The 56,925-nt window shown below is 62.8% G+C and carries 50 protein-coding genes and 1 pseudogene (1 of these 51 only partly in view); 36 read left to right on the forward strand and 15 right to left on the reverse strand.

The features are described 5' to 3' along the window. Positions 1 to 684: 684 nt before the first annotated feature. The 3 genes from ACP15I_RS21400 (at position 685) to ACP15I_RS21410 (ending at position 3,999) form a co-directional block, all read left to right on the forward strand. Entirely contained in the window at positions 685 to 1,839 is a 1,155-nt protein-coding gene (locus ACP15I_RS21400; protein WP_424976610.1) for a TRAP transporter substrate-binding protein, read from the forward strand. Positions 1,840 to 1,917: 78 nt separating this feature from the next. After that, on the forward strand, positions 1,918 to 3,159 hold the full coding sequence (locus ACP15I_RS21405) for an NAD(P)/FAD-dependent oxidoreductase (protein ID WP_424976611.1): 1,242 nt from the start codon (positions 1,918 to 1,920) through the stop codon (positions 3,157 to 3,159). Between the two features lie 54 nt (positions 3,160 to 3,213). Then, the gene (locus tag ACP15I_RS21410) at positions 3,214 to 3,999 is read left to right on the forward strand and encodes a 3-methyl-2-oxobutanoate hydroxymethyltransferase (protein WP_424976612.1); all 786 of its coding nucleotides are present in this window, start codon (positions 3,214 to 3,216) and stop codon (positions 3,997 to 3,999) included. A gap of 1 nt (position 4,000) precedes the next feature. On the opposite strand, the gene ACP15I_RS21415 is transcribed toward ACP15I_RS21410, so the two are convergent. Beyond that, positions 4,001 to 4,861: a LysR family transcriptional regulator gene (locus ACP15I_RS21415; protein ID WP_424968780.1), complete on the reverse strand. Its 861-nt coding sequence runs from the start codon at positions 4,859 to 4,861 to the stop codon at positions 4,001 to 4,003. Positions 4,862 to 4,981: 120 nt separating this feature from the next. Here ACP15I_RS21415 and ACP15I_RS21420 point away from each other — a divergent pair, with 120 nt between their 5' ends. The 5 genes from ACP15I_RS21420 to ACP15I_RS21440 all read left to right on the forward strand — a co-directional run bounded on the left by ACP15I_RS21420 (position 4,982) and on the right by ACP15I_RS21440 (position 10,995). Further along, on the forward strand, positions 4,982 to 5,950 hold the full coding sequence (locus tag ACP15I_RS21420) for a fatty acid desaturase (protein ID WP_424972814.1): 969 nt from the start codon (positions 4,982 to 4,984) through the stop codon (positions 5,948 to 5,950). 84 nt (positions 5,951 to 6,034) lie between these two features. Continuing rightward, a complete protein-coding gene (locus tag ACP15I_RS21425; protein ID WP_424976613.1) occupies positions 6,035 to 6,343 on the forward strand; it encodes a Rieske 2Fe-2S domain-containing protein in 309 nt (102 codons plus the stop codon). 50 nt (positions 6,344 to 6,393) lie between these two features. Then, positions 6,394 to 7,137: an SDR family NAD(P)-dependent oxidoreductase gene (locus ACP15I_RS21430; RefSeq protein WP_424976614.1), complete on the forward strand. Its 744-nt coding sequence runs from the start codon at positions 6,394 to 6,396 to the stop codon at positions 7,135 to 7,137. A gap of 641 nt (positions 7,138 to 7,778) precedes the next feature. Continuing rightward, the gene (locus ACP15I_RS21435; protein WP_424976615.1) at positions 7,779 to 9,650 is read left to right on the forward strand and encodes a serine hydrolase; all 1,872 of its coding nucleotides are present in this window, start codon (positions 7,779 to 7,781) and stop codon (positions 9,648 to 9,650) included. Between the two features lie 973 nt (positions 9,651 to 10,623). Continuing rightward, positions 10,624 to 10,995, forward strand: a complete 372-nt coding sequence (locus ACP15I_RS21440; RefSeq protein WP_424976649.1) for a helix-turn-helix domain-containing protein — start codon at positions 10,624 to 10,626, stop codon at positions 10,993 to 10,995. 132 nt (positions 10,996 to 11,127) lie between these two features. On the opposite strand, the gene ACP15I_RS21445 is transcribed toward ACP15I_RS21440, so the two are convergent. Next, positions 11,128 to 11,979: a MurR/RpiR family transcriptional regulator gene (locus ACP15I_RS21445; protein WP_424976616.1), complete on the reverse strand. Its 852-nt coding sequence runs from the start codon at positions 11,977 to 11,979 to the stop codon at positions 11,128 to 11,130. 251 nt (positions 11,980 to 12,230) lie between these two features. Here ACP15I_RS21445 and ACP15I_RS21450 point away from each other — a divergent pair, with 251 nt between their 5' ends. The 4 genes from ACP15I_RS21450 to ACP15I_RS21465 are packed head-to-tail and all read left to right on the forward strand — an operon-like array spanning position 12,231 to position 16,064. Continuing rightward, positions 12,231 to 13,193 (forward strand): Bug family tripartite tricarboxylate transporter substrate binding protein, encoded by a 963-nt coding sequence (locus ACP15I_RS21450; RefSeq protein ID WP_424976617.1) that lies wholly within the window; start codon positions 12,231 to 12,233, stop codon positions 13,191 to 13,193. Between the two features lie 3 nt (positions 13,194 to 13,196). After that, a complete protein-coding gene (locus tag ACP15I_RS21455) occupies positions 13,197 to 14,129 on the forward strand; it encodes a BMP family ABC transporter substrate-binding protein (protein WP_424976618.1) in 933 nt (310 codons plus the stop codon). Further along, a complete protein-coding gene (locus tag ACP15I_RS21460; protein WP_424968789.1) occupies positions 14,111 to 14,557 on the forward strand; it encodes a tripartite tricarboxylate transporter TctB family protein in 447 nt (148 codons plus the stop codon). Before ACP15I_RS21455 ends, ACP15I_RS21460 begins: the two co-directional genes overlap by 19 nt. Position 14,558: 1 nt before the next feature. Next, positions 14,559 to 16,064: a tripartite tricarboxylate transporter permease gene (locus ACP15I_RS21465; RefSeq protein ID WP_424976619.1), complete on the forward strand. Its 1,506-nt coding sequence runs from the start codon at positions 14,559 to 14,561 to the stop codon at positions 16,062 to 16,064. A gap of 55 nt (positions 16,065 to 16,119) precedes the next feature. Here ACP15I_RS21465 and ACP15I_RS21470 read toward each other — a convergent pair whose 3' ends face one another. The 5 genes from ACP15I_RS21470 to ACP15I_RS21490 form a co-directional block, all read right to left on the reverse strand. Then, positions 16,120 to 16,749: a GntR family transcriptional regulator gene (locus ACP15I_RS21470; protein ID WP_424968791.1), complete on the reverse strand. Its 630-nt coding sequence runs from the start codon at positions 16,747 to 16,749 to the stop codon at positions 16,120 to 16,122. A gap of 67 nt (positions 16,750 to 16,816) precedes the next feature. Then, on the reverse strand, positions 16,817 to 17,809 hold the full coding sequence (araD1, locus tag ACP15I_RS21475; RefSeq protein ID WP_424976620.1) for an AraD1 family protein: 993 nt from the start codon (positions 17,807 to 17,809) through the stop codon (positions 16,817 to 16,819). Continuing rightward, the gene (locus ACP15I_RS21480) at positions 17,806 to 18,948 is read right to left on the reverse strand and encodes a RidA family protein (protein WP_424976621.1); all 1,143 of its coding nucleotides are present in this window, start codon (positions 18,946 to 18,948) and stop codon (positions 17,806 to 17,808) included. The genes araD1 and ACP15I_RS21480 overlap by 4 nt, the downstream gene beginning before the upstream one ends. A gap of 91 nt (positions 18,949 to 19,039) precedes the next feature. Continuing rightward, on the reverse strand, positions 19,040 to 20,245 hold the full coding sequence (locus tag ACP15I_RS21485) for a M20 metallopeptidase family protein (RefSeq protein WP_424968795.1): 1,206 nt from the start codon (positions 20,243 to 20,245) through the stop codon (positions 19,040 to 19,042). A gap of 20 nt (positions 20,246 to 20,265) precedes the next feature. After that, positions 20,266 to 21,438, reverse strand: a complete 1,173-nt coding sequence (locus ACP15I_RS21490) for a pyridoxal phosphate-dependent aminotransferase (RefSeq protein ID WP_424968797.1) — start codon at positions 21,436 to 21,438, stop codon at positions 20,266 to 20,268. A gap of 226 nt (positions 21,439 to 21,664) precedes the next feature. Between ACP15I_RS21490 and ehuB the strand changes: the two genes are divergently transcribed. The 10 genes and pseudogenes from ehuB (at position 21,665) to ACP15I_RS21540 (ending at position 31,934) form a co-directional block, all read left to right on the forward strand. Next, positions 21,665 to 22,498, forward strand: coding sequence for an ectoine/hydroxyectoine ABC transporter substrate-binding protein EhuB (ehuB, locus tag ACP15I_RS21495; RefSeq protein WP_424976622.1), 834 nt, complete (start codon positions 21,665 to 21,667; stop codon positions 22,496 to 22,498). A 175-nt stretch (positions 22,499 to 22,673) separates the two neighbouring features. Next, a complete protein-coding gene (gene ehuC / locus ACP15I_RS21500; RefSeq protein WP_424976623.1) occupies positions 22,674 to 23,384 on the forward strand; it encodes an ectoine/hydroxyectoine ABC transporter permease subunit EhuC in 711 nt (236 codons plus the stop codon). Continuing rightward, positions 23,384 to 24,049: an ectoine/hydroxyectoine ABC transporter permease subunit EhuD gene (gene ehuD, locus ACP15I_RS21505; RefSeq protein WP_424968800.1), complete on the forward strand. Its 666-nt coding sequence runs from the start codon at positions 23,384 to 23,386 to the stop codon at positions 24,047 to 24,049. Before ehuC ends, ehuD begins: the two co-directional genes overlap by 1 nt. Further along, entirely contained in the window at positions 24,049 to 24,822 is a 774-nt protein-coding gene (gene ehuA, locus ACP15I_RS21510) for an ectoine/hydroxyectoine ABC transporter ATP-binding protein EhuA (protein ID WP_424976624.1), read from the forward strand. The genes ehuD and ehuA overlap by 1 nt, the downstream gene beginning before the upstream one ends. Then, positions 24,822 to 26,318, forward strand: a complete 1,497-nt coding sequence (locus ACP15I_RS21515; protein WP_424976625.1) for an aldehyde dehydrogenase (NADP(+)) — start codon at positions 24,822 to 24,824, stop codon at positions 26,316 to 26,318. Before ehuA ends, ACP15I_RS21515 begins: the two co-directional genes overlap by 1 nt. Before the next feature lie 238 nt (positions 26,319 to 26,556). Continuing rightward, positions 26,557 to 26,746: pseudogene (locus ACP15I_RS21520) on the forward strand (integrase); the annotation flags it as partial. A gap of 310 nt (positions 26,747 to 27,056) precedes the next feature. Continuing rightward, positions 27,057 to 28,511, forward strand: a complete 1,455-nt coding sequence (locus ACP15I_RS21525) for an amidohydrolase family protein (RefSeq protein WP_424976626.1) — start codon at positions 27,057 to 27,059, stop codon at positions 28,509 to 28,511. Beyond that, entirely contained in the window at positions 28,511 to 29,551 is a 1,041-nt protein-coding gene (locus tag ACP15I_RS21530) for an META domain-containing protein (protein ID WP_424976627.1), read from the forward strand. The genes ACP15I_RS21525 and ACP15I_RS21530 overlap by 1 nt, the downstream gene beginning before the upstream one ends. A 493-nt stretch (positions 29,552 to 30,044) precedes the next feature. Continuing rightward, entirely contained in the window at positions 30,045 to 31,049 is a 1,005-nt protein-coding gene (locus ACP15I_RS21535; RefSeq protein ID WP_424976628.1) for a hypothetical protein, read from the forward strand. A gap of 504 nt (positions 31,050 to 31,553) precedes the next feature. Further along, on the forward strand, positions 31,554 to 31,934 hold the full coding sequence (locus tag ACP15I_RS21540; RefSeq protein WP_424976629.1) for a VOC family protein: 381 nt from the start codon (positions 31,554 to 31,556) through the stop codon (positions 31,932 to 31,934). A 51-nt stretch (positions 31,935 to 31,985) separates the two neighbouring features. Here ACP15I_RS21540 and ACP15I_RS21545 read toward each other — a convergent pair whose 3' ends face one another. After that, entirely contained in the window at positions 31,986 to 32,765 is a 780-nt protein-coding gene (locus tag ACP15I_RS21545; protein WP_424976630.1) for an SDR family NAD(P)-dependent oxidoreductase, read from the reverse strand. Positions 32,766 to 32,831: 66 nt separating this feature from the next. Beyond that, entirely contained in the window at positions 32,832 to 33,617 is a 786-nt protein-coding gene (locus ACP15I_RS21550; protein ID WP_424976631.1) for a CmcJ/NvfI family oxidoreductase, read from the reverse strand. Between the two features lie 177 nt (positions 33,618 to 33,794). On the opposite strand from ACP15I_RS21550, the gene ACP15I_RS21555 reads away from it, so the two are divergent. Continuing rightward, on the forward strand, positions 33,795 to 34,709 hold the full coding sequence (locus ACP15I_RS21555; RefSeq protein WP_424968756.1) for a LysR substrate-binding domain-containing protein: 915 nt from the start codon (positions 33,795 to 33,797) through the stop codon (positions 34,707 to 34,709). A gap of 82 nt (positions 34,710 to 34,791) precedes the next feature. Here ACP15I_RS21555 and ACP15I_RS21560 read toward each other — a convergent pair whose 3' ends face one another. Beyond that, positions 34,792 to 35,703 (reverse strand): 2OG-Fe(II) oxygenase, encoded by a 912-nt coding sequence (locus tag ACP15I_RS21560; protein WP_424976632.1) that lies wholly within the window; start codon positions 35,701 to 35,703, stop codon positions 34,792 to 34,794. A gap of 333 nt (positions 35,704 to 36,036) precedes the next feature. After that, entirely contained in the window at positions 36,037 to 36,468 is a 432-nt protein-coding gene (locus tag ACP15I_RS21565; RefSeq protein ID WP_424968758.1) for an acyl-CoA thioesterase, read from the reverse strand. A 238-nt stretch (positions 36,469 to 36,706) separates the two neighbouring features. Here ACP15I_RS21565 and repA point away from each other — a divergent pair, with 238 nt between their 5' ends. The 5 genes from repA (at position 36,707) to ACP15I_RS21590 (ending at position 41,618) form a co-directional block, all read left to right on the forward strand. Further along, a complete protein-coding gene (repA, locus tag ACP15I_RS21570; protein WP_424976633.1) occupies positions 36,707 to 37,885 on the forward strand; it encodes a plasmid partitioning protein RepA in 1,179 nt (392 codons plus the stop codon). Next, complete coding sequence (repB, locus tag ACP15I_RS21575; protein WP_424976634.1) at positions 37,882 to 38,898, forward strand: plasmid partitioning protein RepB; 1,017 nt, start codon at positions 37,882 to 37,884, stop codon at positions 38,896 to 38,898. Before repA ends, repB begins: the two co-directional genes overlap by 4 nt. A gap of 161 nt (positions 38,899 to 39,059) precedes the next feature. After that, positions 39,060 to 40,280, forward strand: a complete 1,221-nt coding sequence (repC, locus tag ACP15I_RS21580) for a plasmid replication protein RepC (RefSeq protein ID WP_424976650.1) — start codon at positions 39,060 to 39,062, stop codon at positions 40,278 to 40,280. A 320-nt stretch (positions 40,281 to 40,600) separates the two neighbouring features. Then, on the forward strand, positions 40,601 to 41,185 hold the full coding sequence (locus tag ACP15I_RS21585; RefSeq protein ID WP_424976635.1) for a helix-turn-helix domain-containing protein: 585 nt from the start codon (positions 40,601 to 40,603) through the stop codon (positions 41,183 to 41,185). Next, positions 41,178 to 41,618: a hypothetical protein gene (locus tag ACP15I_RS21590; protein ID WP_424976636.1), complete on the forward strand. Its 441-nt coding sequence runs from the start codon at positions 41,178 to 41,180 to the stop codon at positions 41,616 to 41,618. The genes ACP15I_RS21585 and ACP15I_RS21590 overlap by 8 nt, the downstream gene beginning before the upstream one ends. A 4-nt stretch (positions 41,619 to 41,622) precedes the next feature. Here the strand turns inward: ACP15I_RS21590 and ACP15I_RS21595 are convergent, their stop codons facing one another. After that, positions 41,623 to 42,300 carry a hypothetical protein gene (locus ACP15I_RS21595; RefSeq protein WP_424976638.1) on the reverse strand — a complete coding sequence of 226 codons (678 nt, stop codon included), beginning with the start codon at positions 42,298 to 42,300 and terminating at the stop codon, positions 41,623 to 41,625. Between the two features lie 437 nt (positions 42,301 to 42,737). Between ACP15I_RS21595 and ACP15I_RS21600 the strand changes: the two genes are divergently transcribed. Further along, a complete protein-coding gene (locus tag ACP15I_RS21600) occupies positions 42,738 to 43,844 on the forward strand; it encodes a Fic family protein (RefSeq protein WP_424976639.1) in 1,107 nt (368 codons plus the stop codon). A gap of 42 nt (positions 43,845 to 43,886) precedes the next feature. Here the strand turns inward: ACP15I_RS21600 and ACP15I_RS21605 are convergent, their stop codons facing one another. Beyond that, on the reverse strand, positions 43,887 to 44,663 hold the full coding sequence (locus ACP15I_RS21605; protein WP_424976640.1) for a DeoR/GlpR family DNA-binding transcription regulator: 777 nt from the start codon (positions 44,661 to 44,663) through the stop codon (positions 43,887 to 43,889). Then, positions 44,660 to 45,430 carry an inositol monophosphatase family protein gene (locus tag ACP15I_RS21610; protein ID WP_424976641.1) on the reverse strand — a complete coding sequence of 257 codons (771 nt, stop codon included), beginning with the start codon at positions 45,428 to 45,430 and terminating at the stop codon, positions 44,660 to 44,662. Before ACP15I_RS21610 ends, ACP15I_RS21605 begins: the two co-directional genes overlap by 4 nt. Positions 45,431 to 45,627: 197 nt before the next feature. Between ACP15I_RS21610 and ACP15I_RS21615 the strand changes: the two genes are divergently transcribed. The 7 genes from ACP15I_RS21615 (at position 45,628) to ACP15I_RS21645 (ending at position 56,492) form a co-directional block, all read left to right on the forward strand. Then, on the forward strand, positions 45,628 to 46,560 hold the full coding sequence (locus tag ACP15I_RS21615) for an ABC transporter substrate-binding protein (protein WP_424968767.1): 933 nt from the start codon (positions 45,628 to 45,630) through the stop codon (positions 46,558 to 46,560). A gap of 166 nt (positions 46,561 to 46,726) precedes the next feature. Next, positions 46,727 to 47,740 (forward strand): quaternary amine ABC transporter ATP-binding protein, encoded by a 1,014-nt coding sequence (locus tag ACP15I_RS21620; protein ID WP_424976642.1) that lies wholly within the window; start codon positions 46,727 to 46,729, stop codon positions 47,738 to 47,740. 44 nt (positions 47,741 to 47,784) lie between these two features. Then, positions 47,785 to 49,815, forward strand: a complete 2,031-nt coding sequence (locus tag ACP15I_RS21625; RefSeq protein ID WP_424976643.1) for an ABC transporter permease — start codon at positions 47,785 to 47,787, stop codon at positions 49,813 to 49,815. Continuing rightward, on the forward strand, positions 49,812 to 50,687 hold the full coding sequence (locus ACP15I_RS21630) for a phosphotransferase (protein WP_424976644.1): 876 nt from the start codon (positions 49,812 to 49,814) through the stop codon (positions 50,685 to 50,687). The genes ACP15I_RS21625 and ACP15I_RS21630 overlap by 4 nt, the downstream gene beginning before the upstream one ends. 9 nt (positions 50,688 to 50,696) lie before the next feature. Beyond that, positions 50,697 to 53,129, forward strand: a complete 2,433-nt coding sequence (locus tag ACP15I_RS21635) for a GcvT family protein (RefSeq protein WP_424976645.1) — start codon at positions 50,697 to 50,699, stop codon at positions 53,127 to 53,129. 4 nt (positions 53,130 to 53,133) lie between these two features. Then, positions 53,134 to 55,551 (forward strand): GcvT family protein, encoded by a 2,418-nt coding sequence (locus ACP15I_RS21640; protein ID WP_424976646.1) that lies wholly within the window; start codon positions 53,134 to 53,136, stop codon positions 55,549 to 55,551. A 14-nt stretch (positions 55,552 to 55,565) separates the two neighbouring features. Further along, entirely contained in the window at positions 55,566 to 56,492 is a 927-nt protein-coding gene (locus ACP15I_RS21645) for a phosphotransferase (RefSeq protein ID WP_424976647.1), read from the forward strand. Here the strand turns inward: ACP15I_RS21645 and ACP15I_RS21650 are convergent. Beyond that, a protein-coding gene (locus ACP15I_RS21650) for a hydrogen peroxide-inducible genes activator (RefSeq protein WP_424976648.1) crosses the window boundary here: on the reverse strand, positions 56,489 to 56,925 show its final stretch. It continues 505 nt past the right edge of the window; only the last 437 of its 942 coding nucleotides appear in the window; its start codon lies off the right edge, out of view — the gene reads right to left on this strand; its stop codon occupies positions 56,489 to 56,491. The genes ACP15I_RS21645 and ACP15I_RS21650 overlap by 4 nt on opposite strands.

Here is a 56,925-nt window from a genome sequence, read left to right on the forward strand (position 1 = left end):
GGGCCGTCCTTCGCTGCCGCCGCATAACCTCAAGGAACTGAGAGGTCGGCAATGCGGACAAACCTGCCATCAGATTTTCTGGCGCGAGGGTTCGCAGTCACGGATCACACGAGGATCATAAAGGAGAACCGGCGATTCCGGTGGGGCCTGCTCTGGTTGAAACCGCAGGCAATTCTTTCGGATCTATAAATGGCCTAGACCCGAGATGGCTTTGGTGCATCGAAGGCGTCGATATGGCGGGCCGCCAAGGATCAGTATGTCTGGCCTGGCGCCCAGACGCCTGACGCTGGTGTCTCCAAAGACGACTGGTTGGCGGGGCTGCGACCAAAATCGCACCCAGAGCAGACGCCCCGTTCCGCGCGCGCACGCTGCGGCTGCGAAGGCGTGAGATTCGGCATTTCAAAGGCAAATCTGGCCAAGCCATAGGGTCTCACCACGACGGTCTGCCGAAGGTTTTCGTGCCTGACACTCGCCCAGCGGGGCGCTCGGATTGGCCTGTCACAAACCCGGCCCGACCATCGTCACGCGCCCGCCGACAGATCAAATTTGTTAATCCGTCGGGCAGTCATTTGGTTTTGAGTGCGTTGTCCGGTGGTGGAATGCTGATCGGCACGCAGGGAGCTGGCACAGTCAAGCGCCGGATTGAACGATCGGATTTGATCGCCTGCCTTGGGAGGAGAAGCAATGACATCATCAATTCCGCACGACCCGCCTGCCGGTATGGACCGCCGGGCGTTCTTACGGCTCGTCAGCAGATACGGGTTCACCGCCGCAGCGGTGGCAACCGCGTCCGGGGCATATATGTCGAGCGCGGCGCTGGCCCAATCGGTCTCGGAAGAGCGTGAACGCAAAGCCGCCGCCGAGCATACGATGATTGTGGCCACGCCCTATGTCCTGGGCGCGTCGCGGAGCGTTCCGCTGATGCAGCTCGATTTCAAGGAAAACATCCAGAACATGACCAACGGCAAGGTCTATGTTCGGCTGGCCCCGGGCGGTGAGCTCGGCGTGGGCAGCTCCCTTGCCCAGAGCGTGCAGTCCAACACGATCCAGGCCGCGCAGCATTCGCTCGCCAATTTCGCGCCCTTCGCGCCGATCGTCGATCTGGTCAACATTCCCTACTGGTGCGGCAAGAACCAGCAGGCGGTCAATCTGGTGAACTCGAAGCAATGGGCCGATCTGGTCAATCCCAGCATCGAGGCGCGCGGCTTCAAGGCCCTGTGGTATGTCACCATCGATCCGCGCACGATTGCGCTGCGCCGAGGCTTTGACCAGCCGATCCGGACGCCGGATGATCTTGCCGGGGTCAAGATGCGGATCCCGGGTTCCGAGATCCTGTCGCAGCTCTACCGTCTGCTCGGCGCGAACCCGACGCCGATTGCCTGGGGTGAGACCCCGAGCGCGATCACGCAGGGCGTGGCCGATGCGCTGGACCCCTCGGTGCAGGGGCTGCAGATCTTTGGCTTTGACGCGATCCTGTCCTGGGTCACCTTTGCCCAGACCGTGCCGAACACGCAGGTCTATTCCTGCAACCTCGACTGGTTCAATGCTCTGCCCGGCGACGTGCAGGAGGGGATCCTCTTTGCCTCGGAAGTGACCGCGCATCAGAACCTGTCCAAGGTGCCGGCGGCGCGCGCCTTTTCCATGTGGGACCTCAGCCAAGCGGGGGTGCAGTTCTACGTGCCCAATGATGACGAGATGGGCGAATGGGTCGCCCGGGGCGGACATCAGCTGCCGGATTGGGACCCGTTCAAGATCGAGCTCGCAGGATCCATCGCGAATTTCGAAACCCTCAACGAGGCGGCGAACACCCGTGGGAAATACGTTGTCCACGACGTTTGAACACGTCGGGAGCTGCAGGACCCGCGCGGTCTGTGGCTCCCGTTTCGAGATCCGTGAGATTGCAAGAATGCCATGGTCATGATGGCCCCTTTGACCGAGCAGGACCGTGTCGTGATCATCGGCGCCGGTCACGCCGGGGGGCGCGCGGCAGAGCGACTGCGCGCTCACGGGTTCGCGGGTGGGATCACTCTGGTCGGCAAGGAAGACGTCGCGCCCTATGAGCGCCCGCCCTTGTCGAAATCGGTTCTGTTGCAGTCGGGATCCGAAGCGGACACGTATTTGCAGGACCTTGCATGGTACGCGGAGAACCGGGTCACCTTGCGCCTGGGCCAACTGGTCACGCGGATCGACCGGGACGCGCGCAAGGTCTTCCTGCTGGATGGCGAGACGCTGCCCTATTCCCGGCTCGTAATCGCAACGGGCGGGCGGCTTCGCGACTTGCCCGTGCCGGGGGCAGATCTGGACAATGTGCTGTCCCTCAAGACGATGGCGGATGCAGTAGCGCTCCGCGCCCGGCTCGACATCGCGCAGCGGCTGGTGGTGATTGGTGGCGGGTTCATCGGGCTCGAAGTGGCGGCCAGCGCGCGCGCTCTGGGCTGCGAGGTCACGGTCGTGGAGGCAACCGAGCGGCTGATGGGCCGCGCCGTGCCACAAGAGATCGGTGCGCGTGTGGCGGCGGTCCACGAGGCGCGCGGTACGACAGTGAGGTTGGGATGCGGGGTGCAGGCCCTGATCGGAGAGACCGCAGTGAACACTGTTGTTCTGACGGATGGCCAGAGACTCGCGGCAGATCTCGTGGTGGTCGGTATCGGGATCGCGCCGGAAACCGGATTGGCCGAACAGGCGGGTCTTGAGACCGCCCATGGCATTCTCGTTGATGACCAGTGCCGGACCTCGGATCCGGCGATCTTTGCCATCGGCGATGTGGCCTGCCACAGAGCGCGCGCCGCCCGGCCGGTGGAAAGCTGGCAGAATGCCGAGCAGCAGGCGACACGGGTCGCCGCGGCCCTCATGGGAGGCCCGGCGCCCGAAACCGAACCGCCCTGGTTCTGGTCCGATCAGGGGGATCTCAACCTGCAGATTGCCGGCACCCCGGCAAACTGGGACGGCGCCATGTCCCGAGGTCGCATGGCAGAGGGGTCTCTTTTGCTGATCCAGACGGACGGTCGGCAGGTGACAGGCGCGATCGGGGTGAATGCGAAAAAAGACATGCTCTTGATGCGCAAACTGCTCAAGGCCGGATGCCCCGTGGACGCCGACAGCCTGACGGATCCGGAGCAGCCGCTGAAAAAGACCGTGATGGCGGCGCTGCGGGCCTGAGCGCGCATGGCCGCGCGGTTTGACCGAAGACTTAACAGATCAGGGATCATCACCATGGCAAAGCAGACGCTGCTGGAGCTGAAAAACCGGGGCTCGGCCCCTCAACTCACCATGGTGCACGTCTCCTCGGCCGAACAGGCCGAGGCGGCAGAGGCCGCCGGGATCGATATGCTATGTGGGCCCTTCCTGCCCCAGACGCGGACGTTCCCGGCGGCAGCGCCGAACACGATGTATCGGTTCGGTCTGAAATACGGGCAGTATGTCTCGGCCGATCAATGCCTGCGCGCGGCGTTTGACGCGCTCGAATGTGGGGCGGATATCATCTACACCGCCCAGAGCCTCGAATTCGTCGAGGCGATGGCCAAACAGGGCATCGCGGTCTGCGGGCATCTGGGGCTGGTGCCCCCCAAGGCCAGTTGGACAGGCGGGTTCCGCGCTGTGGGCAAGACGGCCGATCAGGCCCTGACGCTGTTCCAGCAGATCAAGGATCTGGAGAATGCGGGGGCCTTCGCCGTCGAGCTTGAGGTGGTGCCGGACCGCGTGGCGGATGAGATCGCGCGGCGCTCGTCGCTGGTCACGATTTCCATGGGCGCGGGCACAGGTTGCGATATCCAGTATCTCTTTTCGAGCGATATCCTCGGCGAGGCTGGCCCGCGCGTGCCGCGCCACGCCAAGGTTTATCGCGATTTCAAGGCGGAGTATGACCGGCTCCAGCAGGAGCGCATCGCCGCCTATCAGGAGTTCGCACAGGATGTGCAGTCCGGCGCGTTTCCGGGGCCGGGCAATCTGGTGCGGATCTCGGACGCGGAATACGCCAAGCTGATGGCGCAGCTCGCGTAGTTTACGCGTCCTTCGCGGCCATCGACTTCAACCAGCGAATGAACCGGTCCGCCAGATCGGGCGAGGATGACTGCGTCCGGTAGTAGAAGCCGGGCCCCTTCAGCGCGATATCAAACGGCTGCACCAGAAGGCCCGCGTCCCGCTCGGGCTTGGCGAACCGATTGGCGAGCACGACGCCCAGCCCATCCGCCGCGGCTTTGATCCGAACGTTGGAATCGGTCATGCACAGGCTCTGGATGGTTTCGGGCTCAGCCACCCCGGCCAGGGCCAACCAGTCCGACCAGGGATCCAGATGGGGGGCCAGCTTCAACAGCGGGTATTTGAGCACATCCTCGGGCCGGTTCAGGGTCGCGGCGATCTCGGGCGTGCAATGGACGGTCATATCCGTGGGGAACAGCAATTGCGCGGCCTGTTGCGCAGCCGCGTTCTTGCTCCAGTAAATGACCACATCACTGTCTTCGGCGCCCTTGCGCATGTCGTGGTCGAGATGGATGCCGACATTCGGATTCCGCGCCGACCAACTGGACAAACGGGGCGACAGCCAGCGCAGCGCGAGATAGCTGCTGAGGGTCACCGAAATCGTGCGTTTCGCGCCGATGCCAAGCTTGTCGACCCCCTCCTGTAGCTGTTTCAGCGCCGCCGCGACCACGGGCAGGAACTCTTCGCCGTCCTTGGTCAGTGCAATGCGGCGGGTCAGCCGCTGGAACAACAACACACCGAGATCGCTTTCAAGTTTTGCAATCCGGTAGCTGACCGTTGGCTGGCTGAGGTTCAGCTCATCCGCCGCGAGGTTGAAACTTCCCAGACGTCCGGCGGCCTCGAAAGCCCGCAAATTGTTGATCGAAGGAACGTGCCCACCCATGCCGTTTTATAGATTTAATTCCTTGATCCATCAAGCCGCGTTTTGACTTTGATCGCTGTGCTGGCCCGTGAAACCTTGAGCCATCGCAACTGAGACAGACAACGAAAAGGAGGCCTGGACATGTCATCTGCCACTCCAGAGTCAGGGCTGGCTTTCGGCCGGGATCAGGTGATCTCGAAGAAAGAGCTCAAGCAATACATGAAACGATCCGACCTGCCGGGTCTGATCAACTTCTTCGGCCATATGGGTGTGATGATCTTCACGGGGTTTCTCGTCTATCAGACCCTCGGAACATGGTGGGTCGTGCCCACCATGGCGATGCATGCGGCAGTGCTCGCGTTCCTCTTTGCCCCTTGCCATGAATGCAGCCACGGCACGCCGTTCCGGACCCGGTGGCTGAACGAGGCAGTCTACTGGGTGGTGTGCCTGATCTACATGGTGCCGCCGACCTTCTTTCGCTACTACCACGCGACCCACCACACCTATACGCAGATCCGCGGCAAGGATCCGGACATGCTGCCCGAGCGGATGACGGTCGTGGATTACATGGTCTATGTGTCCGCCTATGCGTTCTGGAAACGCGGCCTGATCTGGATGTTCAAGCACCCGTTCGGCAAGATCGCGGAATCCCAGAAATACTTCATCCCCGAGAGCGAAGTGCCCCGTGCCACCCGCGAAGCCCGGATCATTCTGGCCATCTATTTCGCCGTGTTTGTCGCCTCGATCTACTTCCAGAGCCTGCTGGCCCTGTGGCTGTGGATCGTACCGCGCCTGGTGGGGGAACCGCTGATGCGCTGGATCCGTTTGTCGGAGCATGGCGAATGCGAGGAAGGCCCGGATCTGCGGACCAATACCCGCACCACCAAAACCTCGCGGCTGGTCTACTTCCTGTTCTGGAACATGCCCTATCACGCCGAGCACCATCTCTGCCCGATGGTCCCCTTCCACGCGCTGGGGCGGATGCATGAGGCGGTGAAGGACAAGCTGCACCCGGTGGGCGAAAGCTACCCCAAGGTGCATGGCGAAATCCTCGAGAAGATCTCGAACAAGCAGGGCGTCACCTGGGAACACCCCCAGACCTCGTCCTAGGGCCCGCCCCCGCACCAGCCGGCGACCCCGTCGGCTGGTGCGCGCGCCCGCAGCAACCTTCCATAAAAAAACAAGGGTCACAGAATGTCGGAATGGATCCAGGCGTGTCACACGTCGGAGATTGATGAAGAGGACCTGATCCGCTGGGATCACGGCGAGAAAACTTACGCGATCTACAACACCCCAAAGGGGTTTTTCTGCACCGATGGGATGTGCACCCATGAAGCGCAGCATCTCGAAGAGGGGCTGGTGATCGACGATGTGATCGAGTGCCCGCTCCATCAGGGGCGTTTCAACCTGATCACCGGCAAGGCGCTCTCGGCACCGGTCTGTGAGGATCTGGCGACCTATGAGGTCGATGTGCGCGATGGCGTGGTCTTTGTCCGTGTCTGAGGCGCAAGCTGTCACCCACCGGACCGCCCGGCGGGTGCGGATCTGCGCCGATGGCTGATCCCTTCGATCTGACGGGCAAGGTCGCCGTGGTGACCGGGGCGTCCTCGGGCCTCGGTCGCCAGGGCGCACTGGCCCTGGCGCGACGGGGGGCGAAGGTGCTGGCGGTGGCCCGGCGGGCCGACCCTCTGCGCAGTCTCGAGGGGGAGCGTATCCGCGCCGTCCCCGGGGATGTGGCAGATCGAGCTGGCCTCGACGCGCTGGTCTCGCGGCTCACGGCGCCTTTCGGCGCGCCGGACATCGTCGTTCATGCGGCGGGGCTGAACTTGCGCCAGATCGCAGACGACGTCACCGATGAGGGGTGGGACCAGACCCTCGCGGTGAACCTCACAGCGCCCTTTGCACTGTCCCAGCGTCTGGTGCCCGCCATGAAGGCGCGCGGCTGGGGGCGGATCGTGAACTACGCCTCGGCCCAAAGCACAAGGGCCTTCCCCGGGGGCATCGCCTATGGCGCGAGCAAGGGGGGCATCGTCCAGCTCACGCGCGCCATGGCCGAGGCCTGGTCCCGTTACGGCATCAACGCGAACGCGCTCGGACCGGGCTTTTTCGAGACGGAACTGACCGAGGCGGTCTTTGCCGACCCGGACCGGGCCGCCCGGAATGCCGCCCAGACCTGCATCGGACGGAATGGGCGGGACGGTGATCTCGACGGGCCGTTGGTGTTTCTGTGCGCGCCGGCGTCGAACTTCGTCACCGGGCAGCTGCTGATGGCCGATGGAGGCTTTACCGCGAAATGACGGCGCCTGCCTCCCGGGGCGCTACATGGTGGGGGGAGACCAAGACGACAGCTCCCCCCAAAATTCAAATCCAGTCCACGTCGTCGACGCCCCATGTCCGCCGAGCCGTCCAAGCCTTCTCCGTTCAGCGGAGTGTTTGGCTCCTGAGCGCAAGCAATCCAGGACTTGTGTCCTTCGATCGCGTCACCCGTGCGTGCAGACACCATATGCTTTCTCAAAAATCCGGCCACTGGATGAACGGCCCTTCCTGCAAGGCTGAGCATTCGACCGTTTGGCCGCGTGGCCGACCCCGGAGCAAGTGTAGCACAGGACCCTCAGCCTGAGGTCCTTATCGAGGCGAACGACCCGGAGCTGACGGTGTCAGGTGAGCATCGTCACCGGAGTGTAGCCCGTCACAGGCGACATTCGCTGCCGTCGCATCCTGCGGAGTACGGCGTTGTGCGCGCGCCAAGGCGGGCGTTTCGCCCCTCCGATGACAACAGTGTCCGTGTCGGGCGGGTGTCTCGCCAGGGTTCGGCTGTCCGTCCGGATGATTTGTCCGTGCCGACCCATCCGGACGCATGAACTCGTCAGATCCACCTAGTGCAGAGCAGCGGGCCACGTGGCCCGTCCTGTTTTTGACCCCGACGAGGATAGACACCATGTCCCTATTCGACCCTGACGCCCTGAACTCCGGCCCTGCAGAGGCCTTGCAGGAGTTTGCAGACAGCAACCCGGCACCTGCGGTGCTCCTTGAAATCGCGCGCGGCGGTTTGTCGGTGCAGAACGCTGCCGGAACCACGGCGCTGGACGGAGACACAGCCGCCAGCACCGACAACACGTTCGAGGTTGGGTCGCAGACCAAGATGATGACCTCCGTGATCGTGCAACAACTGGTCGGCGAAGGTGCGATCGATTTCGACGCGCCCCTGGCCGAGCAGATGGACCTCACCGGCCTCGAAGACATCCCCAACATCAACGATGTCACCGTGCGCGAATTGCTGGAAAACCGGTCCGGTATCCCCGATTTCAATGCGATCCCGGGGCAGGCGGGTTTGCCGGCCTTCATCGAACAGCTGCTGGACGATCCCACGCAACCCTTTGGGCCCGACAACATGTTGGCGCTTGTGTCAGATCAGCCCGCCGACTTTGCGCCAGGGGACTCCTATGGCTACTCAAACACGAACTACCTGCTGCTGCAGAAGCTGATCGAACAAACGACGGGCGACAGTTTTGCAGACGTGATGTCCGAGCGCGTCTTCTCGGTCGCGGGCATGGATGACAGCTCCATGAGATCCGACGGCCAAACCGACGGTATGCTGCGATCCTATGCGGAGCTGTTCCCCGGAGAGGTTCTGGACGTCACGGATGTCCCCATCGATTTTGGCGCGGCTGGCGGGGCGGTCTCGACCACGTCGGACATGATCCGGTTCATGGACGCGCTGCTTGTCTCGCGCACGCTGCTGCCGCCCGAGCAACTGGAAGAAATGCTGGACTTCCGTGCCGCGGATGGCACCCCCAGTCTGGACGGGGAGAGCCTCGGCCTGTCATCGGGCACCGCGTATGGGCAACAGTTCATCGGGTTCGCGGGGGGGACGCTGGGGACAAACACCGCAACGTTCCTGCATGTCGAGTCTGGCACCATCTACTCCATCGCGGCGACCCATTCGAATGCGGAACCTACGGAGCTGCTGGTCGCGGCCTTCGCCGAAATCTTCAACGACGAGAGCTGGGCCAATTTCGACCCGTCCGATGAGAGCTTTACGATTGCGGGCACGGCCGCCGAGATCTCGTTGACGGAGGATGAAGATGCGCCGGGCGGGCCGGTCACTGTGTTTGAACTGGGCAATGCCAGCCTGACATTTGAAGGCGGCCTGGGGGATCTCGACACAGGTCGCTTCACCTTTTCGGACGGGTCGACCTTGTCCATCGGCACCGATGGTCAGGACCTGATCGATGTGCTTCGTCACGCTCCGGATGCAGCCCATGGCGACAATCAACTGATCGGCGGCGATGGCAATGACCTGCTGCGAGGGGGCTATGGCAATGACAAGATCGACGGCGGCGAGGGGCGCGACGTCATCCGAGGACGCGACGGTGATGACAGCATTTCCGGTGGCGCCGGAGATGACTTCCTGCGCGGAGAAGTTGGCAATGACAGGATCGATGGCGGCGACGGAAGCGACCTTGTCCGTGGCGGTCAGGGCGACGACATGCTGTCCGGTGGACATGGCGATGACAGGATCCGTGGAGGCGACGGCGACGACGTCATCGACGGTGGCACAGGGCGCGATTTCATGTGGGGCGGCGAGGGCGCGGACAGTTTTGTGTTCCGCGAAGATTCCGGTCAGGATCGCATCTTTGGCTTCAACACAGAGGAGGATCAGCTCGATTTCTCCGAAACCGGCTTGCGTTTCGAAGACCTGGAGATCAAGTCCCACGGGAATTACGCGCATATCAGCTACGGCGACTCGGACCTGACCGTCTTTGGAACCGGCGGAGAGGTGTTGACGGAAGACTGCTTCATCTTCTGACCGCGCGACCGAAACCAAGGGGCGCATATGCGAGTATGCGCCCACCATTAACTGCGGGTTTCGTATGGATCCCACATATCTGAACCTCGATGTCGAAACCCTGCGTCTGGCGACCGGGACCGGGTTGCTGGTGCTGTGTGCGTTTTGCGGACATCTGCTGCTGTTGCCGGACAAGCATCGGCAGGTTCGCCTGCCCCTGGCGCTGTTCTTTTGGGCCAATGCGATTGAGTTGTTGAGCCTGCCTGCCAGTGCCTTGCGCGGCGCGGCGGACCCGACTTTCCTGCACATCGCCCTCGAGTTGGTCGAGATCCCCCTGACCATGGTCCAGCCCGTGCTGCTCTGGCTGTTCGTCATTCGGTTGACCGATGATCCGACGCGGGAACCCACGCGGCCGCGCTTGGTCTGGCACAGTCTTCCCGTCGGATTTGCCTGTGTCGTGTCCATCTACATCCTGCTCTTGCCCCGCGCCTTGCAGGACGGGCTCCAGCCGGGTGCAGAGGATATGGTTGTCTGGCAGACACTGGCGCTGATCGGGCTCTATCTTTCGACAGTGCTTTTCTACGGATTGCTCCCGATCTACGCCATCCTGATCCTCAGGCGGCTGAAACAGTATCGACGCCGCCTGAAGGACTTCTTTGCCAGTACCGAGGCACGGGAAATGGCTTGGGTCTGGTGGCTTGCAGCCGCCGTATTGGTGTTCTGGGGCTTCAACCTGATCTCGATTGTTGCGTCCCTGTTCGACCTGGAGGAGCCGGGTGCAGATAGCTTTGGCTCGCTCCTCCCGGCGATCGCTGTCAATTACATCCTGATCTGGAGCATTGCCCTTTGGGGGATGCGGCAAAGTCCCGGGATAACGCTGCCGCCCCCGCAAGATATTGCACAGGTCCAGCCGACGGTGCCGGTTCGAAAATACGGCAAATCCAACTTGGATGACGTCCGTCTCGACAGGATTGCCACCAAGATCGAAGCGCTGATGGCAGAGCAGAAACTCTATCTCGAACCGGATCTGTCCTTGTGGGATCTGGCCGGGCGGACCGGCGTGACGACCCATTACGCATCCCAGGCCCTGAACGAGAAACTCGGTGAGCGGTTCTTCGACTATGTCAACCGCTGGCGCGTTCGCGCGGCCGCAAACCAGCTCCGCACGAGCAAGGCGACGATCCTGACCATCGCCTACGAGGTCGGGTTTAACTCGCGATCTTCGTTCTACACGGCATTCAAACGTGAGTTTGGGGTCACGCCTTCGCAGTATCGCAAGAGTGGAAACACAGACAGCGCGATCCAAACGCCGGACAATTCTGTGGATGCCCACCAGACAGGCGTCCCGGTTCAGAGCGTGTCTTGAGCCGGTCTCCAATGTCGTCAGGGCTTCTGGCCTAAGCGCCCTCAGCGCCGGTGTGATCCGGGGCTTTCCGGTCGGGTTTGAGCGCTGGCGCGAAGGCCATGGATGGCCGGGATCCTGGGCTGATCGCGGTGGCTAGACCTCGCCCAATTCCGTGTTGAACTCGTCAATCCGGCGCAGTCGGGTGCGGGCGTCCAGCCCGGCTCTCAGCGTCGCGCGCGTGACGATCTGATGGCACAGGGAGGTGACGGAGGCGTGGTTGAACTGGGGGCTTGAGGTTTCGATCCGGCAGCGGAAATGCCATTTCATGCGGTGGTTCGGTTCGGTGCCATCATCCGTGATCAAGGCGGTCGGAATGCCCAGCCGATCCAGTTGCAGGAGCGCGGCGTCCGTGTTGCCCATCTTTTGGCGAAGGGCGATCCAGATCACAACGTCGTCCGGTTGCATGGCCGCAAAATGCTCGCCCAGACTTTCCCCGGCCTGCGGGATCAGGGCGGCTTCGGGAACCACCTTGATCAGTTGCCAATAGACATAGGACGCAAAGCTGTGGCTGATCCGGTATCCGGCGACCCAGACCTTGCGCGACGTCGCGATGGCCGTCGCCAGTGCATCGAGCTCGGCCATGTCGATGCGCTCGAACGTCCGCGACACATTCTCCAACTCTTCCTCCAGACTGGTGGCGAGCTGTTCCTCGGGGGGGACATGCTCCGAATGCGCAAGGAAATACCGCGATCCGCGCTGGCTTTCCGCGCGGGCCGCACGGCGGGCACTTTCGTAGTTCTCGAAGCCCAACCGCCGGACAAAGCGCGACACCGTTGATTTGGAGACGCCGCTCAGCCTCGCCAGTTCCTGCGCGTCGTAGGAGGCAAGATCCCCCGGAAACTCGAGAAGAAAGGTCCCCAAGGTCCGTTCTGCGCGGTTCAACTCCGGCAGCGCGGTTTTGATCCTGCTCAGGAAGGATGCATCTTCGTGAAACTCAAATTTCATTCCGCGAGAATGCGTCGCCGCACGATTTCAGGCAAGCCCGAACCACTTGATTCGAGGGACGGATGCGCGGGGAGGGCTTATTTTCAATGGCGGCGCTGAGTGAAGATCCACCATTAGCGCGGGAAATCCGCCCGAAAAACAGGCGATAATTGAAGGCGGCGGGCTTTCAGCTAAGAAACTGTGGTTTCTTTTTACGCCGATCCCGGGATCGGATGGTACCGTGGTTTCATATCCAACTCGGGAGAATACAGATGAAACGTAGAACACTCCTTGCCGTCACGGCGGCGTCGATCGCCGCCCTCGCGACCCCGACACTCGCCGAAACAAGCTGGCCCGAACGGCCGGTTCGGATCCTCGTGTCCTTCCCGCCCGGTGGATCGAGCGATCTGGTGGCCCGGCTTCTGTCCGAGAAACTGTCCGACGCGCTGGGACAGCAATTCGTTGTCGAGAACAAACCCGGCGCCGCCGGAACGGTTGCGGCGACTGCGCTGCAGACGGCGGAGCCCGACGGGCACACCTTCATGTTGTCGAACCTCACGCCGTTCAATGTGGCACCAATCCGCTTTCCCGACACGCCCTATGATCCCATCGCGGATTTTGATCACATCACCTATATCGGCACGGTCAATCTCGCGCTGTTCGTGTCGCCCGAGCTGAACATCGACACGCTCGAGGCGATGATCGATGCCGCGCAGGCCGAGCCGGAAAAATATGAATACGGCAGCTCGGGCGTTGGGTCCTGGGGCCATGTCATGGCTGAGCACTTCCAGAATGTGACTGACACAGAGCTCTTCCATGTCCCTTACAAAGGGTCAGGCCCGATGCGGCTCGATTTCCGGAGCGGCGTCGTGCCGGCCATTTTCGACGCCGTGCCGCAGAACTTGCCCTCGGTTCAGGAAGGAACCGCCGTGGCGCTCGCCGTCAGTGCAACGGAGCGTTTGTCCTCGCTGCCAGACGTCCCGACATTTAGCGAGTTGGGCTATGACGTCGTCGCCGAGAACTGGCTCGGTGTCAGTGCACCGGCCGGTGTGCCGGACGAGATCAAGGCGAAACTCGATGCCGCGCTCGTAGAAGCCATGGCCTCCGAAGATGTGGTTGCGCAATTCGACAGCTGGGGTCTGGTGCGCGCACCGAAGGAGAGCGCGGAGTTCTCGGATTACGTAGCCAGCCAGCTTGAGCAATGGACGCCGCTTGTGCAATCGGCGCTCAAATAACCCATGAAGATCGCTGTCTTTTTCGTCGGAGAGGTCGAGGACGCTGGCTTCAATGCCAGCGCTCTGGCCGGAGCTCAGGCGGCGTCTGCCGAGGGCCTTGCAGATATCAGCATCGTCTCTGGCGTCAGCTATGACCAGCCCGAGATCCGAAACAGGATGGCGGCCATTCTGCCAGACCATGACGGGCTGGTCTTCATCGGGGGGCAGGGCAATCTGGCGACGCCGGAACTGGCCAGGGCCTATCCCGACAAGCGGTTTGCCATCGTTCAAGGCAACCAGACCGGGCCGAACCTGGCATCCTATGACGTGCGGCAGGAAGACTCGGCCTTTCTCGCGGGCTGCCTCGCCGCGCGCCTGACGCAAAGCGGCACCGTCGCCCATCTGTCCGGGCACCGCGTGCCGCCCGGGCTGAAGGGACGCGCCGCCTTTGCGGCCGGTGTGGCGCATGCCGATCCGTCCGTGGGCGTGCTGACCGGGTTCTGTGGCACTCAGGACGATGGTGACGTGACCTATCGATGGGCCTCGGCACAGATCGCTGCGGGGGCCGACATCCTGTTTACAATGCTGAACGGCGCGCGCGGCGGTGCGATCCGCGCATGCCGCGAAAACGGCACCCGGCAAATCGGAAACGCCTTGGATTGGGTCGCGCGCGACCCGGCTGTGTTCGTTGCGTCAGCCATCGCGAGGATAGATACCGGGGTGCGTCATGCCATTCGGGACATGGTGGACGGCCAGGTTCCGGACCATGTGGTCGAGTTCGGTTTGGCAGAGGGGGATTTCATAAGCCTGTCCCTCGGTCGCGAGGTTCCGCAGGCGGTCTCTGACGAAATCGAGGATTTCGCCGAGGGCATTCGCACGGGCCGGATCGTCGTACCGAAAGAGTATACTGGCGACGAGTTCAATCCGGATGAGGTACCATGCGACGCGACACAGTGATGTCTTTGATCGGACCGCTCATCATGCTGGCGGCGGGCCTGACATTTACCATAGGGGCCGTGGCCACGCTTGATCTCGGCTCCTTCCGGCGCATGGGGCCCGGAGCATTCCCGATGCTTGTGGGCGGCATTCTGGTGGCCCTCGCCATCATCAGCATCTTTCAGGACCTGCGCGCACCGGTCGAGACAGAGCGCGCCGATCCTATCGCCGTTCTGGGCGTGTTCGCCGGGGTAGGGGCCTTTGCGTTTCTGACCCCGCTCTTCGGGGTGCTGCCCGCCACCGCGATCGCCGTCTTCGCCACGGGATCAGCCATTCCGGGCTTTCGCTGGCTGCCGCGGCTGGCGCTGGCGCTGGGAGTGGCGGTCGGGGTCTGGCTGATCTTTGTGCAGGGGCTTGGGATGCCCTTCGTCGCGGTTCGGTGGCCCTGATATGGACCTTCTGGCAAATATCGCGCTTGGGCTCGAAACGGCTGCCACGCCGACAAACCTTTTTTACTGCTTTGTCGGTGTCTTGCTCGGAACCTTTATCGGGGTCCTGCCCGGCGTCGGGCCCTTGGCCGCCGTTGCCATGCTGCTGCCCGTTTCCTTCTACCTGGAGCCGTCGACGGCCTTGGTGATGCTGGCGGGCGTCTACTATGGGGCGGAGTATGGCGGGTCCATCGCCTCGATCCTGTTGAATATTCCCGGAACGCCGTCTTCCTCGGTCACGTGCATCGACGGCTATCCGATGGCACGTCAGGGGCGCGCGGGCCTCGCGCTTTTCGCGACATCCGTGGCGTCCTTCTTCGGGGCGATCGTGGGTGTCATCGTCATCGTGCTGCTTGCCCCCAGGTTGGCAGAATTTGCCCTTTTGTTCCAACCCGCCGAGTATTTTTCGGTCATGGTGCTTGGCCTGATCGCGGCCTCCATCGTCAGCTCCACAGGTGCGCTCCGGGGTCTGATGATGGTGTGCCTGGGCGTCCTTCTGGGGACAATCGGCGTTGACGTGAATTCCGGCGAAACCCGGTTCACGGGCGGCATCCCCGAGTTGCGAGACGGCGTCTCGCTGGTCGTGGTTGCCATGGGGCTTTTTGGCGTGTCCGAAGTGATGGTCTCGCTGCGTGGCGCAACCCAAAGCTATGCCGGCGCGAAACTCTCATGGCGGGGGTTCTTCCCGACGCGCGCCGAATGGCTGCGCAGTGTCTTTCCCGCCTTGCGCGGCTCGGCGACCGGGTCGTTCTTTGGCACCCTCCCGGGGACGGGGCAAACCGTGGCAAGTTTCGTCGGCTATGCCCTGGAAAAGCGGATCAACAAGAACAAGGCAGAGTTCGGAAACGGCGCGATCGAAGGCGTGGTCGTGCCAGAGGCCGCCAACAACGCCGCCGCGCAGACCGCGTTCATCCCGACGCTGACACTGGGTATCCCCGGGTCTACCACGATGGCGTTGATGATTGGCGCCCTGATGATCCATGGCATCACCCCGGGGCCGCGTCTGATCTCGGACCATCCGGATCTGTTTTGGGGGCTGATTGTGAGTTTCCTGTTTGGAAACCTGTTCCTGCTGATCCTGAACATCCCCCTGATCGGCCTTTGGGTCCGGCTTTTGCGCGTGCCCCATTACTACCTTTATCCGACGGTCATCATGATGATCTGCGTCGGTGTCTACGGCATCTCGAACTCGCTGACGGATGTCTGGGCGACACTCGCATTTGGCGTGATCGGCTACGTCCTGCGGCTTTTCAGGTTCGAACCCGCTCCGATGCTGATCGGGTTCGTTCTCGGACCAATGATGGAAGAGTTCTTTCGGCGCGCGATGCTGTTGTCCCGCGGGGACCCGATGGTCTTCCTCGAACGGCCTGGCAGCGCGGTGCTCCTGGCTATTGGCGCCTTGCTGCTCTTGTTCTCAACGATTTCGCCAAGACGTCTGTTTGGGGCGGTCTTTCGAAGAAGGTCGTAATCCGCTGTTCCAATTGGACGCTTGCGCAGTTGCAATCAGTCCAAGGAACGAGCCTTCAAAACATCTCCCGTAGGCGTGCCGTATAGTAATCGATGGCGTCCTGCATGATTTTTTCGGCGTCATCCGGGTCGCGGGCTGACATCGCGGCGATGGTGGAATCCATTTCGGACAGCAGCGCGTTTGCGAGTTCAGAATGTGAATCCGGATCGTGCAAACCTTGCCAGACCCGAACGGAAACGTTGAATAATTGTTCGGTAAGCTCGGCCAGTATCCGGTTACCGCAAGCCTCTCCGAGCACGCCACGAAAGCGACGGGTCACGCTGTTGAGTTCGGACTGCGAGCCTGACGCGACGAGACCTGCACATTCTTCGCGCAGCTCTTTCATGTCGGCAATCTGCTGGGCCGTGACGCGTTTCGCCGCCTCCCGGCCTAGCTGTCCGTCAAGCACGTAGCGAACCTTGTACGCTTCCTTGACTAGAGCGATCTCAATCGGCGCAACCAGTGCGCCCGCGCGAGGGATAATCGTCACAAGACGCTCCCACTCCAACCGGGCAAGACTTTCGCGCACCGGTGTCCTGCTGACGCCGAACTCCTCTGCGAGATCCTTTTCCTTCAGGATCGCGCCTGTGCTGTAACTCCCGTTCAGGATTTTTTCGCGCAACTTGTTGTGTATAGTGTCTGACACGGGAACAGCCTCTCTGAGAGCCCCCAGCATATCAGTGATGTGCTGGGGGTCGCAAGATATACTGACCTCACCACAGGTCTTTTGCGGGGCCCACGTCGAACGGGGCGCCGAAGCGCACGGAGTTTATCAGAGGCAGACCGAAAGGCTCTGCACGAAGCTCGAACACATCCCCGTCTTCAATCTTTTGCCCCTCTTCGGTGCTCATCACCGCGTTGCCAAAGTAGAGGACAAAAACATCCCCTTCGCTAAGGCCGTCGCGATATTTGAACGTGTGCGCCTCGATATTGGCAAAGCTGTGCAACATGTTGTCTTCGCCGGTGCCGAAATGTGCATCCCAGATCACGTCCTCGCCGCGTCTCAGGGCGATATGTGCCCGAAGATCCGACGGCGGAGCGCCGATCAGCACCTCGGGACCAAGGGACACCTGCCGACGCTTTGACTGAGCCAGATGGTAGACATTGCGAAAATACATCTCTTCGTCCGAAAACTCGTTCCCCAATGAGAAGCCGATCCGGTATGGTTTCAGGTCTGCACCAACGACATAAAGTCCTGCGATTTCGGCCTCTTCACCCGGGCCAACACCATAGAAGGGATGTTCAACAGCACCGCCGGGGCGCACCAGAATGCTCCCGTTGCCCTTGTAAAACCATTCCGGCTGCGCGCCGATTTCACCCTCGGCAGGTCGCCCGCCTTCGTCCCCGAGCCGCAAGATCTTGTAGTAATCCGGCCATTTTTCCGGGTCCGGTCCGTGGTCGGGTTGCGCCTCGTACCACGAGCGATGCGACAAGCCTGAACCCGCGACCAAAACATGGGCGGGGTCCGGGTGGTCGATAGGAACGCGAATACGGCCCTGTGCCAGGGCGTCTTCGAGCGACACCGTATCGCTTGTCATCCTTTCGGCGATAAGGTCCGGCAAGCTGCGACCGGCATTGATTGCGTCCAAAGCCAGATCGCGCAGATTTGTGGTACCCGACAGAACCCTTGCCGCGTCCTCGCCCCGCCGAGCGGTGACGACGCGCGATCCGTCTGCCAGATCGACCTGAGAGAGCCTGTACGTCATTGGGGCGCGTCCTTGTCCAATATGCTGATTGCTTCCATTTCGATTGATTGTCCGGGCAGGCTCAGCGCGTCCAAGGGCAGCCCGACAGAGGCTGGCCCCGGTTTGGTAAAACGGTCGCTGCGCAGTTGCAGGTTATCGTTGAACCCCTGAACGGTGTTCAGGACATAGTAGGAATTGGTCTTGTGAACGTCCCGAAGGCTGGTGCCGCAAGCGTCCAAGGAAGCTTCCATCGCGTCGAGCGTGCCGCGAGTCTGCGCGATATGATCGCCAGGGGCCGCGACCGTGCCGTCCGCTGCCAAGGCTGCCAATCCACCGGCGAAAACCATATCCTCACAGACCAGAGTTTGACGCCATAGCAGTGGCCCGGGCGTCGTGCGTCCCTCCGGATGTCGCTGCATGGGAAACCGGGTGCCATCGTCGCCGCGCATGGCCCAGGCACACAGGTTAATCGCGCAACCGTCAGGGAACACTCTCGGCAAGGGAATCGCCGTCAGTGCGGGACCCCCACCTGGTATCCGCTCTGCCAACAGGCGCAGGCAGCTCTGCCAGGTGTCGTCTGACAAGGTGACATCGTAGTGGAGGTTCAACCGCACCACATCTGCAAGGTCGGCCCCGAGTGCGTCCAGCGTCGCCGCAAGGTGGTCCAGCAGAACGGCAAGCTGCGCTGGTGCGTCGCCCGCATGCAGAACGGCGCCATCAGTGCTGCGCGCAGATTGCAGCCCAGTGTAGACCATGCTGCCGACACGCAGGCCGTGCGCCAAGGGGCGTTCGGGCGCGTAAAGCGTATCTTGTGTGACCGCCTTGCGGGGCAGTCGGTGGCCGTCTTGCGCCTTCATGGCATAGGTGCAGATTTCGACCAGCAGTTCCGGCAGGACCAAACGGTCGAACGGCACCATGTCGATGACGGCACCATCAAGCCCGGGCATCAGCTCTAGCACCCGCGCGCGATAAACATCTTCGTCGACCTCGCCGGTGTTTACATAGGACACACGCAGATGAACGATGTCCGCAGGGCGAGCTCCAAACTCGGCCAGCAATGGACCGATATGGCCACATGCGACCACAGTCTGAGTGTCCAGATCGTCGGGATGATCAAGGTCAAGCTGCGGGTTCAAGACGATCATGTCATTGGTGTGCATTGCCATCGTCCAAGGATGGTCAACGTCGAGTTCGAAGTTTTTTGGATTGTAATTGCGCCTTGGCAAGACTGCGCCCTCCCTGCTCTGCGCCTCAGCGCGTTTCGTTGCTCAATTGACTGTCGAGATAGGCGAGTGCGCCAGAGACGTGCATCTCTACACCGATGGCCAACGCGTCTTCGTCGATGTCGAATTTCGGGTGGTGATGGGGCCAGTCGGTGCCCTTGTCGGGATTGCCAACGCCAATGAAATAGAAGGTTCCCGGCACGTGCATGGCGAATTCCCCAAAGTCCTCGCCGATCATCGTGACGTAGGGAACAAGCTGACGGTCGGTGCCTGCAATCACCGTGGCAGCGGCCTCGCGCATGGTGGCTGTCAGGAGGGGGTCGTTCACGGTGGGCGGGTCAAAGGCTGTCCATTCGATCTCGACGTCGACGCGATGCGCTGCGCAGACGTTGCGCACGATCCGCTCAAACCGTTCCAAGACCGTTTCGCCCTTGTCTGCCCGCGATTCGAACAGGCAACGGACGGTGCCTGTCAGTTCGGCTTGCTCCGGAATGATGTTTGCAGCGCTTCCGGAATGGATCGAACCGAAGACGATGGCGCAGGCCCGGTGCGGGCTGATCTCGCGCGCAAGAAGCAGCTGCGCCTGCTGAACGACTGCGGCTGCCGCTGAAATCGGATCGACCGCATCGTCCGGGATCGCCGTATGACCCCCACGCCCCTTCAACGTCAGTTTAAAGACGTTTGCTTCCGCCATCACCGCGCCATCCTGCGCGGATAGAGAGCCAGTCGGCAGGTCTGTCATCAGATGCGTGCCGATGACCGCGTCTACCGTGGGATTGTGCAGGACACCCGCCTCGACCATGTTCGCCGCGAACCCGAGTTCTTCGTTCGGCTGAAACACGAATTTTATGTCGCCCTTCAGGTCATCACGCTGTTCCGCCAATACCTTCGCCGCGACCATCATCATCGCGGTATGTCCGTCATGACCGCAGGCATGCATCTTGCCGTGAACCTTGCTGGCATGCTCCAGCCCGGTGTCCTCAACGATTGGCAGCGCGTCGATGTCGGCGCGCATCATCAACGTCTTGCCCGGCTGGCCGCCACGCAAAAGACCGATCACGCCTGTCTCCCCCATGCGCGAGACTTCCAGCCCGAGGTCTTTGAGATAGTCCTCGATGATGCCTGACGTGCGGTGTTCCTCCAGACCAAGTTCAGGGTGCTGATGAAAGTCGCGTCGAAGCGCGATCAACTCCGGCTCCAGTTCGCTCACACGGCTTCTGAGATCGCGGGGCATGGTGTTCTTCCTCTGGTAAATTAGGCGGGGAGGGCCGCGATGCCGGCAGCAATGCGATCAATCGCATCCTTCAGTTGATCGTCGGGAACGGCGAAGGAGATCCGGATGTACCCCTCTCCGGCAGGGCCGAAGATCGGGCCAGGAATGGTGATGACCCGTTGGCTCTGCAGCAAATGTTCCGCGAGATCCCAAGACGACAAGCCGGTCGCCTTGATGTTCGGGAAGGCGTAAAAGGTGGCTTCGGGCCGTACGCAGGACAGCCGGGGGATCGCATTCAACCCCGTGTCAACAATGTCTCGGCGGCGGGCGTAGGCGGCCATCATGTCGGCGACGCAGTCTTGCGACCCCGTGATTGCCGCCAGCGCCGCACGTTGGGAAACCGCCGTTACCCCGGAGACGAGATGCTCCATGAGTTTTTCCATCTCATCGACAATCCGCTCGGGCCCGACGACATACCCGACCCGCCAGCCGGTCATGGCGTAAGTCTTGGATAGGGTGAACGCAGTCATGGTTCGTTCGAACATGCCCGGAAGCGACGCAATGGAGACATGCGCGCGATCATCGAAGCATAGATCCTCATAAGGCTCATCCGAGAACACCAGCAAATCGTGATCCGTCGCGATGGCCGCGATGGCCTCCAATGTCTCGCGATCAAACACCGCCCCAGTTGGGTTTGAGGGTGAATTGACAACGATCATCACGGTTCGCTCGGTAATAGCGGCGCGCAGGTCGTCGGGGTTCAATCGGAAGCCGTTTTCTTCGTATAGCGGCACGGATACAGGCGTCCCGCCGAATAACCTGATCTGACTGAAGTAGTCATATCCGGGATCCATCACGATGACCTCGGCTCCCGGCTCGACGTGATTGAGCATCGTATTGAACACGACCTGCATTGCACCGACCGTGACCATGACGTGCTTGGCCGGATCGACATTCAACGCATTCTGCCGCTTCAGCTTTTCGGCAATGGCCGCACGGAGGTCGGCGAAACCCCGCGCCGGTGGATACCGCGTGTAGCCCGCATCCAATGCGTCTTTGGCGGCCTGGATAATATGTGAAGGCGTATCAAAGTCCGGCTGACCTATCCCGAGATTGATCACGTCATCCATTCCGTCGGCCATCGCGTGCATCTTTCGGATGCCTGACCATTCGACGCCCCTCAGGCGATCACTCAATCCAAAATCACGCGGCATGAGAGCCCTCCAATCCAGCTGCTCTGCGGAGATCAGCACAAAATTTCAGCTTCGTCTATTTATAATATACAAACATGATCCCAAAAGTTGTTGACAGAATATCAGAGCTGGGTAACGTCCAGACATCGACAAAGTGGGCACTTCTGTCACCCAGCTCTCGACGTGGGGGCGACAGTGGAACGCGGCATCTGACACCGACGGCCCTCAACCAAAGGGGAGTTTTTCAATGAAATTGCATCGGATCATGATCAGCGCTGTTGCTGCCTGTGGCCTCGCTTTGCCCGCCACCGCTGATCTTCTCGAAACTGCGAAAGGCGACGGGCTCAAGGTCGCCTTTTTTAATTTCCAGCCGTTTTCCTACAACGCAGATGGCGGCGAGTTGACCGGTACGGATGTCGACACTCTCAAAGCCGTGCTCGAGGACATGGGCGGCTCTATCGACACGGCGCAGGCAACGGAGTGGGGTGCTCTCATTCCCGGCTTGAAAGCAGGCCGGTTCGACGTTGTTGCCGCCGGTATGTTTGTCACACCTGAACGTTGCGCAGTGGTGTCCTTTTCGGAGCCGATCTTCGGTATCCCACAGACACTGGTGGTTCCGGCGGACAACCCGAATGGCATCGCAACCTATGACGATATCGCCGAAAAAGGTCTGAAGGTTGCCGCGCTCAGCGGCTCGGCACAGGTTGGATATGCGCGCGACAGCGGCATTGCCGATGCGAACATCATGCAAATCCCCGATAACCCCACCGCGATCGCGGCGGTGCGGGCGGGTCGCGCTGATGCATATGCACTTGACGCACCGGGCGCGCGCGCACTGGTCGCGGGCGTGCCCGAACAGGACTTCATCATTGTCGAGCCCTTTGGTGACATCGCGGGCAAACCCGCCATGGCCCATGGGGCCTTTGCATTCCGCCCCGAGGACCAGGCCTTTGTCGATGCTTTCAATGTTGCCTTGAAGGAACGGATCGAGAGCGGTGCGCATGTCGCCACGCTTGAAGCCCACGGCATGGAAGCAACTGAAATGCCCAAACTCACAACTGCGGAACTCTGCAGCGAGTGATCCGTTCTGCTGCGGCCCATCAGCTTGTTGGCCGCAGCATTCCCGCCAACCGCTGGGGCAGCGAATGCCCCACCATACAGGTAGCACATCCTGTGCAAAACGCATGGTTTCGGACCGAGTGCAGTCACATGGGTGACGCGCGAAAGGCAGAACGATGACATCGACCTCGATCAGAATGGCCGCCATCGTGGTGTTACTCGCCTTCGTCGCGGGTATGGTTTTCGCCACGTTTTCAGAACTGCGCGTATTCCTTCCCGCGCTGTTGCAAGGCGCGGTGGTCACCATACAGGTGGCCGTCCTTTCCCTGGTTGTGTTCTTTGTGGCGTCCGTGCTGGCGGGCGCGGGCAGGGCGCATTCTTTCCGGCCCCTTCGATGGTTCTGCGCGATCTACGTCGAGGTCTTTCGTGGCACCTCCCTGCTGGTGCAATTGTTCTGGCTGTTTTTCGTTTTGCCGGAATTTGGCATCACGCTGTCACCGATGCTGGCGGGCGTGCTGGCCATCGGTTTGAACTATGGTGCCTATGGTGCCGAGGTGGTGCGCGGTGCCCTGCGGTCCGTTCCAAAGGGCCAGAAAGAAGCCGCGCTTGCACTCAACCTGCCGCCATGGAAACGCTTTGTCCGCGTCATCTTCCCCCAAGCTGCACTCATCATGCTGCCTGGCATGGGCAACCTGACGATCGAGTTGATCAAGTCGACAGCGCTGGTGTCGGCGGTCACGCTGGTCGACATCACGTATGCCTCGGTTTTGCAGAACAACATCCACTACCGCACCGTTGAAATCTTCACGATCACGATGCTGCTCTACTACATTCTCAGCCAGATCGTTCGATTCAGTTTCGGTGCGCTTGAGGTTCGGGCTGCGCGATATCGGGGGAGGACGATCTGATGGACTGGTCATGGGAATTCACATTCGACCGCGTTCTGCCGGCCTTGCTGCAAGCCCTGCCGGTGACGATCCAGGCGACCGTTTTTTCTTTCCTGCTTGCGGTCGCGCTCGGGCTTCCTTTGATGCTTCTTCGCAAGAGCCCCATCAGGATCGTCGCGCTTGTCGTTGGCGAAATCATCGAGTTCATTCGCGGCACGCCGCTTCTGGTGCAGATATTCTTTCTGTTTTTCGTGCTGCCTGAATTCGGTTTGACATTGCCGCCACTGACGACCGGTATTCTCGCCATCGGCATATACTACAGTGCGCTCTGCTCGGAGGTGTTTCGCGCTGGTTTTGATGCCGTGCCACGTGGACAATGGGAAGCGGCGCGGGCCCTGAACCTGAGCCCGGTCAGGACCCTTACCGGGATCATTATTCCGCAGTCCTTACCCCCTATTGTGCCTGCGCTCGGCAACTTCCTCATTGCGATTTTCAAGGAAACACCCCTGCTTTCCTTCGTGGCCGTGGCCGAGATCATGCAGGTGGCCAAAGGCATCGGCATCGAAACCTACCGCTTTACCGAAGCGATCACCGTGGCCGGGATCCTGTTCCTCATTCTGAGCCTTATCGCCGCCGCACTCGTCGGCATGGTCGAGCGTTATGTCAACAGAAAGGTCTATCACTGATGGCCCCCAAGATCACCTTCGACAATGTCACCAAGCGCTATGGAACCCTGACCGTTCTGGATGGGCTCAACCTCGAAATCGAGGAAGGCGAGGTTGTTTCGATCATTGGACCGTCCGGGTCAGGCAAGACCACGGTGCTGCGCGTTCTCATGACTTTGGAGGAAATCCAGGAAGGCGTTATCTCGCTGGACGGTGAACCTTTCACGCATGTCCGAAAGGGCGATGGATTTATTCCGGCAAAACCATCGCACATCCGCAAGATGCGCTCGAAAATCGGGATGGTCTTTCAGAACTTCAATCTCTTCCCGCATATGACGACGCTTCAGAATTGCATCGAGGCGCCGGTCCAGTCGCTTGGACTTAAAAAGGACGAAGCGGTGGAGCGGGCGCGCGAGCTGCTTGGCATGGTCGGTATGAGCGACAAGGAAGACCACTACCCCTCGCAGCTGTCAGGTGGCCAGCAACAGCGCGTGGCAATCGCTCGTGCCTTGGCCATGCGCCCGGAAATCCTGCTCTTTGATGAACCCACCTCTGCGCTTGATCCCGAAATGGTCGGTGAAGTGCTGTCCGTGATCCGGTCGCTCGCGTCCGAGCACAGCTACACCATGCTTTTGGTCACGCACCAGATGGGCTTTGCGAAAGAGGTATCAGACCGGATCCTGTTTTTTGAAAGCGGGAAATTTGTCGAGCAGGGCAAGCCGGACGAGTTCTTTGCCAACCCGGAACACCCGCGCACCAAAGAGTTTCTCGCCAAGGTCCTGGAGGCGGGGTGATGGCGCTCACGGGTGCGCACTTCATCGCCGGTAAAAGCAGCAAGACGGGTGCCGGGAACTTTCAATCCAAGACTTTGTCGGGCCGGTCGTTGTCTGTTTCTGAAGGCGGCAGCGACGAAGTCGACCTTGCGTTGAACGCCGCCGAGGATGCTTTTATCGCGTTTGCAGCGACCGATGGTGCGACGCGCGCAACGCTGCTGCGCAGGATAGCCGACAAGATCGAAGCGCGTGCAGATGACATTGCCGAAATCGGAACCGAAGAAACTGGCCTGCCAGAAGCAAGGCTGCGTGGCGAAACGGGCCGGACCACGGGCCAACTCCGCATGTTCGCTGATTTCGTGGAAGCCGGTCGAGAGTTGGAGGTCCGCCACGACCCGGCGCTGCCGGACAGGGAGCCTTTGCCGCGCCCCGACTTGCGACTGAAGATGCGCCCCGTAGGCCCAGTTGCCGTGTTCGGCGCGTCGAACTTTCCGCTCGCCTTCTCCGTCGCAGGTGGCGATACGGCGTCGGCCTTGGCGGCAGGGTGTCCGGTTGTCGTGAAAGGCCATCCCGCGCATCCGGGAACCGGGGAAGTGGTCGCAAGCGCAATTTCCGAGAGCGTGTCGGACTGCGCATTGCCTCCGGGCATCTTCTCCATGATCCAAGGCACGTCGCATGCTCTGGGTCATGCCCTTGTCACGCACCCGCTGACTGCGGCGGTGGGCTTTACCGGCTCTCTGGCGGCAGGACGGGCGCTTTTCGATCTGTGTGCTGCGCGTCCGGTACCCATTCCATTCTTCGGTGAACTGGGCTCAATCAACCCGGTGTTCATACTGCCCGGAGCCCTCGCCAAACGCGGCGAAGACATCGCGCGCGATTGGGTCGCATCGCTGACCATGGGGGTCGGGCAGTTTTGCACAAACCCGGGCCTCGTCATCGTGCCGAAAGGCGCGGACGGGGATCGGTTCCTCGAACGCGCAACATCGCTTCTCAAACACACTGAACCGCAAACCATGCTGACCGACAGCATCGCGTCGACCTACCGCGATGGGCTGGCCACGGTGCAAAACCAGCCCGGCGTTCAACTGCACTCGCACGGGACGTCGACGGATCGCATGGTCCTTCCCGGGCTCGCTGAAACGACGAGTGACGTGTTCATCGAGACGTCACAGTTGCATCATGAAGTGTTTGGCCCCTTCGGCCTTGTGGTCCGTGTTCAGGACGACAGTGAGCTTATGCGCGTTGCCCGCCATATTGAGGGTCAGTTAACCTGCACCTTGCAAATGGACGCCAGCGACAAGGCTCTGGTCGAAGCACTTCTTCCGGTTCTGGAGCGCAAGGCAGGACGAATTCTGGCGAATGGATTTCCAACTGGTGTGGATGTTGCTGAGGCCATGGTGCACGGCGGGCCATATCCTGCGTCGACCAATTTCGGACACAGCAGCGTTGGCACCATCGCAATCAGGCGATGGTTACGGCCTGTTTGCTACCAGGGGTTTCAAGACCTGACAGACTGAGACTTTGAGAACGATCAAACCCCGGCTCTCGTCGAGAAGACGCAGAATGTCCTCAGCGGCAATCATCATGAACTGTCGGGTGTCTGCAGTTCATGTCTCTGTTCCGAGCATATGCGACGCCTTTGCACGACGCAGCATCTGGAAGCTATGGGCGCAACGCCGACCTCAGAGGCCGCGCCGCAATTCTGTGATAAGGTCCCTCGTCAACATCGGGTTGATGCAATGGAGGGCACGGCGGATCGCATTGGAGGCGAGTGCCTGCGGCACGCATTCGATGCGGCGAACAAAAGGAACCCGGATCTTCAAGACGACCGGCAACTTACGGGCGGTTCCAGCTTCTGCTTGGGCACATCAAGATCGACAGCACAGTCCGATACATGGGCGTGGATCCCGAAGGCGCGCAGGCAAACACCGAGGCCATTGAACTCCAAAAACCTCGCGCCGTGGTCGCTGGTGGCCCATTCCGGACCCTTGATCCTTTTTCAAGATTCTGCGTTTGCAGTTGCTTGAGCGACATTCGGCATTCTTCTGAGCCGAGGGCACCGGCGGTCCGAAACGCGGGAGACCTTGGTCAGAAGCGCCCGATGTTGGTCCGGCGCTTCCCCTGTCTGGCGGCGACGACTCGGCCTGGACGGCAAGGAGGTCCTTGATCGAGTTCAGAAAGCGCCGCATCCTTTAAAAGATGCGGGGTGATGGTCCGTCATCCATGCCAGTTTTTGAGGGTTTTTTGCCATGTGTATGAAATGCTGCGAAGCGGTTCTGACTGAAGCCGGGTGGATCAACCCGTGCCTGTGCGGTGCACCAGAGACGCAAGCCGCGATGGACAGAATTGAAGCTGACATTACACGGCGTCAACTGATTGGTGGCATGTCCGCCGTCGTTGGCATGTTCGCGGGGTTCGGGCTTGCACCTACCGAGGTACGGGCGCAATCACCCGGTCGCCCGACACTCCTTACAAACCTTCGGTTCTTTGATGGCCAGACCTTGTCGGTACAAACCGGCCGGGACATTCTTGTCGATGGCGGCCGCATCGCCGCGATCCTCCCCGCGGGAACGGGTCCGGGTGACGCGGACATCATCGACTGCGGTGCCCGTACGGTCACACCGGGTCTGATCGATTGCCACTGGCATGCAACGCTCGCAAGCGTGAGCCAGACCGCCGCCCTGACGCAGGACATCGCCTTGATCCATCTTATTTCCGGGCAGGAAGCAGGGGCGACGCTGCGGCGCGGTTTCACGACGGTCCGCGATACGGGCGGGCCGGTCTTCGGTCTAAAAACGGCCATTGATCGCGGCGTGCTGCCGGGACCCCGGGTCTTTCCGTCTGGCGCAATGATTTCGCAGACATCGGGACACGGCGATTTTCGCTTTCTCAACACGCTGCCGCGCATGCCGGGGGATCCGGCGGATCACACGGAGCGCACCGGAGTTGCGGCGATCGCAGACGGGCGCGACGAGGTGCTGCGCCGCACCCGTGAGCAGCTCATGAAAGGCGCGAGCCAGATCAAGATCATGGCGGGTGGAGGCGTGTCCTCGCTTTATGATCCTTTGGATACCGCCCAGTTTCTGGAGGAAGAAATGGACGCCGCCGTGCGGGCAGCCGCCGACTGGGGCACGTATGTCTGCGCGCATGTCTACACCCCGGAAGGTATCCAGCGGTCTCTGCGCGCCGGGGTGAAGTCTATTGAGCATGGGCAACTGGCCGATACCGAGACCATCAAGATGATGCGGGAGGAAGGCGCGTGGTGGTCGATCCAGCCCTTCCTTGCCGACGAGGATGCAAACCCGAAATCCGACCCGATCCAGCAAGCCAAGCAAAAGCAAGTGGCCGAGGGGACGATCCGCGCCTTCGAAGAAGGTCGCGCGGAAGGGGTGAACATGGCGTTCGGGACGGACATTTTGTTGAATCCCGGAGGATCGCAAAGCCAAGGGCGGCAATTGACCAAGCTTGCGCGTTTCATGGCGCCGCTTGAGGCATTGCGCATGGCAACGGGCGCAGCCGGAGAGTTGCTTGCCCTGTCGGGACCTCGTGATCCGTATCAGGGCCGCCTTGGCGTTCTCGAGGAGGGCGCGCATGCCGATCTGCTCGTATGGGACGGAGACCCCGAAACCAGCATTGATTTCATCCAGGACCCAGAGACGAACCTGCGGCTCGGGATGAAGGCCGGCCGCGTATTCAAGGAGACACTCTGATGGCTCACGTGACTTCTCGGTCCAAGGCAATCGCATCCACTCTCGCGGGGGCGCTCCTGCTGTCGCTGCCCTTCGGTGTCGCAGCACAGGAGGGCAGATCGTTCGTTGGGGCCCATGGCGCCATGACACCGGGCTCTTACATGCGGGTGGATGGTGATTTGACCGAACAGCTTGATCTTTGGCCAGATCAGAGTTTCCATTTCATCTCGGACGGGCAAGCTCATGCAGGTCGTTGGCACGCCGACCCGGGCCAGGGTGCCGTCGTTCTCGACCTCGGGACGAGCAGCCTTGCCTTTGACGTCCGGAATGCTCAGCGCCTGCGCCCTGTCGCGGCACAAGAAGACGCATCGCAGGACTTCGAGTTGTCGGACTCCTTCTCTCCGGCAACACTGAATTTGCCGATCTCGGGCATGCTCACCTATTTCGCCGATGCGGCGACGATCGTGCACTGCGCCACGGGGAAGCTTTATCCGGTCGCGCAGGACGAAGACTACCTGACGCTGGAGCGCGCGTATCTGGCAGATCGTCCGGGCCCTGCAGAACCATTATTCGTGACCATGGACGCGGTGATCGAGATGCGCGCGCAAATGGAAGGCCCCGAACGACTGACGGTTGTGCCGATGGCGTTCACAGGGGCATTCCCCGGAGAGGATTGCAGCCTCGGAAACAGGTCTCTGGATTTGCAGGACGCGGTATGGAGAATGACCGCACTCGGCGACACCGAGCTCGATCCCTCGATCGGGTCTCGCGAGCCGTTCATGTCGTTCAGTCCAAGTGAGGATATGTTTCTTGCGTCTGTCGGGTGCAACACGATCCGTGGCGGCGTTTCGGAGGCCGGGTTGAACCTGTCCTTCGCGCAGCCGATGTCGAGCACGATGATGGCGTGCCCAGATCCGCTCGCCGCTTTGGAAGCGCAGCTGGGAGGCATTCTGTCCAGCGTAACGCGCTACGAGATCGGTGGTCGCACCCTCAGACTCATGGATGCTGAAGGCAACCGCGTCGCCCGATTTCGCGCGGCGTATTTGCCTTTCTTTCGATAAGAGCAATCCGCTCGCGTCAACGCTCTCCGGAGGGGAGCCTTGACCGCCATGATCGCGCCTTTGCGCGCGCGGAAAATCGCGCCTCGTCCGGATCGCAGGGCCACGCAAGCAATCAGAATCGCGTATCGAGTTCCGAAGTACCAACATGAGCTGCTGCACGTCAGCAGATATTGCGAGCGACGGCATCACGGGACGCCATAGGCTCTTCCCTGCCTTAGGATCGTTCCCAGCACGTTCGCGGATCAAGTGCATGTAGCCAACGAGGACGGCCCAAAGCGAACGTTGGCGCCAAACCCGTCTAACGGCAGCTCCCGGCCCGAAGCGGACATTGAACGCTAAAGTTTTAGCACCCAAGCTAAGGAAAAAGTTTCCAATAGCTCACGTTGCAGCGCACTGGGTAGAGTGAATGTAGACCTTTTGATCTCTTCGATGCAAGTTCATCGGAGTAGTCGCAGATTTTGCTGCGCAAATAGGTTAAGCCAGAGGAGTCAGTATGAGTGAAATCAGGCTCAAAAATGCTGACAAAGATGTTTTTTGTCGACTGAGTTCGACAGGTCGAATTTCGAATGCTCTGCGCCAAGCAATGACGCAGCAGTACAACCGATGCAATTCTTGTGGCGAAGTTGCTGAGGCTGGACGACCAATGTTTGCTGGTTACGAAAATGCAAATGAACCGCTTGTAGTTTGTGCGAAATGCTCTGTAAGGCTGAAGGAACTCGCAACCCCAGTCTATTGGACAGATACATATGATCTTTCTGTTGATGAGAACCAACGGCTCTGGCGATACATGGATTTCTCCAAGTTCGCGGCCATGATGCAGCAAGGTGGGCTTCACTTCACACGCGCGTCTGACTTCGATGATCGGTTTGAAGCTGCTGCGAGAATGGCGTCCAAAGAAGCATCCTGGGATAATCACTATTTAGAGTTCTTCAAGGAAGTGGTGAAAACAACACCGCCGGGCTACCCATCTGCAAATAAGACAGAAAATGAAGTAGTAGAGGAGGCAGAGCGCCTCCTAGGGGATATTAAGTCGGCATATGCAAGAGCGAGGGATTTGCTCGTAAGTTGCTGGCATATGAACCACGTTGAGTCAGAAGCTTTATGGAGAATTTATTGCACTCCAGGCGCTCCTGGAGTGGCGATTCAAACCGATGTAGCCAAGTTGTGGAGTGCGCTGGAGAATGAGGTGGGCGCAAATGTCGGAAGAGTTCAATACATCGATTTTAAAAAGGGATTTGCCTCAGGAGATCAACGGATTTATTGCAAGCGTTCGTCACTTGCACATGAGTGTGAGGTTAGAGCCGTTTTGCCCAATGATAGGGAAGGTCCACTTGGATATCGTCTTGTCCATAGCGACCTAAACGAGCTTGTTGAAAGTGTCGTTGTTTCACCGTTTGCTCCGCCGTGGTTTCTGCAGGTTGTAAAAGAGACAGTATCCCGGTTTGGCTATGAGTTTCACGTCAAAGAGTCGGAGATTGCAGAAGTTCCATTCTATTAGTTGGCGCTTAGTCTGTACGCGGTATCCTGTTAATCGTTTGGTTAAGTTAGGTTCAAAGTCTTTATGGAACGAGACTTTAAAAAGTCCGTTTCCAACGCATAGCTGCCTTTGCTGCGGAGCGCAGCGAAGGTCCGCTTCCCGCCCTCCAAGCCAAGCGCCCTTTACTCAGAGGGAGAGAACTGCTGCGATCGACGGAGGCTCCACGCGTCTTGCCTTCTCTGATCCGTCGCGTGCAACGCCCGGGTCGCAGTCTGACCAGGACTGCGCAGCGGTGTTGTTCAGAGGACCGCGTCGGTTCAATGCGGATAGGCGCTTCGGGGCAGGTCTCAGGGGTTCGGGACAGGGCGGCCTCCGGGGACGGGCGCGACGCGTAGGGCGCTTATGCGCGGGCGGATCGCCTGTCCGGGTCCATGCCGGGATTGCAACCGGGGCTATCACAGGCAAGGTGGGGGTCCCGGGGGATCTGTGCGGCAGGGGCGGCGCGTCCAGGGGATGAGGTGACAGATGCAGATTACGAAACTCGACCATGTCAATCTCCGCACGCGCCAGTTGGACGTGATGGTCGCCTGGTATCGCGATATGCTGGGCTTCACCGAGGCCGCGCGCCCGGATTTCGCCTTTCCCGGCGCGTGGCTTGCGGCTGGTGAGACGGTCATGGTGTATCTGATCGCCGTGGAGGATCCGGAGCTCGTGGGCTCCGAGGTCCCGCTCAAGCTGGAGCATTTCGCCTTTCGTGCCACAGGCGTCGCGGCGTTCGAGGCCCGGCTGACCGCCGCCGGAGAGCCGTTCCGCCGGATCGATCTGGCCGCGACCCGCACGGCGGCGTTCAATGTCTGGGATCCGGACGGAAACCATATCCACGTGGATTTTGACCTCGACGGCTGAGGCCCCCCGGGGTCGGCCCGCTGCGCCCGACCCCGCCCCGGAGGGATCGCGTCAGGCGATCAGCGTTTTGATCGCCTGCATCACCGCCTTGCGGTGTTCGGGATTGTCCGCGGCCCGGTGGGGGGCGGCAAAGGCCCCGGCATCATTGTCGAAATACCGCCCGGACATGCCGGCAAAGCGCGCGCCGAGGCTGGCCTCGATCAGGATATCAGCCCCGATGGACAGGTCACTGCCTGCGACGCCGAACCCCTCCATGACCATCTTGGAGGCCAGCAGCGATCCCGGATTGACCGCCACGACCAGCGGACCGCCGGGCAGGGTCTCGGCCAGCGCGCGGGTCCAGATGGTGAGGGCCAGCTTGCTCTGGGCATAGGCGGCCATGTCATCGAGCCGCGTCTCGCCCATCATCGCCGCGATCTCCACCGGGGCCTGGGCCGCCGAGGACAGGTTCACGATCCGCCCGGTCTGCGGAATGATCGGCAGCAGCCGCCGGGTCAGCAGATAGGGCGCCAGCGTGTTGACCACGAAACGCAGGTCGAGCCCCTCGGCCGTGCGCGTCTCGGGCGCCTTCAGCACGCCCGCATTGTTGATCACCACATCCAGCGTGCCGTGATCGGCCCGGATCGCCTCGGCCAGTGCTGCGGTCTGCGCCAGATCCGACAGATCGGCGGCATAGGTCGCCACCCGCCCGCCGATCTCGCGCGCCGCGGTCTCGAGCTTGGCGGTGCTGCGCCCGTGCAGCAGAACATGATGCCCCGCGGCGGCGAGCTTCTCGGCGGTCAGCCGCCCGATCCCGTCGGTGGCACCAGTGATGAGGATGGTCTTGGTCATGGCAGGGGTCCTTTCCCGGCTCCGGCGGCCCGGCGGGTCCGCCCGTGAACTGTCAAACAGGCGCGGTCAGTCCGCGTAGCGCACCAGCGTCCGGCTTTCGAGGCTCTGGCGCAGGGTGGTGACGCTCGCATCCTCGATCAGGTCGACCGCGCTATGGGGGACCGAGGGGCGGCCGCGATTGTCATGGATGTTGAACACCGCCACCTCGTCCGAGGTCATCTTCGAGCGATAGAGCCATTCATGGCCCGCGCTGCCGACAATCCCCATGATCTGACCCTTGCGATCCGGATAGATCAGATCGAGCAGCAGCCAGTCCTCGCGCGGCACGCTGGCCGGGCGCAGAAAGCCCAGAGGCGCGGAGTTGACCGGGGCCCCCACGGGCCGCCAGATATTGAGGAAGGCGTAATGCCCCGCCCGCCAGTCCGCCGCCCGATCCGGGCCGAGCAGATCGACCAGACGCTGCGCCGCGCCCTCGGGGCTGTAATCGCTGTGCACATTGCGGGCGGGTTTGCGCGCAGAGCTCGGGTCATCCACCCGCAACGTGTGGTCAAAGACGATCACCTCCCGTGCGCCGACCGTCTCCTGCAAGAGGTCGGTGAGCTCGGCGTCATAGGTCGCCTGCCACCCGGTCCCATCGCGGAAATCGGTCACCGCCGAGGGCCGGGTGACAAAGCTCAGCCCGTCCTCGGCAAACCCGACCGTCGCCTCACCCGCGCGCAGATCGCGCAGGGCAATCGCGGTCCGGGCAATCTCGGGCCAGATCATCTCGCCGGCGACACCGCCTGCATCGATATGGAACGCCTGCCGGTGCGGCTTGTGAACGTGGTAATTGACATATCCCATGCGCGGCATCGCGGTCTCCTTTTCGGCGGGGCTCAGACCCCTGAGGCGTGGCCCGCGCGGCCCCCGCGCGACGGATCCTGATCCGCGCCGGGGGCGGGCAGGGCCGCTTGTCTTGTCATTTACACTTCCAAATCGCGAATAAAATGGGCGAAACTCGGGTTATGAATTCGCGAAACGGATATAATCATGGACACTGACAGCCTGCGCCTCTTCGTGCTGGCCGCCGAGAAGCTCAATATCAGCGCCGCGGGCCGCGCGCTCGGGATGGTGCCCGCCGTGGCCAGTGCCCGGCTCGCCAAGCTCGAGAAATCCATGGGGGCGGACCTGCTGCACCGCTCGACCCGCAAGGTCTCGATCTCGCTGGAGGGCTCCGAATTCCTTCCCTTCGCCCGCGAGATCATCGCCCAGGAGGACGCCGCCCGCGCGGCGCTGGGGCAAAAGAGCCTCGATATCACCGGCACGATCCGCTTCACCGCGCCCAGCAGTTTCGCGCAGCGCTATGTGGCGCCGGTCCTGCCCGCCTTCACCCAGCGCCACCCGAAAGTGACCCTCGATCTCCGGCTGTCCGACGCGCGCTATGATCTGATCGATGGCAGTTTCGATCTGGCGATCCGCAATTTCGCGATGGAGGATACCAGCCTCAAGGGCCGCAAGCTGGCCGAGGATACGCGGATCCTCTGCGCCGCCCCGGCCTATCTGGACGCCCATGGCGTTCCGGACAGCCCCGAGGCGCTGGCCGGGCACAAGCTTGTGGCCTTCAAGGACCAGACCGCCCGCGCGTTGGCCGGGCCCGACGGGCAGCGGGGGCAGTTCGACCCCCAGACCGGCCATTGCCAGATCATCACCGATGACGGCATGACCCAGAAGATGGCGACGCTGGCGGGGGCGGGGATCTCGATGAATTCCCTGTGGAATGTCAGTGACGAGCTCGCTGACGGGCGGCTCGTCCGGGTCCTGCCGACCTTCGAGGTCGATGACGCGGCGGCGCTCTGGCTGGTCTATCCCAAGACGAATGTCCTGTCGCCGAAAGTGCGCGCCTTCATGGATTTCCTGATTGCGCAGATCGGCTCCTGCGCTGTGCTCGGCTGGCGCGACGCCTAGAAACGGCGCGTTGCCTTTGCGCGCGGCCCCGGGCAGGGATCCCCGCCCGGGCCGTGCGCGCCCTGTGTGCGGATCCGCCGGGTCAGAAGGGCGCAAACCCGTCCGATGGCGCGGTCGCGGCGGTCCAGCGCTGCTCCGGCGGGATCTCGGGCCGGGGGGCTTGCGGGTGCGGCACCTGCCCCTGCGCCCCATAGAGCCAGAGCACGAAATTCGACCGCGACCCCTCGGTGATCGGCTCCGAGGCATGGGGCACGCTGCCATGGTGGATCAGCGCGGTGCCCGGCTCGAAGGTCAGCTTTTCCACCCGGCGCGACGCCGGATCGATGAAGCTGACGGCAGAGCCCGAGAAGCTTTCGCCCGGCAGGTTCAGGTTGATGTTCAGCGTCACCGACGAGGCATCCGTATGGGGCCGCAGGGAGGTGTCCGTATCCGCCTGCCACTGGATCGAAAAGCCGAAAGTCTGGCTGTCATACCCCATCACATCCGGGAAGAGCATCCGCGAGATCGGGCGCGTGTAACGGTTCATCAGCCCGCCATAGAAGGCTTGGAACCCGGGCGCGCCGAGATGGCCCTCAGAGCGCGGGTCGAGCATGGCGCCCGCCCGGTTGAGCGAGATGCCATAGGGCGGCCGCAGGGGGATCTCCGCCCGCGCGGCCTTGTCCAGATAGGCGCGCAGGACGGGCAGGGTCTCGGGATCGAGGAACTGCGCCTTGTAGACGCCGGGAAAGACCTCGGTCCAGAGCGTCCGCACCTCCGTTTCCCGCGCGGGTGTGTGCCAGGCGGCGTTCACGGCCCGCCGCAGCGCGGGGGCATAGAGGCTGTCATCCAGGGGCAGATCCCCGGGCGCCGCGGTCGCGTCCCATTCCGCCCAGGCCGCTTCGAACAGCGCGTCGTTGCGGGTCCAGAAGTCCTGCACGGACGGCGCGCGCTGCAGCATCTCCTCCCGGCTGGGGCGGGCAACCCTGCGGGCCCGGTCCAGAACTGATTGTGTCATGAGGCTCTCCGTGATCAGTCATATGTCGTCTGATCTGCAGCTATTGCACCCGTAGAGCGGTATAAATGGGGGTGAAGGGATTTCAGAATTCGTGAAACCCGTATAAAAGCGCCCTCGGCCAAGGACAGCACCCGATCCGACCCGCACGCGGTCCCGCGAAAGACGGCATCCAAACCTTTCTGACCCAAGGCCAGACCCGCCCTGCCCGCAGCTCCAGCCGCCTCTAAGTTACCATAAGACCGATTACCCGCGACTCTCTTGCCCCGCTCCCGCCCGGCACCGCGTCCCCAAACGCGCCACCCCAAAGCGGTGCGCGTGGCGCAGGTGCGCGGCCTAGGTGGCGTCCGGCAGTTTGCGCGGCTGGCCATGCTCATCCAGGGCGACGAAGACGAAATCCGCATCGGTCACCTTCTGCGCCTCCTTGCCAAAGCGTGGCCGCGCCCAGACATCCACATGGATCCGCATCGAGGTGCGCCCCACCTTCTTCAGCGTCGCATAGAGCGTCACCTCATCCCCGACCTTCACCGGCTGCAGAAACTGCATCGCTTCCACCGCGACCGTCGCCCCCCTGCCCTGCGAGACGCGCCCGGCCATGTTCCCGGCGGCCAGATCCATCTGCGACATCAGCCAGCCGCCGAACACATCCCCCGCCGGGTTGGTATCCGCGGGCATGGCCACGGTGCGGATCACGAGCACGCCCTCATCCTGCTGGCGTCCGTGCAAACTGCGCTTGCGCGCGCGATCGAGGGCTGTGTCTTCGGTCATGGCGGTGCTGGGCTCCTGTCGCTGCGCTTGGCCTGCAGCCTAGCAAACCCGCAGCCCTTCGCGATAGTTTCTAGGCACGGGCCACGACACCGACCCTCGGCACGGGCCGCTTGTGGCCATGCCCGGACCCACCGCAAGATCTAGAAAACCCTTGCGCGAATCCGATCCTTGCCCAATAGTCACGAAAAATCGCGGGAAAACGCCGCCAACCGTGAACACGTCGCGGATATGAGAGCAGATGCAGGACACAGACACCCTCAATGCGGTCATTAGACAGCATTCCGAATGGCTGGCAACCCAGTTGCACGCCCAGCGGGAGAACCTCTTTCCCCCGGATGCCGCCAAGACCATGCGCAAGTTCACCTCCGGCGAGGCGGCCAGCCTGCTGGGCGTGAATGACAGCTACCTGCGCAAGCTCCACCTGGATGGCAAAGGCCCCTCGCCCCAGCTGACCCCGGGCAATCGCCGCCAATACTCCGCCGAGGATATTCAGGCCCTGCGCGTGCTCCTGCAGCAGACCGCCCGCAAACCCGGCGACTACCTGCCCGGGCGCCGCGAGGGCGACCATATGCAGGTCATCGGCGTGATGAACTTCAAGGGCGGCTCGGGCAAGACGACCACCGCCGCCCATCTCGCCCAACGCCTCGCGCTCAAGGGCTTCCGGGTGCTGGCCATCGACCTCGACCCGCAGGCCTCTCTGACCGCGCTCCACGGGGTGCAGCCCGAGATCGACCTGCCCGATGGCGGCACGCTCTATGACGCGATCCGCTACGAAGCCCCCTGCCCCATCACCGAGATCATCCGCCCGACCTATATCCCCAATCTCGACATCATCCCGGGCAATCTCGAACTGATGGAGTTCGAGCATGAGACCCCCCGCGCCCTCGCCCAGGGCGGTGCCGGTCTGTTCTTCTTCCGGGTGCGCGAGGCCCTGGCCCAGGTCGAAGACCGCTATGACGTGGTGGTGATCGACTGCCCGCCGCAGCTGGGCTTTCTGACCATGTCGGCGCTCTCGGCCTCCACCGGGGTGCTGGTGACGATCCATCCGGAGATGCTCGACGTGATGTCCATGTCGCAATTCCTGCGCATGACCGCTGACCTGATGGATGTGATCGCCGAGAGCGGCGCGGACCTGTCCCATGACTGGATGCGCTACCTGCTGACGCGGTTCGAGCCGACCGACGCGCCCCAGAACCGGATCGCGGCCTTCCTGCGCACCATGTATGGCGACAAGGTCCTCAACGCGACGCAGCTCAAATCCACCGCGATCTCCGATGCGGGGCTGACGAAACAGACCCTCTACGAGGTCGAACGCAGTGCCTTCACACGGTCCACCTATGACCGGGCGATCGAAAGCCTGAACGCCGTGAATGACGAGATCGCGGCCCTGATCCAGACCACATGGGGGCGCGGATGAGCGGCAAGAAGAAACGCATGTCCATGCTGGACAACCTCGCGGCGGCCGGGGCCCCTGCCCCGCCGAGCTCGATGCTGTCCACCAACCGGGCCCTGCGCTCGGCCCGCGATGCGGTGGATGGGCACAAGGTCTGGGATCTCGACCCGGCCAGCATCGACACCACGGGCCGCATGCAGGATCGCCTCGATATGAGCGACGTGGCCGACCTGCAGGATGCGATCGAGGCGAATGGCCAGACCGTGCCGATCCTCGTGCGCCGCCACCCGGAGGATCCCGACCGCTATTTGCTGGTCTATGGCTATCGCCGCCTCGTGGCGATCCAGCAATCGGACAAGGTCGACAAGGTTCGGGCCCTGATCGCGACGCTGGATGACCGGGCGGCGCAACAGGCCCAGATCTCCGAGAACATGGCCCGGCGCGACCTGTCCTATATCGAAAAGGCGCGCTTCGCCCGGCAACTGGTCGAAGGTGGCTTCGGCAGTCAGACCGAGGTGGCCGAGGTGCTGACCGTGGCGAAATCCTCGATCTCCATGGCCTTCGGCATTCTCGACATGGTGGGCGAGGATCTGGTCCTCGCCATCGGTCCCGCCCATGGCATCGGGCGCCCCCGGTGGGAGGCATTGGGCAAGCTGATCACCGATCACCACCTGTCCCGTACGGATCTCGTGGATGTGGCCACGCGCAGTTTCACCCGGGCGGAATGGTCCGATGTGCTGGGCGAAGCCGCCCCGCCCTCGGATGACCCCTCCGTCGCGGCGTTCGAGGCGGTTCTGGCCGAGGCACAGGCGCTTGTTCCGGCGCAACCCATTGAGAAAAAACAGGTAAAGAGAAAACAGGCGCGCCGGGTTCAACTGGATCCCGCGCAGCGCGCCACCGTGACCCGCACGGCCAAGGGCCTGCGGTTCGACATATCCGAAGGGGCGTTTGCCGACTGGCTCGAAGACCAGGCAGACACCCTTTTGGCCGACCTTCACGCACGCTGGCAAACGCGCGCGGAAGACCCCGAGCAGTAACAAAACAGGAGGCACGACCCAGACAAAAAGAAAGGTCCCGCAAGGACTGACCCCACGAGACCCAACTTGTTTCTAGCACCTTCAAGGTAGTCTCGCCGCCTTTTCTTCGCAAGTCCTAAGTGATTCGCGGGCCCTGTTCTGTTGTCTTCGTGACAATCAAAATGCACTACACGCCGATCACCTCGTTTCGGCGCGCCGTTTCGGCTGCGCATCTCAAACCCGTGGACCCGGGTCCGACCCCCCTGCCCGTCGAGGCGGTCAACAAATGGGAAGTCCTGCGCGAGCTGGGCGCGGCCCGCGTGGCCTTCGGCCTGTCGGACCGGGATCTGACCGTGCTCCAGGCCTTGCTGAGCTTCCATCCCGGCGCGGATCTCGCGGCGGAGGCCGAAGCGCTCGTGGTTCACCCCTCCAACAGATCGATCTGCGAGCGGCTCAACGGCATGCCCTGCTCCACCATGCGCCGGCATCTGGGGCATCTGGTTGCCGCGGGGCTCCTGCGCCGCAAGGACAGCCCCAATGGCAAGCGCTACGCTCGCCGTTACGGCGATGAGAAGATCGCCTTCGGCTTCGACCTCACCCCGCTGGTCCAGCGCTTCGCCGAGATCTGCGCGGAAGCCGAGGCCGCCCGCGCCGCCGCAGAGGCCCATCGCCGCCTGCGGGAGAGCGTCAGCCTCATGCGGCGCGATCTTGTGGGGCTGGTGACCTACGGCGCCGAGATCCGCCCGGATCTGAGCCTCTGGGACCGTCTTTCGGATCTCGCCACGCTCACGGGCCGCGACCTGCGGCGCAAACTCTCTCTGGAGGATCTCGGCGATTTGGCAGCCGTTCTGGAGACCGCATTGCGCGACGCGCGGGACGTTTTGGATCCCCCTGTTACAGAAGATTTGAGCAGCAATGATATCCAGAATGAGCAGCACTATCAGAATTCAAATACAGATCCTCATGATCTTGAACTCCGCTTAGAAAAGCGAAAGGCGGAGGTCGAATGCGCGCGGATGTCTGATGACCCGCAGAGCGGAACGGGTGAGACAGATACCGAACTGACAGAGCCGCCAAGTTGCAACCTGCCGTTGGGGCTGGTTCTTGCCTCCTGCCCCGAAATCCAGAGCTACGCCCCGGATCGGATCCGCCATTGGCACGAATTCGTTAGGATTGCGGAAACCCTGCGGCCGATGATGGGGATCTCCCCCTCCGCCTGGCACGCCGCCCGCGACAGCATGGGTCCGGAACAAGCCGCCGTGGTTCTGGCCGCGATGCTGGAACGCGCGTCGGAGATCCGGTCTCCGGGTGGGTATCTGAGATCCTTGACGATGAAGGCCGCAGCCGGCCAGTTTTCCTGCGGCCCAATGATCATGAGCCTGACCCGAAAGGCGGCGGCGTAAAGAGTTCACAGCTGTGAACTCGCTCCCGTGGGATGCTGTCGGATCTCCTAAGCGTGGAACTGGACCGCAATTCACCGAAGATTGGTTCTCAGTGAAAGGGCAGCGCGAAGGATGTCGTTCGAATGCCGGAGATCTCTGCGGAACGGGCAGACCCATCTCTCCCGCATGTTCGTCTGAGAAAAACACCGTGTCCAATGGCTAACTGTCCCCAAGTTTTTTCCGAGAGAATTTCTGCCGTCGCGCCAAAATTCTCTCGGAGCGCCGCGCTGGCTTTTCTGTCGGTCGGTTGTCCTAGTGAGCAAAAGCCTAGGAGACGCGATATGAAGTTACACAAGACTGAAACCGCCCAGATCCTGATCGCGGGATTGCCTTGCGACATAGACAAGTGGAGTGTTCTGAGGAAGCTGGAGCGTTATGGTCCAAGTTGCGGACTCTCAGTCCAAGACCTGGATTTCTTAAGGCTTTTGATACGGCTTACGCGTCCTGAGGATTGGATGGCAGGAAACCGGCCTACTATCTATGCATCTAACCGGGTTCTGGCTGAACGAATTGCGAAAACCGAACGAACGGTTCAAAGACGCTTGAGTTCGCTCTTGGACCAAGGCCTCATGGCCAAGGTTGGTCCGGCGCATAGCCGCCGCTACGCTCGCCGCAATGCGCGGGGCGAAGCGGTCGTTTTTTCGGGGTTTGACCTGTCGCCGCTTGCGCACTGGTATCTGCGCCAACTCGATGGCTCAGAGGTTGAAGACGCCAAGAGCGACAGGTTTGACGCCCCTGTCGGACAGGTTTGTCGGTCACAAAGAGAGTCAGATCACACATCAGAGACTCTTTGCTTCGAACACCGCGTTGAGGAGGGCGGTATGGACGAGACTGGGTTTCTAGAGAAACGAGCGCGCTTTGGCTGACATGGTGCGCTGGCAGGCAATATCGATGCGTCCTTTCAAAGGATCGGCGTCTTTGAAAAGCAATCAAAGAAAAGGAGCAAACATGCCGAGAGGTGGGAAGCGTCGCGGCGCAGGACGCCCGGTTGGATCCAAGAACATGCACTCACTTGCGGAAATACGCGAGATATCGACTGCGGCGCAATCCTTTGCGACGGTTGCCTTGGAAGCTCTGGCTGACGTGGCGCAAAACAGCAAAAGCGACGCTGCGCGTGTCAGTGCATCCATAGCCTTGCTGGATCGAGGATACGGAAAACCCTGCGCTGTGGAGGATCCAGACACGCGGTTTCGTGCGTTGATGCAGGATATGTATGAGCGTATCGAATCTCGAGCGGAGACAATCAATGACGTGATTGAGAAGCGCCAGCGAGAGGAGATGTCTGCGACCTCGCAATAATGCGTCAGGCGTCTTCTTTCCTGAGCTTAGTGATCTGATCTGAGAGCCTTTTCCGACGCGTCTCTTCGCCATCGGAGTTGACGTCGTCAGTATAAAACAGCTCCAATGCAGTGTAAGCCACTGGACTGCTCGCACCCTTTACCGGTAGGCCAAGCTCCTTGGCGATCGCTACAAGTTTCTTGAGCAGGCCATCTCGCCGCTCTTCCGGGGTGTGGTAAATCTCTTCGTCGGGGCGTCGCGAGCGCAGAAGGTCTTCGACGTTGAAGAGCAACCGCCGCAACTCTCCCTCGACGGTGTCCTTAAAGCAAACCTGCACGGTACGCGGGTGGCTCATCCGCGAGCCTGATGTTTTGTTGCTATTCCCCGGAAACATGTAAGAGAATTCTACATCTGTCGCGAGCTGAACTCCATTGAGGTCTCTGGCCATCTCCCGAACAACATCAGACTCGGCTTGTTCTGCGCTCTCGCAAGTCTTTTCCAAGGGGTAAGCATCCGTCAGAGCTTTCGCGGCTTCCTCAAACTCTCGTCCTTTCATCAGGAAGGTCTCCACACGTTGCTTGGCGACTTCCACAGGCAACGCAAGATTGGCCAGTTCCTTTTCAACCCAATACTGACGATAGGCGGAGACCACGCGGTCAAGATACTCCGATTTTTTCTCTTCACTTGCTTCGGTGCGAGACAACGAGAGACGAGTTAGGGGGAGGTCTGGTGGGGCGAAGGTAGACCGCAGTCGATCAACATCCTTCTGCCACCATATCGATCCAGATGTTACGGCCTTGCGACGCGCCATGAGCAAATCCTTCCCTGTGGAATGGGAATGTTACATAGGGTTATTTCTTGTGAAAACACCTCGTACGCGGCGCTGGATCGGTATTATTGTCGCTCGTTGCGATGTGGTGCTTGCGGCTGCAAGCATTTGGCGTTGTGGAGGGGTTATGTGCGGCAACGGGGTTTGTGGTCGGGAAATGGGGGGAAATGCAACACAAGCGGGGTTGTGGTGTTTGAAGCTGTCATAAGCTGGTTTGTGTTGTGTTTGGCGTGTAATGTGAGTCACAACGGCGCTTGTGAAAAGAAAAATCGCGGATGGTGTCTCATATAGACAGGTATGATCAGAGTGACATGGTGGAATATCACTATGGCGCTTTCCCGCCGGCGGAGCTGGATCTGGGGCGGTTGATCGGGCCTTTGGCGCGGGCGCAGGATGCGGTCTCGCGCTATGATCAGATGCTGCTATCGCTGCCCAATAGCGAGCTTTTGCTGGCCCCCATGCGCCATAATGAGGCGGTGATCTCGTCCCGGATGGAGGGGACGATCTCGACCGTGGACGAGGTCATGATCTACGAGGCGGATGCGGGCGAGGAGGCCGGGGAGGATGGCAGGCCCGCGGCCCGGGGCGATGCGATCGAGGTGTTTCTCTACAAGGAGGTGCTGCGCCGGGCGCAGGAGGCGGTGGCCCATGGCGAGCCGATCAATGAAGGGCTGATCAAGAATGCCCACCGGGTGCTGCTGAGCTATGGCCGCGGGGCAGGGAAGGGACCCGGCGCCTATAAGGACCAGCAGAACTATATCGGGGATGACCGCCGCCGGGTCCTCCATTTCAAGCCGATCAGCCCGCTGCACTTGCAGCCCGCCATGACCGAGCTGCTCCGCTTCATCGAGACCAGCGACATGCTGCATCTCTTCAAGATCGGCGTGGCCCATGTGGAGTTCGAGGCGCTGCACCCGTTCAATGACGGCAATGGCCGGATCGGGCGGCTGCTGATCACGCTGCTCTTGTGGAAGTTCGGGCTGATCCACAAACCGCATTTCTATGTCAGCGCCTATTTCGAGACCCATAAGGACGCCTATATCGCGCTGATGCGCGGGGTGTCGCGGGACGGGGACTGGACCGGCTGGGTCGCGTTTTTCCTTGAGGCGATTGCCGCCCAGGCGGCGGCGAACCTTGCCACGGCCCAGGAGATCACGGCGCTTTACGAAGAGATGAAAGCGCCGTTCCGCGAAATCTCGGGGTCGAAATGGCATGTGGAGGCGCAGGACCAGATCTTTGAGAACCCGGTGTTCAAGAACAGCCATCTGATCAAGCGCTCGGGCATGCCGAAACATGTGGCGGTGCGGATCACGCGGCTCTTGCATGAGGGCGGGCTGCTGCGCGAGCTGCGTCCGGCGCGGGGGCGGCGCGGGGCGCTTTACATGTTCGAGCCGCTGATGGACATCGTGCGCGCCTGAGCCGGGCAGGGCAGGGCAGGGGGGCGCGCCCTGACCCCGGGGTCAGGGCCGTCCGGCGACCCGGATGCTCAGATGGGACAGGCCGGGCCGAAAGGCGGCGGGGGGCTCGGCATCGGTGACGAGGATATCGCCCTCTTTCAGGTCCGGCTGGCGCAGGGCGGGCTTGCGCTCGGCGGGCTGAAATTTTGAGGCATCCACGGCCATGATGCAATGGCTGGCGCTGTCCATCATGGCGAAGGCCATATCGACCTCGCATTGTTCATGGACGAGGAACCCCTTGTCGGGATGGGCCATGGAGGCCGAGAGCAGGCAGTAATCCACTTGGCTCCGCTCCACGACCTGAAAGGCGGAGCGGTCGAAGGATGCCCCGTCATGGTCGCGCAGCTGGGTTCCGGCCATTGAGACATTGTTGCCGGGCACCATGGCCAGCGTGCTGGCGACGAAGGCGGAGTTCGTGACGATGGTCAGGTTGCGCCGGTTGCGGAGCATCTGGGCGATGAAGGCCGAGGTGGAGCCGGTATCGATCACGAGGCTGTCGCCATCCTGCACGATCTCGGCCACCGTATTGGCGATGGCGACCTTGGCCTCGCGGTTCAGGGTCATGCGCGACAGGAAGGGCGGGTCGAGGGCGGATTTGTTCGACACCAGCGCCCCGTGCACCTTGCGCAGGGCACCGCGCTCGGCCATGGGGCGGGTGACGCGCCGGATGGTCTGGTCCGAGACGCCCATGATCTGCGACAGCTCCTGCACGGTCACGGTGCCGAGCATATCGACCCGGCGCAGGATCTCTTCGCTGTATTTCGAGGTGGGCGCGGTCATGTCTGCACAAGCTCCAGCAACTCTGCGTGTAACTCCGGTGTGGCCGCGGTGAGTGTGCGCCCGTCCGAGCCGAGCGACAGGGGGCGGCCCTGCCAGTCGGTCATCACGCCGCCCGCCGCCTCGACCACGGCGGCCACGGGCAGGTAATCATAGGGCTGCAGGCCGTAATCCACCACCGCATCCGCATGGCCGCTGGCCACCAGCGCATGGGGGTAGCAGTCAGCACCCAGCCGGCGCAGCCCGCCCGCCCGGGCCAGCCGCAGGGCGGTGTCGGGGATATCGGCGAGCATCCGGTCCATTTCATTGAGACAAAGCCGCGCCGTGGCCAGCTCGCGGCAGTCGGAGGCCACGATGGGCGCGCCGTTGAGGGTCGCCCCGACGCCGCGCGCCCCGGCATAGAGCTCGCCCAGGGCGGGCATGTTGATGATGCCGAGCTGCGGGCGCTGCGCGGCCACATAGCCGATCAGCATACCAAAGAGCGGCAGGCCCGCGATGAAGGAGCGGGTGCCGTCGATCGGATCCACGATCCACATCGCTTCTTGCGTGCCGGTCTGGCCGTATTCCTCGCCGAAGATCGTCTCGCCGGGATAGGCGGCCTGCAGGGCGTCGCGGATCGCGCGCTCGGTGGTCTGATCGGCGATGGTGACCGGGCTGTCATCGGATTTCTGCGTCACATCGAGCGGTTTGCGAAACCGCGCCATCGCCACGGCGGAGGCGTCTGCCGCGATGGTCCGGGCGGCTGCGAGACGGGTGTGCAGGTCGGTCATGGGCGCTTTCGCAAGAGAGGGGCTTTGATCTGATGTGCCTCTTGAAAGATCACTTCGCAATCAAAAACAACAAGTGGGCAACCGTTTTGTTGATTTTTGTTGATTTTGGCCAGAACTGTTGTTGAATGCAGGGATCAGGCCGGTGCGGGGCTTTAGACCCGGGAACAGCAGCGTCGGCATCCAACCGGAGTAATTTCATGAAAAAACTGTCCGCCCTGACCGCCCTTTGCCTTGCGACGAGCCCGGCGCTTGCCGCCGATTCCAGCGATCCGATCAAGCTGACGCTGCATGACTGGTCCGGCCAGCTCATCACCACCACGCTGATGGGCGAGGTTCTGGAGGCGGCGGGCAACAACGTGGAATACGTGCAGGCCGATTACATCGCGCAATTTGCTGGGCTGAAGACCGGGGATCTGCATCTGGCCATGGAGATCTGGGAGACCACGGGGCGCGAGGCGCTGGACGAGGCGGTGGGCTCGGGCAATGTGGTGAATATGGGCGAGACCGGGATGCTCGCCATCGAGGAATGGTGGTATCCGGCCTATATGGAGGCGCGCTGCCCGGGGCTGCCCGATTGGGAGGCGCTGAATGCCTGCGCATCGGAATTCGCCACGGCAGAGACGGCTCCGTTCGGGCGCTATCTGGGCGGCCCGGTGACATGGGGCGGCTTTGACGAAGAGCGGGTCGAGGCGCTCGGCATGGATTTCGAAGTGGTCCATGCGGGCACGGATGCGGCGCTGTTCGCCGAGCTTGAGGCCGCATATCAGCGGCAGGATCCCATCGTGCTCTGGGTTTATGCCCCCCATTGGGCGCCGGCGAAATACGAAGGCAGCTTCGTGGAATTCCCGGCCTATTCGCCGGAGTGCTATAACGACCCGTCGACGGGCATCAACCCGAACGCGGCCTATGATTGCGGCAAGCCCACCGGCCCGATCTGGAAAGCCGCCTGGGCCGGGCTGCCCGAGGCATGGCCGAAGGCCGCCTCGGTGATCGAGGCCTTCACCATCTCGAACGAAGACATGGGCGCGATGGTCGCGGATGTGGACCTGAACGGCAAAACCGTCGAGGAGGTCGTCGCCGCATGGATGGCCGAGAACGAGAGCACCTGGAAAGGCTGGATCGGCGAGTAAACGGCCCTGCGCGGCCCGTGAACGGCCCTGCCCTGCGGGGCAGGTGCCCCCCGTCTCGACGGGTGCTGTGCGAGCCGCGCAGCACCCGGACTTCCGACATCTGACATGAACGGGTTTCACGCCGACCGCGCCCGGTGCCCGCGTGAAACCTGCGCCTGAGGTCCGCATGGACAGTTCCGTTATTCTCGATTGCCGCCATGTCTGGAAGCTGTATGGCGCCCAGGCCGAGGCTCTGTTGGCCGGGGGGCAGACCCCCGATGCGGCCGCGCTGGCGGCGGCCAATGTGATCGGGGCGGTGCGCGATGTGAATGTCCAGATCCGGCAGGGCGAGATCTTTGTGATCATGGGCCTGTCGGGGTCGGGCAAATCCACGCTGGTGCGCTGCCTGTCGCGGCTGGTCGAGCCCACGGCGGGCGAGATCGAGTTCGACGGGCGGGACCTGTTGCGGGCCACGGATGAAGAGCTGATCGAGATCCGCCGCAAGAAGATGGGCATGGTGTTCCAGCAATTTGCCCTGATGCCCCATCTCACGGTTCTGGAGAATGTCGGCTTCCCGCTGGAGATCCAGGGCGTGGACCGCACCACCCGTCAGGCCCGCGCCCATGAGGTGATCGAGCTGGTCGGCCTCCGGGGGCGGGAGGGGTACTACCCGCGCGAGCTCTCCGGGGGGCAGCAGCAGCGCGTGGGCATCGCCCGCAGCCTGATCGTGGAGCCGGACCTGTGGTTTCTCGACGAGCCCTTCTCGGCGCTCGACCCGCTGATCCGGCGCGAGATGCAGGACGAGTTCATCCGCCTGCAGGACATGCTGAAAAAGACCATCGTTTTCATCACCCATGATTTCGACGAGGCGATCCGGCTGGCCGACCGCATCGCGGTGATGAAGGATGGCATGATCGAGCAGATCGCCTCCCCCGAAGAGCTCGTGCAGAACCCGGCCACGGAGTATGTCGCCGATTTCACCCGCCATGTGACCCGGGCCAAGGTGATCCGGGCCGCCAGCCGGATGGAGCCCGCCACCGCCGACCACTTTGCCGGCGAGGTCCCCCATGACGCGACCATCGACGCCATCGCCGACCGGGTGGAGCGCGCGGAGGCCCCGTTCAAGGTCATGAAGGACGGCGCGGTGATCGGCCAGATCTCGGCCCGGGCGGTGATCGATGTGCTGGTGGGGCGCGGCTGATGCCGGAGCGCGGACGCCCAGCGACCGGAGAGGTGCGCGGACCCGTGCCGGGACGCAAGCCGGGATCCGTGCCCGCGGATCTGAGGGGCCTCTTTACGGGTCTTTTCAAGGGCGCGCGGCTCTTCTGGCTGGGCCTTTTCGCGGTCACCTGGCTTCTGTCGCAATACTCGTTCCAGATCTACAAGGCGCTGGATGCGCGCTGGATCATCCGGTTTCCGGCCCAGTTTCAGCTGAACCTCGACACCCATATCAGCGCCTTTCTCGACTGGCTGGTGAATGTCGCGAATTTCGGGCTCTTTACCTTTCGGGACCTCACGCGCGGCATCGCCTGGCTGATCGAGCTGCCCTACCAGTTCCTGCGCAACATCCTGATCGAGGGGTTCCAGTCGGGTCTCGGCAATGAGGCGGTGCAGATCGCGCCCTCGCTGAGCTGGATCGCGGTGATCGTGATCGCGGTGGCGGTCGGGCATTACGCCCGGGACTGGGCGCTGGCCGCGCTGGTCGGGGCGTGTTTTCTCTATCTCGCGGTGTTCGGGCAATGGGACAGCGCGATGATCACCCTGGCCTCGGTGCTGGTGGCGGTGCCGATCGGCGCCCTGGGCGGTCTGGGGCTGGGCATTCTGGCCTATCGCAGCCCGTGGATCGACCGGCTGCTGCGCCCCGTTCTGGACCTGATGCAGACGGTGCCGGTCTTTGCCTATCTGGTGCCGATCCTGATCCTGTTCGGTTTTGGCCCGGTGGCCGCCCTTGTGGCCACGGTGATCTATGCCATGCCGCCGATGATCCGGGTGACCATTCTCGCCCTGCGCGGGGTGCCCGAGGACCTGCTGGAGGCCGGGCGGATGATGGGGGCGACCCCGCGCCAGATGACGTGGAAAGTGCTGGTGCCCGCGGCGACGCCGACCCTGATGGTGGGGGTCAATCAGGTGATCATGCTGACCCTCAACATGGTGATCATCGCCTCGATGATCGGGGCAGGGGGGCTCGGCTTTGACGTGCTGGCGAGCCTGCGCAAGCTGGATATCGGGGGCGGGATCGAGGCGGGGCTGGCGATTGTCGTCATGGCCATCGCGCTGGACCGGGCCAGTCAGGCCTTTGCCGAGCGGCGGGTGCGCCATCGCCGGACCGGCTCTGCCTTGCAGCGTCATCCCTGGAGCATGACCGCGCTTGCGGTGATTGTCGGTACGTTCCTTTTGGGGCAGGTGGTCCCGGCGGTGCAGAGCTATCCCCCGGCCTGGGAGATCAGCACCGGGGCCTTCTGGTCCGACGGGATGGAATGGATCAATGTCAATTTCTTTGACACGCTGGAGGCGATCAAGACGGTCCTGCTGACGGGGCTGCTTTTGCCGGTGAAGAAGTTCTTTGCCGGCATCCCCTGGCCTTGGGGGATCATCGCCACGGGGCTGATCGCCTGGCGCGTGGCGGGCTGGCAACTGGGCGTGGCGGCGGCGCTGATGATGGCGTTCATCGCGGCCTCGGGGCTGTGGGCCAAGGCGATGGTGACGCTCTATCTCTGCGGGGTGTCGGTCTTCATCGCGGTGCTGATCGGCACGCCGCTGGGGATCTGGGCGGCGCAGCGGCCCCGGGCCGGGCGGGTCATCCTCGGCCTGATGGACACGCTGCAGACGCTGCCCTCCTTCGTCTATCTGATCCCGGTGGTGATGCTGTTCCGGGTCGGAGATTTCAGCGCGATGATCGCGGTGGTGCTCTATGCGCTGGCCCCGGCGGTGCGCTACGCGGCCCACGGGATCCGCGAGGTGCCGGGCGAACTGCTGGAGGCGGGAAAGATGGCGGGCTGCACGCCGCGCCAGCTGTTGTGGCGGGTCAAGCTGCCCATGGCGGTGCCGCAGCTTCTGCTGGGGTTGAACCAGACGATCATGCTGGCGCTGTCGATGCTGGTGATCACCGCGTTGGTGGGGACCCGGGATCTGGGCCAGGAGGTCTATATCGCCCTGACCAAGGCCAATGCGGGGCAGGGGATCGTTGCGGGCCTGTCGGTGGCCTTCATCGCGATCATCGCGGATCGGATCGTCCACGCCCTGTCGGACAGTCAGAAACGGAGGTTGGGCCTGTGACCGAGGATGCGATTGCCCTTGCGCGAGGGCTGCCCTGTTTCGAGGCGCCCGGCGAGATCGTCCCGCTGAGCGGCGGGATCACCAATGTGAACCTTGCGGTGACCGATGGGGACCGGCGCTACGTGGTGCGGCTGGGCGCGGATATCCCCGAGCACGGGGTGCTGCGCTGGAACGAGCTGGCGCTGAGCCGCGCGGCCGAGGCGGCGGGGATCTCGCCCGGGGTGCATTACCACGCGCCCGGGGTGCTGGTGCTCGACTTCATCGAGGCCCGGACCTTCACCGAGGAGATGGCCCGCGATCCCGCGCAGGTGCCCCGGATCGTCGCCCTGCTGCGCCGGAGCCACCACGCGCTGGGGGCGCATCTGACCCAGCCGGTGCTGACCTTCTGGCCGTTTCAGGTGAACCGCACCTATGCCACGCGCCTGCGGGCCGACGGCTCGGCCCATGCCGCCGCGCTGCCGGAGCTGATGGCGACCCTGGAGACGCTGGAGACCGCCACCGGGCCGGTGACGCTGGTCATCGGGCATAACGACCTGCTGGCGGCCAATATCCTCGATGACGGCGCGCGGCTCTGGCTGATCGACTGGGAATATGGCGGCTTCAACACGCCGCTCTTCGATCTGGCGGGGCTGGCGGGCAATAACGGGTTCTCCGAGGCGCAGGAGCGCGGGATGCTCGAGCAGTATTTCGAGGCCCCCGCCGCCACCCATTGGCGGGCCTATCAGGCAATGAAATGCGTCTCGCTCATGCGTGAGGCCCTGTGGTCCATGACCTCGGAAATCCATTCCGATCTCGATTTCGACTATGCCGCCTACACGGCGGAAAACCTGTCGCGGCTCCGGGCTGCGCTGCAAGAGTTCCAAAATGCGTAAGGACCCGCCATGACGCTTCCTTCCTCGGCCAAGACCCTCATCATCGGGGGCGGCATCATCGGCTGCTCGACGGCGTATCATCTGGCCCAGATGGGCGAGGAGGTCGTGCTGCTGGAAAAGGCGGCGCTGACATCGGGGTCCACATGGCATGCGGCGGGGCTGGTCGGGCAGCTGCGCTCGAACGCCAATATCACCCAGCTTCTGGGCTATTCCATTGACCTCTATAACCGGCTGGAGGCCGAGACCGGGCTTGCCACGGGCTGGAAGATGAATGGCGGGCTGCGGCTGGCCTGCAACCAGGAGCGCTGGACCGAGGTCAAGCGGCAGGCCACCACCGCCCATTCCTTTGGTCTCGACATGCAGCTGCTGACCCCGCAGGAGGCGCAGGACCTGTGGCCGCTGATGGATATCTCGGACATTGTCGGCGCGGCCTTCCTGCCCACGGACGGGCAGGCCAGCCCCTCGGACATCACCCAGGCCCTGGCCAAGGGCGCGCGGGCGAAGGGCGCGGTGATCCACGAGAACACCCCCGTGACCGAGATCCTGACCGAGCGCGGCAAGATGGTGGGCGTGCGCACCGCAGCAGGGGACATTGCCTGCGAAAAGCTGGTGCTGTGCTGCGGGCAATGGACCCGGGATCTGGCCCGGACCATCGGTGTGACCGTGCCGCTCGTCTCGGTGGAGCATCAATACATGCTGACCGAGGCCTTTGGCGTGCCCTCGGACCTGCCGACCCTGCGCGATCCGGACCGGCTGACCTATTACAAGGAAGAGGTCGGCGGGCTGGTCATGGGCGGTTATGAGCCCAATGGCATCCCCTGGGCCAAGGGCGGCATTCCCGACCCGTTCGATTTCCAGCTGCTGGAGTCGAATTTCGACCATTTCGAGCAACTCGTGGAGCTGGCCCTGCCCCGGGTGCCGAAGCTGGAGGAGGTCGGCGTCAAGCAGCTGATCAATGGCCCCGAGAGCTTTACCCCGGACGGCAATTTCATCCTTGGCGAGGCGCCGGAGATGGCCAATGTCTTTGTCGGGGCCGGGTTCAACGCCTTTGGCATCGCGGCGGGCGGCGGTGCGGGCATGGCGCTGGCCGAATGGGTCGCCAAGGGCGCGCCGCCCTATGACATGTGGCCCGTGGATATCCGCCGTTTCGGGCGTCCGCACACGGATACGGACTGGGTCCGGACCCGCACATTGGAGGCCTACGGCAAGCATTACACCATGGCCTGGCCCTCGGAAGAGCATGAAAGCGGCCGCCCCTGCCGCCGCTCGCCGCTCTATGACCGGCTCAAGGCCTCGGGCGCGGTGTTCGGCGAAAAGCTCGGCTGGGAGCGTCCGAACTGGTTCGCCGCCCCGGGCGAAGAGGCGCGGGACATCTACACCTTTGACCAGCCCAACTGGCACGCCCCGGTGGGCCGCGATCACAAGGCCGCGCGCGAGGCGGCGGTGCTTTTTGACCAGAGCTCGTTCGCCAAGTTCATCCTGCAGGGGCCCGATGCGGAAGAGGCCCTGCAATGGATCGCCGCGAACCGCGTGGACAAGCCCGTGGGGGCGATCATCTACACCCAGATGCTCAACGATCGGGGCGGGATCGAGTGCGATCTGACCTGCGTGCGCACGGGCCATGACAGCTATTACATCGTCACCGGCACCGGCTTTGCCACCCATGATTTCGACTGGATCCGCCGGAATATCCCCGCCGGGCTGAACGCGCAGCTGGTGGATGTGACCTCGTCGAACGCGGTGCTGGCCCTGTTCGGGCCCCGGGCCCGCGATATCCTGTCGGAGGTCACCACGGCGGATGTCTCGGACGCAGCACAGCCCTTTGCCACAGCGCGCCGGATCGGCATCGCGGGCTGTCCGGTGCTGGCCCTGCGGATCACCTATGTGGGCGAGCTGGGCTGGGAGCTGCACCTGCCCACGGAATACGCCCTGACGGTCTATGACGCCCTGCATGCGGCGGGGGCCGCGCACGGGCTTCGCAATGCCGGGTACCGCGCGATCGAGACCTTGCGGCTGGAAAAGGGCTACCGCGCCTGGGCCTCGGATATCGGCCCGGATCACACCCCGGACGAGGCCGGGCTCGGCTGGGCGGTCAAGATGAAGTCCAACATCCCCTTCAAGGGCCGCGAGGCCGTGGCTGCGCAGCGCGCAGCGGGCGTGAAGAAGATCCTCGCGACCTTCACCGCCTCGGGGGACACGATCCTGTCCGGGCGCGAGACCATCTATCGCAACGGCACGCGCTGCGGCTGGCTGTCCTCGGGGGGCTATGGCCACACGCTGGGCCAGTCCATCGGCATGGGCTATGTCCGCGCCACCGAGCCGATCGACCGGGATTACGTGCTGAGCGGGGACTACGAGCTGGAGGTCGCGACCGAGCGCGTGCCCGCGCAAGTGACGCTCAGCCCGCTCTATGATCCGGGCATGGACCGGGTGCGGAGCTAGGCCGATGGCGACCCATTCCGCCCGGCACCTGATCATCGGCGGCGGCATCATCGGCTGCTCGATTGCCTATCACCTGACGCGCCGGGGCGAGACGGATGTGGTCCTGCTGGAACGCGCCAGCCTGACCGAGGGGGCCACATGGCATGCCGCCGGTCTGGTCGGGCAGCTGCGCTCGTCGCGCAACACGACGCGGATGCTGCGCAAATCGGTCGAGATGTATGACCGGCTGCAAAACGAAGAGGGGCTGCAGTTCGACTGGAAGAAGACCGGCTCCCTGCGGCTGGCCGCGACCCGCGACCGGATGCTGGAGGCCAAGCGGCTGGCCACCATGGCGCGCAGCTTCGGGCTCGAGATGGCGATCCTGAGCCCCGGCGAGGCCAAGGAGCTCTTTCCGCTGATCGACGAACGCGGGCTGGAGGGCGCGGCCTATATCCCGTCCGATGGCTATGTGGATCCGGCCTCTCTGTGTCAGGCGATTGCGGGCGCGGCGCGGCGTCAGGGGGCCGAGATCCGGCAGGGGGTCGAGGTCACCGACTTCACCCTGCGGGGCGGGCGGATCACCGGGGTCGAGACCACGGCGGGCTCCTACGAGGCCGAGACCGTGATCCTCGCCACCGGCATGTGGAGCCGCGAGCTTGGCGCGAAGCTGGGCCTGCGCGTGCCGGCCTGCGCGGTGGAGCACCAGTATATCGTCACCGAATCCACCGGGCAGGAGATCGGCCACTACCCGACCCTGCGCGACCCCGAACGGCTGGTCTATTACAAGCCCGATGTGGGCGGTCGGCTGGTGATCGGCGGCTATGAGGAGGGCACCTTGCCCTTCGGTGACCCGGAGATCCCCGGCGCCTTCGTGCGCCAGCTTCTGCCCGAGAACCTCGACCGGTTTCTGCCCCTCGCGGAGCTCGCCGGGCAGGTCACGCCAGTGGTCAACGAGGTCGGCATCCGGCAGGTGATCAACGGTCCGATCCCCTATTCCGCCGACGGGGATTTCGTCATGGGCTGGCAGCCGGGGATCGACAACCTGATGCTGGCCACGGGGTTCCTTTACGGGATCGCCGCGGGCGGCGGGGCGGGCGAGATGATCGCGGAATGGGTCGTGGAGGGCGCGCCATCGCTCGACCTCTGGCCGCTGGATGTGCGCCGCTTCGGGCCCCATCACGGCACCCGCGCCTTCATGTATCCCCGCGCGGTGGAGCATTACGCCCACCATTACAAGATGCGCTATCCCGGGCAGGAGCATGAGAGCGCCCGGCAGCTGCGGCTGTCGCCGCTCTATGCGCGGCTGAAGGCGGCGGGGGCGGTTTACGGCTCGAAAAACGGGTGGGAGCGTCCGCTTTGGTTCGCCCCCGACGGCGTGCCGCCGGTCGATCAGCTCGACTTCCTGAGCCCCGGCTGGAAACCCTTTGCCGCCGAGGAACACCGCGCCGTGCGCGACCGGGTGGCGCTGATCGACCAATCCTCGTTCGCGAAATTCGAGATCCTCGGGCCCGGGGCGCTGGACCTGCTCCAGACGCTGTGCGTGTCCAACATGGACAAGCCGGTGGGCGCGGTCATCTACACCCAGATGTGCAACGCCGCAGGCGGCACCGAGGCGGATGTGACCTTCATCCGGCTGGCGGAGGACCGGTTCTACATGGTCACCGGCTCGGGCTTTGGCGTGCATGACAGCGACTGGATCCGGCGGCATATGCCCGGGGATGGCTCGGTGCATCTGATCGAGGTGACCTCGGCCAAGGCGGTGATCAACCTTGTCGGGCCGCAGGCGCGCGCGGTGCTGGCCGCCGCCTCGGAAAGCGATGTGAGCGATGCCGCCCTGAGCTTTGCCACGGCGCGCGAGATCATCCTCGGCGCGGCCCCGGTGCTGGCGGCGCGGATCGGCTATGTGGGCGAGCTGGGCTATGAACTGCATATCCCGACGGAGTTTGCCGCCCATGTCTATGACCGGCTCTGGCAGGCGGGGCAGGGGGCGGGGATCGCCAATGTCGGCTATCGCGCGATCGAGAGCCTGCGCATGGAGAAGGGCTATATCTACTGGTCCGGGGATGTGACCCCCGATTACACCCCGATCGAGGCCGGGGTCGGGTTTCGCGTGCATCTCAAGTCCAAGGGTGCGTTCAACGGCCGCGCCGCCCTGGAGGCGCAGAAGCGCGACGGCCCGGCGCGCAGGCTCTGCACCTTCGTGACCGATGCCGACCTGCCACTGACCGGGGGAGAGGCCATCCTGCTGGGCGACACGGTCGTGTCCCTCGCCACCTCGGTCGGGTTCGGCCATACGGTGCAAAAGACGATCCTGCGCGGCTATCTCGACCGGGCCTATTGGGACGAGACCGATTTCGGGCTCGAGGTGTTCGGCGACCGGCACGGGATCACACAGGTGCCGGGACCGGTCTATGATCCCGGCAATGCGAGGCTGAAAGGATAGAGGAGGGGCGCGCGATGACGGACCACAAGGAACAGGTGCTGGCGGCGCTGCGCAGCGCGCCGGGCTTCGAAACACTTGGCGCGGTGGACAGCATCACCCGGCTCGGCGGGCTGACCAATCTGGTGCACCGGGTGGATATGGGCGCGCGCTCGGTGATCGTGCGCATCCCCGGCGAGGGGACCGAGGCCTATATCGACCGCGCGGTCGAGGCCCATAACGCCCGCGCGGCGGCCCGGGCCGGGGTCTCGGCTGAGGTGATCCATGCGGATCCCGCGAGCGGTCTGATGATCTCGGAAACCGTGCCGGATATCGAGACCATGACACCGGAGTTGTTTCGCACGCGCGCTGGATCCCCGGCGCGGGCGGGGGCGGCGCTGGCCAAGCTGCACGGGTCGGGCGAGGTCTTCGAGTTCCGGTTCGAGCTCTTTGCGATGATCGACGATTACCTCAAGATCCTCTCGACCAAGCAGGTCGCCCTGCCCGAGGGCTATCACGATGTGGTCGCCGCCGCCCAACCGGTGCGCGCGGCGCTGGACGCGGCGAACCTGCCGCTGGCGCCCTGCCATTGCGACCCGCTTTGCGAGAATTTCCTCGATGATGGCACGGTGATGTGGATCGTCGATTGGGAATATTCGGGCATGAATGACCCGCTCTGGGATCTGGGGGATCTGTCGGTCGAGGCCGGGATGGATGCGGCCCAGGATGCCGAGATGATGGCCGCCTATTTCGGCCGCGCCCCCAGCGCCGCCGAGCAGGGTCGGATGGTGATCTACAAGGCGATGTGTGACCTGCTCTGGACCCTCTGGGGGTTGATCCAGCTCGCCGATGAGAACCCGGCCGAGGATTTCTGGGCCTATGCCACGGGCCGGTTCGCCCGGTGCCAGAGCCTGATGCAGGATCCGGCCTTTGCGGGCCATGTGGCGGCGGTGCGCGCCGGCTAGCGCGGCGCGCGGGGCAGGGGGCGTTCGGGGCTGGCCTCGGGGATCTGGCGGGTTTGGCTGGCCTGCCGGATGACGGCGCCGATTTCCATGAACTGTTTGCTGAGCGGGCTGGTCTTGCGCCAGACCATGCCGATGGTGCGCTTGGGCTGGTTGCGGGCGAACCGCGCCACGTCGAGCCCGGCGGCCTTGGTTTCCAGCGGCACGGCCATTTCCGGGATCACCGTCACCCCGAGCCCCGCATCGACCATCTGCACCAGTGTGGCCAGCGACGAGCCCTCCATGACGAGGCTGGGATCCGAGGGGCGCATCTCGCAAAAGGACAGGGCCTGATCGCGGAAGCAATGGCCCTCTTCCAGCAAGAGGAGCTTCATCTCCTGCAATTTGCTGGGGCTCGGGACGGGTTTCTGCGCGTCCTTGATCGGGCGGACGAGCA

The sequence above is a fragment of the Dinoroseobacter sp. S124A genome (assembly GCF_049801015.1).
In the GTDB taxonomy this organism is placed as follows: domain Bacteria; phylum Pseudomonadota; class Alphaproteobacteria; order Rhodobacterales; family Rhodobacteraceae; genus Dinoroseobacter.

What these genes read in the sequence shown, in the direction of transcription:
- ACP15I_RS21545 (WP_424976630.1), bottom strand. Translation starts at nt 32,765, where the DNA reads ATGACCAAGACCATCCTCATCACTGGTGCCACCGACGGGATCGGGCGG.
- ACP15I_RS21420 (WP_424972814.1), top strand. Translation starts at nt 4,982, where the DNA reads ATGTCATCTGCCACTCCAGAGTCAGGGCTGGCTTTCGGCCGGGATCAG.
- ehuB (WP_424976622.1), top strand. Translation starts at nt 21,665, where the DNA reads ATGAAATTGCATCGGATCATGATCAGCGCTGTTGCTGCCTGTGGCCTC.
- ACP15I_RS21600 (WP_424976639.1), top strand. Translation starts at nt 42,738, where the DNA reads ATGGTGGAATATCACTATGGCGCTTTCCCGCCGGCGGAGCTGGATCTG.
- ACP15I_RS21515 (WP_424976625.1), top strand. Translation starts at nt 24,822, where the DNA reads ATGGCGCTCACGGGTGCGCACTTCATCGCCGGTAAAAGCAGCAAGACG.
- ehuC (WP_424976623.1), top strand. Translation starts at nt 22,674, where the DNA reads ATGGCCGCCATCGTGGTGTTACTCGCCTTCGTCGCGGGTATGGTTTTC.
- repC (WP_424976650.1), top strand. Translation starts at nt 39,060, where the DNA reads ATGCACTACACGCCGATCACCTCGTTTCGGCGCGCCGTTTCGGCTGCG.
- ACP15I_RS21645 (WP_424976647.1), top strand. Translation starts at nt 55,566, where the DNA reads ATGACGGACCACAAGGAACAGGTGCTGGCGGCGCTGCGCAGCGCGCCG.
- ACP15I_RS21565 (WP_424968758.1), bottom strand. Translation starts at nt 36,468, where the DNA reads ATGACCGAAGACACAGCCCTCGATCGCGCGCGCAAGCGCAGTTTGCAC.
- ACP15I_RS21455 (WP_424976618.1), top strand. Translation starts at nt 13,197, where the DNA reads ATGAAGATCGCTGTCTTTTTCGTCGGAGAGGTCGAGGACGCTGGCTTC.
- ACP15I_RS21405 (WP_424976611.1), top strand. Translation starts at nt 1,918, where the DNA reads ATGATGGCCCCTTTGACCGAGCAGGACCGTGTCGTGATCATCGGCGCC.
- araD1 (WP_424976620.1), bottom strand. Translation starts at nt 17,809, where the DNA reads ATGACGTACAGGCTCTCTCAGGTCGATCTGGCAGACGGATCGCGCGTC.
- ACP15I_RS21415 (WP_424968780.1), bottom strand. Translation starts at nt 4,861, where the DNA reads ATGGGTGGGCACGTTCCTTCGATCAACAATTTGCGGGCTTTCGAGGCC.
- ACP15I_RS21560 (WP_424976632.1), bottom strand. Translation starts at nt 35,703, where the DNA reads ATGACACAATCAGTTCTGGACCGGGCCCGCAGGGTTGCCCGCCCCAGC.
- ACP15I_RS21445 (WP_424976616.1), bottom strand. Translation starts at nt 11,979, where the DNA reads ATGAAATTTGAGTTTCACGAAGATGCATCCTTCCTGAGCAGGATCAAA.
- ACP15I_RS21450 (WP_424976617.1), top strand. Translation starts at nt 12,231, where the DNA reads ATGAAACGTAGAACACTCCTTGCCGTCACGGCGGCGTCGATCGCCGCC.
- ACP15I_RS21435 (WP_424976615.1), top strand. Translation starts at nt 7,779, where the DNA reads ATGTCCCTATTCGACCCTGACGCCCTGAACTCCGGCCCTGCAGAGGCC.
- ACP15I_RS21460 (WP_424968789.1), top strand. Translation starts at nt 14,111, where the DNA reads ATGCGACGCGACACAGTGATGTCTTTGATCGGACCGCTCATCATGCTG.
- ACP15I_RS21430 (WP_424976614.1), top strand. Translation starts at nt 6,394, where the DNA reads ATGGCTGATCCCTTCGATCTGACGGGCAAGGTCGCCGTGGTGACCGGG.
- ACP15I_RS21490 (WP_424968797.1), bottom strand. Translation starts at nt 21,438, where the DNA reads ATGCCGCGTGATTTTGGATTGAGTGATCGCCTGAGGGGCGTCGAATGG.
- ACP15I_RS21550 (WP_424976631.1), bottom strand. Translation starts at nt 33,617, where the DNA reads ATGCCGCGCATGGGATATGTCAATTACCACGTTCACAAGCCGCACCGG.
- ACP15I_RS21485 (WP_424968795.1), bottom strand. Translation starts at nt 20,245, where the DNA reads ATGCCCCGCGATCTCAGAAGCCGTGTGAGCGAACTGGAGCCGGAGTTG.
- ACP15I_RS21530 (WP_424976627.1), top strand. Translation starts at nt 28,511, where the DNA reads ATGGCTCACGTGACTTCTCGGTCCAAGGCAATCGCATCCACTCTCGCG.
- ACP15I_RS21615 (WP_424968767.1), top strand. Translation starts at nt 45,628, where the DNA reads ATGAAAAAACTGTCCGCCCTGACCGCCCTTTGCCTTGCGACGAGCCCG.
- ACP15I_RS21465 (WP_424976619.1), top strand. Translation starts at nt 14,559, where the DNA reads ATGGACCTTCTGGCAAATATCGCGCTTGGGCTCGAAACGGCTGCCACG.
- ACP15I_RS21610 (WP_424976641.1), bottom strand. Translation starts at nt 45,430, where the DNA reads ATGACCGACCTGCACACCCGTCTCGCAGCCGCCCGGACCATCGCGGCA.
- ACP15I_RS21425 (WP_424976613.1), top strand. Translation starts at nt 6,035, where the DNA reads ATGTCGGAATGGATCCAGGCGTGTCACACGTCGGAGATTGATGAAGAG.
- ACP15I_RS21440 (WP_424976649.1), top strand. Translation starts at nt 10,624, where the DNA reads ATGGCAGAGCAGAAACTCTATCTCGAACCGGATCTGTCCTTGTGGGAT.
- ACP15I_RS21480 (WP_424976621.1), bottom strand. Translation starts at nt 18,948, where the DNA reads ATGCACACCAATGACATGATCGTCTTGAACCCGCAGCTTGACCTTGAT.
- ACP15I_RS21635 (WP_424976645.1), top strand. Translation starts at nt 50,697, where the DNA reads ATGACGCTTCCTTCCTCGGCCAAGACCCTCATCATCGGGGGCGGCATC.
- ACP15I_RS21540 (WP_424976629.1), top strand. Translation starts at nt 31,554, where the DNA reads ATGCAGATTACGAAACTCGACCATGTCAATCTCCGCACGCGCCAGTTG.
- ACP15I_RS21620 (WP_424976642.1), top strand. Translation starts at nt 46,727, where the DNA reads ATGGACAGTTCCGTTATTCTCGATTGCCGCCATGTCTGGAAGCTGTAT.
- ACP15I_RS21525 (WP_424976626.1), top strand. Translation starts at nt 27,057, where the DNA reads ATGAAATGCTGCGAAGCGGTTCTGACTGAAGCCGGGTGGATCAACCCG.
- ACP15I_RS21535 (WP_424976628.1), top strand. Translation starts at nt 30,045, where the DNA reads ATGAGTGAAATCAGGCTCAAAAATGCTGACAAAGATGTTTTTTGTCGA.
- ACP15I_RS21555 (WP_424968756.1), top strand. Translation starts at nt 33,795, where the DNA reads ATGGACACTGACAGCCTGCGCCTCTTCGTGCTGGCCGCCGAGAAGCTC.
- repA (WP_424976633.1), top strand. Translation starts at nt 36,707, where the DNA reads ATGCAGGACACAGACACCCTCAATGCGGTCATTAGACAGCATTCCGAA.
- ACP15I_RS21400 (WP_424976610.1), top strand. Translation starts at nt 685, where the DNA reads ATGACATCATCAATTCCGCACGACCCGCCTGCCGGTATGGACCGCCGG.
- ACP15I_RS21605 (WP_424976640.1), bottom strand. Translation starts at nt 44,663, where the DNA reads ATGACCGCGCCCACCTCGAAATACAGCGAAGAGATCCTGCGCCGGGTC.
- ACP15I_RS21410 (WP_424976612.1), top strand. Translation starts at nt 3,214, where the DNA reads ATGGCAAAGCAGACGCTGCTGGAGCTGAAAAACCGGGGCTCGGCCCCT.
- ehuD (WP_424968800.1), top strand. Translation starts at nt 23,384, where the DNA reads ATGGACTGGTCATGGGAATTCACATTCGACCGCGTTCTGCCGGCCTTG.
- ACP15I_RS21585 (WP_424976635.1), top strand. Translation starts at nt 40,601, where the DNA reads ATGAAGTTACACAAGACTGAAACCGCCCAGATCCTGATCGCGGGATTG.
- ehuA (WP_424976624.1), top strand. Translation starts at nt 24,049, where the DNA reads ATGGCCCCCAAGATCACCTTCGACAATGTCACCAAGCGCTATGGAACC.
- repB (WP_424976634.1), top strand. Translation starts at nt 37,882, where the DNA reads ATGAGCGGCAAGAAGAAACGCATGTCCATGCTGGACAACCTCGCGGCG.
- ACP15I_RS21640 (WP_424976646.1), top strand. Translation starts at nt 53,134, where the DNA reads ATGGCGACCCATTCCGCCCGGCACCTGATCATCGGCGGCGGCATCATC.